Source organism: Megalodesulfovibrio paquesii, assembly GCF_054653055.1.
Genome location: NZ_BAAIGQ010000008.1, coordinates 398,958 through 448,570, shown reverse-complemented (window position 1 = coordinate 448,570; position 49,613 = coordinate 398,958). Strand labels below are relative to the sequence as shown.

77 protein-coding genes and 2 other RNA genes (1 of these 79 only partly in view) are annotated in these 49,613 nt (G+C 65.1%); 38 read left to right on the top strand and 41 right to left on the bottom strand.

Annotation, left to right across the window (positions count from 1 at the left end):
* From ACYQ00_RS20505 to ACYQ00_RS20410, 20 genes are all read right to left on the bottom strand, one after another.
* On the bottom strand, positions 1-1,164 hold a 1,164-nt coding region (locus ACYQ00_RS20505; protein WP_460033906.1), incomplete at its 3' end, for a phage tail sheath family protein.
* Between the two features lie 12 nt (positions 1,165-1,176).
* The gene (locus tag ACYQ00_RS20500; RefSeq protein ID WP_460033508.1) at positions 1,177-1,560 is read right to left on the bottom strand and encodes a hypothetical protein; all 384 of its coding nucleotides are present in this window, start codon (positions 1,558-1,560) and stop codon (positions 1,177-1,179) included.
* 78 nt (positions 1,561-1,638) lie between these two features.
* Positions 1,639-2,139: a hypothetical protein gene (locus ACYQ00_RS20495; protein WP_460032541.1), complete on the bottom strand. Its 501-nt coding sequence runs from the start codon at positions 2,137-2,139 to the stop codon at positions 1,639-1,641.
* The gene (locus ACYQ00_RS20490; protein ID WP_460032540.1) at positions 2,140-2,604 is read right to left on the bottom strand and encodes a phage virion morphogenesis protein; all 465 of its coding nucleotides are present in this window, start codon (positions 2,602-2,604) and stop codon (positions 2,140-2,142) included. It abuts the gene before it with no gap.
* A complete protein-coding gene (locus ACYQ00_RS20485) occupies positions 2,601-3,017 on the bottom strand; it encodes a gp436 family protein (RefSeq protein WP_460033509.1) in 417 nt (138 codons plus the stop codon). Before ACYQ00_RS20485 ends, ACYQ00_RS20490 begins: the two co-directional genes overlap by 4 nt.
* 3 nt (positions 3,018-3,020) lie before the next feature.
* Positions 3,021-3,212 (bottom strand): HI1506-related protein, encoded by a 192-nt coding sequence (locus tag ACYQ00_RS20480; protein ID WP_460033510.1) that lies wholly within the window; start codon positions 3,210-3,212, stop codon positions 3,021-3,023.
* 24 nt (positions 3,213-3,236) lie between these two features.
* A complete protein-coding gene (locus tag ACYQ00_RS20475) occupies positions 3,237-4,130 on the bottom strand; it encodes a Mu-like prophage major head subunit gpT family protein (RefSeq protein WP_460033905.1) in 894 nt (297 codons plus the stop codon).
* A gap of 24 nt (positions 4,131-4,154) precedes the next feature.
* Positions 4,155-4,610 carry a hypothetical protein gene (locus tag ACYQ00_RS20470; protein WP_460033904.1) on the bottom strand — a complete coding sequence of 152 codons (456 nt, stop codon included), beginning with the start codon at positions 4,608-4,610 and terminating at the stop codon, positions 4,155-4,157.
* The gene (locus tag ACYQ00_RS20465; protein ID WP_460033903.1) at positions 4,611-5,693 is read right to left on the bottom strand and encodes a phage protease; all 1,083 of its coding nucleotides are present in this window, start codon (positions 5,691-5,693) and stop codon (positions 4,611-4,613) included. It lies immediately after the preceding gene.
* A gap of 497 nt (positions 5,694-6,190) precedes the next feature.
* Positions 6,191-7,501 (bottom strand): phage head morphogenesis protein, encoded by a 1,311-nt coding sequence (locus ACYQ00_RS20460; protein ID WP_460033902.1) that lies wholly within the window; start codon positions 7,499-7,501, stop codon positions 6,191-6,193.
* Between the two features lie 17 nt (positions 7,502-7,518).
* On the bottom strand, positions 7,519-9,216 hold the full coding sequence (locus tag ACYQ00_RS20455; protein WP_460033901.1) for a DUF935 domain-containing protein: 1,698 nt from the start codon (positions 9,214-9,216) through the stop codon (positions 7,519-7,521).
* Between the two features lie 142 nt (positions 9,217-9,358).
* Positions 9,359-10,714: a terminase large subunit domain-containing protein gene (locus tag ACYQ00_RS20450; protein ID WP_460033900.1), complete on the bottom strand. Its 1,356-nt coding sequence runs from the start codon at positions 10,712-10,714 to the stop codon at positions 9,359-9,361.
* A gap of 12 nt (positions 10,715-10,726) precedes the next feature.
* Positions 10,727-11,278 (bottom strand): DUF3486 family protein, encoded by a 552-nt coding sequence (locus ACYQ00_RS20445; protein WP_460033899.1) that lies wholly within the window; start codon positions 11,276-11,278, stop codon positions 10,727-10,729.
* Between the two features lie 10 nt (positions 11,279-11,288).
* Positions 11,289-11,588 (bottom strand): VpaChn25_0724 family phage protein, encoded by a 300-nt coding sequence (locus ACYQ00_RS20440; RefSeq protein ID WP_460030569.1) that lies wholly within the window; start codon positions 11,586-11,588, stop codon positions 11,289-11,291.
* The gene (locus tag ACYQ00_RS20435) at positions 11,585-11,935 is read right to left on the bottom strand and encodes a DUF2730 family protein (RefSeq protein WP_460033898.1); all 351 of its coding nucleotides are present in this window, start codon (positions 11,933-11,935) and stop codon (positions 11,585-11,587) included. Before ACYQ00_RS20435 ends, ACYQ00_RS20440 begins: the two co-directional genes overlap by 4 nt.
* 10 nt (positions 11,936-11,945) lie before the next feature.
* The gene (locus ACYQ00_RS20430) at positions 11,946-12,161 is read right to left on the bottom strand and encodes a hypothetical protein (RefSeq protein ID WP_460033897.1); all 216 of its coding nucleotides are present in this window, start codon (positions 12,159-12,161) and stop codon (positions 11,946-11,948) included.
* 29 nt (positions 12,162-12,190) lie between these two features.
* Positions 12,191-12,787 (bottom strand): N-acetylmuramidase family protein, encoded by a 597-nt coding sequence (locus ACYQ00_RS20425; RefSeq protein WP_460033896.1) that lies wholly within the window; start codon positions 12,785-12,787, stop codon positions 12,191-12,193.
* 115 nt (positions 12,788-12,902) lie between these two features.
* Complete coding sequence (locus ACYQ00_RS20420) at positions 12,903-13,181, bottom strand: hypothetical protein (RefSeq protein ID WP_460033895.1); 279 nt, start codon at positions 13,179-13,181, stop codon at positions 12,903-12,905.
* A 77-nt stretch (positions 13,182-13,258) separates the two neighbouring features.
* The gene (locus ACYQ00_RS20415) at positions 13,259-13,477 is read right to left on the bottom strand and encodes a hypothetical protein (RefSeq protein ID WP_460033894.1); all 219 of its coding nucleotides are present in this window, start codon (positions 13,475-13,477) and stop codon (positions 13,259-13,261) included.
* Positions 13,474-14,124 carry a Rha family transcriptional regulator gene (locus tag ACYQ00_RS20410; protein WP_460033893.1) on the bottom strand — a complete coding sequence of 217 codons (651 nt, stop codon included), beginning with the start codon at positions 14,122-14,124 and terminating at the stop codon, positions 13,474-13,476. The genes ACYQ00_RS20415 and ACYQ00_RS20410 overlap by 4 nt, the downstream gene beginning before the upstream one ends.
* A 310-nt stretch (positions 14,125-14,434) precedes the next feature.
* On the opposite strand from ACYQ00_RS20410, the gene ACYQ00_RS20405 reads away from it, so the two are divergent.
* Together ACYQ00_RS20405 and ACYQ00_RS20400 are read left to right on the top strand one after the other, a co-directional pair.
* Positions 14,435-14,668 carry an Ada metal-binding domain-containing protein gene (locus ACYQ00_RS20405; RefSeq protein WP_460030188.1) on the top strand — a complete coding sequence of 78 codons (234 nt, stop codon included), beginning with the start codon at positions 14,435-14,437 and terminating at the stop codon, positions 14,666-14,668.
* Positions 14,647-15,132 (top strand): thermonuclease family protein, encoded by a 486-nt coding sequence (locus tag ACYQ00_RS20400; protein WP_460033892.1) that lies wholly within the window; start codon positions 14,647-14,649, stop codon positions 15,130-15,132. The genes ACYQ00_RS20405 and ACYQ00_RS20400 overlap by 22 nt, the downstream gene beginning before the upstream one ends.
* Positions 15,133-15,164: 32 nt before the next feature.
* On the opposite strand, the gene ACYQ00_RS20395 is transcribed toward ACYQ00_RS20400, so the two are convergent.
* The 18 genes from ACYQ00_RS20395 to ACYQ00_RS20310 all read right to left on the bottom strand — a co-directional run bounded on the left by ACYQ00_RS20395 (position 15,165) and on the right by ACYQ00_RS20310 (position 23,497).
* Positions 15,165-15,449 carry a hypothetical protein gene (locus ACYQ00_RS20395; protein WP_460033891.1) on the bottom strand — a complete coding sequence of 95 codons (285 nt, stop codon included), beginning with the start codon at positions 15,447-15,449 and terminating at the stop codon, positions 15,165-15,167.
* A complete protein-coding gene (locus tag ACYQ00_RS20390; RefSeq protein WP_460033890.1) occupies positions 15,446-15,817 on the bottom strand; it encodes a hypothetical protein in 372 nt (123 codons plus the stop codon). Before ACYQ00_RS20390 ends, ACYQ00_RS20395 begins: the two co-directional genes overlap by 4 nt.
* Positions 15,814-16,104: a hypothetical protein gene (locus ACYQ00_RS20385; RefSeq protein WP_460030544.1), complete on the bottom strand. Its 291-nt coding sequence runs from the start codon at positions 16,102-16,104 to the stop codon at positions 15,814-15,816. The genes ACYQ00_RS20390 and ACYQ00_RS20385 overlap by 4 nt, the downstream gene beginning before the upstream one ends.
* A complete protein-coding gene (locus ACYQ00_RS20380; RefSeq protein WP_460030543.1) occupies positions 16,097-16,534 on the bottom strand; it encodes a hypothetical protein in 438 nt (145 codons plus the stop codon). Before ACYQ00_RS20380 ends, ACYQ00_RS20385 begins: the two co-directional genes overlap by 8 nt.
* Complete coding sequence (locus ACYQ00_RS20375; RefSeq protein ID WP_460030542.1) at positions 16,534-17,001, bottom strand: gp16 family protein; 468 nt, start codon at positions 16,999-17,001, stop codon at positions 16,534-16,536. Before ACYQ00_RS20375 ends, ACYQ00_RS20380 begins: the two co-directional genes overlap by 1 nt.
* Positions 16,998-17,366, bottom strand: a complete 369-nt coding sequence (locus tag ACYQ00_RS20370) for a hypothetical protein (protein ID WP_460030541.1) — start codon at positions 17,364-17,366, stop codon at positions 16,998-17,000. The genes ACYQ00_RS20375 and ACYQ00_RS20370 overlap by 4 nt, the downstream gene beginning before the upstream one ends.
* 33 nt (positions 17,367-17,399) lie before the next feature.
* A complete protein-coding gene (locus ACYQ00_RS20365; RefSeq protein ID WP_460033889.1) occupies positions 17,400-17,669 on the bottom strand; it encodes a hypothetical protein in 270 nt (89 codons plus the stop codon).
* Between the two features lie 10 nt (positions 17,670-17,679).
* An RNA gene (locus ACYQ00_RS20360) (hammerhead ribozyme type II) lies at positions 17,680-17,744 on the bottom strand.
* The gene (locus ACYQ00_RS20355; protein WP_460030195.1) at positions 17,743-18,024 is read right to left on the bottom strand and encodes an HU family DNA-binding protein; all 282 of its coding nucleotides are present in this window, start codon (positions 18,022-18,024) and stop codon (positions 17,743-17,745) included. The genes ACYQ00_RS20360 and ACYQ00_RS20355 overlap by 2 nt, the downstream gene beginning before the upstream one ends.
* A 26-nt stretch (positions 18,025-18,050) precedes the next feature.
* Entirely contained in the window at positions 18,051-18,692 is a 642-nt protein-coding gene (locus ACYQ00_RS20350; RefSeq protein WP_460030539.1) for a DUF3164 family protein, read from the bottom strand.
* Positions 18,689-18,877, bottom strand: coding sequence for a hypothetical protein (locus ACYQ00_RS20345; RefSeq protein ID WP_460030538.1), 189 nt, complete (start codon positions 18,875-18,877; stop codon positions 18,689-18,691). Before ACYQ00_RS20345 ends, ACYQ00_RS20350 begins: the two co-directional genes overlap by 4 nt.
* A 12-nt stretch (positions 18,878-18,889) precedes the next feature.
* Positions 18,890-19,246, bottom strand: a complete 357-nt coding sequence (locus ACYQ00_RS20340; RefSeq protein WP_460030537.1) for a hypothetical protein — start codon at positions 19,244-19,246, stop codon at positions 18,890-18,892.
* Positions 19,243-19,806: a hypothetical protein gene (locus tag ACYQ00_RS20335; RefSeq protein WP_460030536.1), complete on the bottom strand. Its 564-nt coding sequence runs from the start codon at positions 19,804-19,806 to the stop codon at positions 19,243-19,245. The genes ACYQ00_RS20340 and ACYQ00_RS20335 overlap by 4 nt, the downstream gene beginning before the upstream one ends.
* A complete protein-coding gene (locus ACYQ00_RS20330; protein WP_460030535.1) occupies positions 19,806-20,537 on the bottom strand; it encodes an AAA family ATPase in 732 nt (243 codons plus the stop codon). Before ACYQ00_RS20330 ends, ACYQ00_RS20335 begins: the two co-directional genes overlap by 1 nt.
* Before the next feature lies 1 nt (position 20,538).
* A complete protein-coding gene (locus ACYQ00_RS20325; RefSeq protein WP_460030201.1) occupies positions 20,539-20,751 on the bottom strand; it encodes a Mu transposase C-terminal domain-containing protein in 213 nt (70 codons plus the stop codon).
* Positions 20,752-20,763: 12 nt separating this feature from the next.
* Complete coding sequence (locus tag ACYQ00_RS20320; protein ID WP_460033888.1) at positions 20,764-22,803, bottom strand: Mu transposase C-terminal domain-containing protein; 2,040 nt, start codon at positions 22,801-22,803, stop codon at positions 20,764-20,766.
* The gene (locus tag ACYQ00_RS20315) at positions 22,800-23,063 is read right to left on the bottom strand and encodes a helix-turn-helix domain-containing protein (RefSeq protein WP_460033887.1); all 264 of its coding nucleotides are present in this window, start codon (positions 23,061-23,063) and stop codon (positions 22,800-22,802) included. Before ACYQ00_RS20315 ends, ACYQ00_RS20320 begins: the two co-directional genes overlap by 4 nt.
* A gap of 2 nt (positions 23,064-23,065) precedes the next feature.
* Positions 23,066-23,497, bottom strand: a complete 432-nt coding sequence (locus tag ACYQ00_RS20310; protein WP_460033886.1) for a hypothetical protein — start codon at positions 23,495-23,497, stop codon at positions 23,066-23,068.
* Between the two features lie 182 nt (positions 23,498-23,679).
* On the opposite strand from ACYQ00_RS20310, the gene ACYQ00_RS20305 reads away from it, so the two are divergent.
* Entirely contained in the window at positions 23,680-24,351 is a 672-nt protein-coding gene (locus ACYQ00_RS20305; RefSeq protein ID WP_460033885.1) for an XRE family transcriptional regulator, read from the top strand.
* Positions 24,352-25,391: 1,040 nt separating this feature from the next.
* Here ACYQ00_RS20305 and ACYQ00_RS20300 read toward each other — a convergent pair.
* The gene (locus tag ACYQ00_RS20300; RefSeq protein WP_460033884.1) at positions 25,392-26,048 is read right to left on the bottom strand and encodes a helix-turn-helix domain-containing protein; all 657 of its coding nucleotides are present in this window, start codon (positions 26,046-26,048) and stop codon (positions 25,392-25,394) included.
* A gap of 252 nt (positions 26,049-26,300) precedes the next feature.
* On the opposite strand from ACYQ00_RS20300, the gene ACYQ00_RS20295 reads away from it, so the two are divergent.
* From ACYQ00_RS20295 to ACYQ00_RS20215, 17 genes are all read left to right on the top strand, one after another.
* Complete coding sequence (locus ACYQ00_RS20295) at positions 26,301-26,639, top strand: hypothetical protein (protein ID WP_460033883.1); 339 nt, start codon at positions 26,301-26,303, stop codon at positions 26,637-26,639.
* Positions 26,640-27,017: 378 nt separating this feature from the next.
* Positions 27,018-29,027 (top strand): transposase, encoded by a 2,010-nt coding sequence (locus ACYQ00_RS20290; RefSeq protein ID WP_460033882.1) that lies wholly within the window; start codon positions 27,018-27,020, stop codon positions 29,025-29,027.
* A gap of 99 nt (positions 29,028-29,126) precedes the next feature.
* Positions 29,127-29,891 (top strand): AAA family ATPase, encoded by a 765-nt coding sequence (locus ACYQ00_RS20285; RefSeq protein ID WP_460033881.1) that lies wholly within the window; start codon positions 29,127-29,129, stop codon positions 29,889-29,891.
* A complete protein-coding gene (locus ACYQ00_RS20280) occupies positions 29,888-30,439 on the top strand; it encodes a helix-turn-helix domain-containing protein (RefSeq protein WP_460033880.1) in 552 nt (183 codons plus the stop codon). The genes ACYQ00_RS20285 and ACYQ00_RS20280 overlap by 4 nt, the downstream gene beginning before the upstream one ends.
* Positions 30,418-30,759 (top strand): LacI family transcriptional regulator, encoded by a 342-nt coding sequence (locus tag ACYQ00_RS20275; protein WP_460033879.1) that lies wholly within the window; start codon positions 30,418-30,420, stop codon positions 30,757-30,759. Before ACYQ00_RS20280 ends, ACYQ00_RS20275 begins: the two co-directional genes overlap by 22 nt.
* Before the next feature lie 13 nt (positions 30,760-30,772).
* On the top strand, positions 30,773-30,970 hold the full coding sequence (locus ACYQ00_RS20270; RefSeq protein ID WP_460033878.1) for a hypothetical protein: 198 nt from the start codon (positions 30,773-30,775) through the stop codon (positions 30,968-30,970).
* Entirely contained in the window at positions 30,954-31,139 is a 186-nt protein-coding gene (locus ACYQ00_RS20265; RefSeq protein ID WP_460033877.1) for a hypothetical protein, read from the top strand. Before ACYQ00_RS20270 ends, ACYQ00_RS20265 begins: the two co-directional genes overlap by 17 nt.
* Entirely contained in the window at positions 31,136-31,771 is a 636-nt protein-coding gene (locus tag ACYQ00_RS20260) for a DUF3164 family protein (RefSeq protein ID WP_460033876.1), read from the top strand. Before ACYQ00_RS20265 ends, ACYQ00_RS20260 begins: the two co-directional genes overlap by 4 nt.
* Before the next feature lie 22 nt (positions 31,772-31,793).
* A complete protein-coding gene (locus ACYQ00_RS20255; protein ID WP_460033875.1) occupies positions 31,794-32,072 on the top strand; it encodes an HU family DNA-binding protein in 279 nt (92 codons plus the stop codon).
* Entirely contained in the window at positions 32,065-32,220 is a 156-nt protein-coding gene (locus ACYQ00_RS20250) for a hypothetical protein (protein ID WP_460033874.1), read from the top strand. Before ACYQ00_RS20255 ends, ACYQ00_RS20250 begins: the two co-directional genes overlap by 8 nt.
* Before the next feature lie 3 nt (positions 32,221-32,223).
* Positions 32,224-32,289: hammerhead ribozyme type II (locus ACYQ00_RS20245), an RNA gene on the top strand.
* Positions 32,290-32,297: 8 nt separating this feature from the next.
* Positions 32,298-32,693, top strand: a complete 396-nt coding sequence (locus tag ACYQ00_RS20240; protein ID WP_460033873.1) for a hypothetical protein — start codon at positions 32,298-32,300, stop codon at positions 32,691-32,693.
* A gap of 1 nt (position 32,694) precedes the next feature.
* On the top strand, positions 32,695-32,952 hold the full coding sequence (locus ACYQ00_RS20235; protein WP_460033872.1) for a hypothetical protein: 258 nt from the start codon (positions 32,695-32,697) through the stop codon (positions 32,950-32,952).
* A gap of 1 nt (position 32,953) precedes the next feature.
* Complete coding sequence (locus tag ACYQ00_RS20230) at positions 32,954-33,451, top strand: phage protein GemA/Gp16 family protein (RefSeq protein ID WP_460033871.1); 498 nt, start codon at positions 32,954-32,956, stop codon at positions 33,449-33,451.
* On the top strand, positions 33,448-33,822 hold the full coding sequence (locus tag ACYQ00_RS20225; RefSeq protein WP_460033870.1) for a helix-turn-helix domain-containing protein: 375 nt from the start codon (positions 33,448-33,450) through the stop codon (positions 33,820-33,822). Before ACYQ00_RS20230 ends, ACYQ00_RS20225 begins: the two co-directional genes overlap by 4 nt.
* Positions 33,823-33,950: 128 nt before the next feature.
* Positions 33,951-34,391 (top strand): hypothetical protein, encoded by a 441-nt coding sequence (locus ACYQ00_RS20220; RefSeq protein ID WP_460033869.1) that lies wholly within the window; start codon positions 33,951-33,953, stop codon positions 34,389-34,391.
* Between the two features lie 95 nt (positions 34,392-34,486).
* The gene (locus ACYQ00_RS20215) at positions 34,487-34,624 is read left to right on the top strand and encodes a hypothetical protein (RefSeq protein WP_460030190.1); all 138 of its coding nucleotides are present in this window, start codon (positions 34,487-34,489) and stop codon (positions 34,622-34,624) included.
* A gap of 31 nt (positions 34,625-34,655) precedes the next feature.
* On the opposite strand, the gene ACYQ00_RS20210 is transcribed toward ACYQ00_RS20215, so the two are convergent.
* The gene (locus ACYQ00_RS20210) at positions 34,656-35,123 is read right to left on the bottom strand and encodes a thermonuclease family protein (protein ID WP_460033868.1); all 468 of its coding nucleotides are present in this window, start codon (positions 35,121-35,123) and stop codon (positions 34,656-34,658) included.
* A 124-nt stretch (positions 35,124-35,247) separates the two neighbouring features.
* On the opposite strand from ACYQ00_RS20210, the gene ACYQ00_RS20205 reads away from it, so the two are divergent.
* From ACYQ00_RS20205 to ACYQ00_RS20190, 4 genes are all read left to right on the top strand, one after another.
* Positions 35,248-35,826, top strand: coding sequence for a hypothetical protein (locus tag ACYQ00_RS20205; protein ID WP_460033867.1), 579 nt, complete (start codon positions 35,248-35,250; stop codon positions 35,824-35,826).
* Positions 35,827-36,124: 298 nt separating this feature from the next.
* The gene (locus tag ACYQ00_RS20200) at positions 36,125-36,808 is read left to right on the top strand and encodes a Rha family transcriptional regulator (protein ID WP_460033866.1); all 684 of its coding nucleotides are present in this window, start codon (positions 36,125-36,127) and stop codon (positions 36,806-36,808) included.
* Positions 36,801-37,289, top strand: a complete 489-nt coding sequence (locus tag ACYQ00_RS20195; RefSeq protein WP_460033865.1) for a hypothetical protein — start codon at positions 36,801-36,803, stop codon at positions 37,287-37,289. The genes ACYQ00_RS20200 and ACYQ00_RS20195 overlap by 8 nt, the downstream gene beginning before the upstream one ends.
* Positions 37,286-37,483 (top strand): hypothetical protein, encoded by a 198-nt coding sequence (locus ACYQ00_RS20190; RefSeq protein WP_460033864.1) that lies wholly within the window; start codon positions 37,286-37,288, stop codon positions 37,481-37,483. The genes ACYQ00_RS20195 and ACYQ00_RS20190 overlap by 4 nt, the downstream gene beginning before the upstream one ends.
* 56 nt (positions 37,484-37,539) lie before the next feature.
* Here the strand turns inward: ACYQ00_RS20190 and ACYQ00_RS20185 are convergent, their stop codons facing one another.
* Positions 37,540-38,442: an LAPAL motif-containing putative phage structural protein gene (locus ACYQ00_RS20185; RefSeq protein ID WP_460033863.1), complete on the bottom strand. Its 903-nt coding sequence runs from the start codon at positions 38,440-38,442 to the stop codon at positions 37,540-37,542.
* A gap of 261 nt (positions 38,443-38,703) precedes the next feature.
* Here ACYQ00_RS20185 and ACYQ00_RS20180 point away from each other — a divergent pair, with 261 nt between their 5' ends.
* The 14 genes from ACYQ00_RS20180 to ACYQ00_RS20115 all read left to right on the top strand — a co-directional run.
* Entirely contained in the window at positions 38,704-39,255 is a 552-nt protein-coding gene (locus ACYQ00_RS20180; RefSeq protein ID WP_460033862.1) for a glycoside hydrolase family 108 protein, read from the top strand.
* 24 nt (positions 39,256-39,279) lie between these two features.
* Entirely contained in the window at positions 39,280-39,495 is a 216-nt protein-coding gene (locus ACYQ00_RS20175; protein ID WP_460033861.1) for a hypothetical protein, read from the top strand.
* A 10-nt stretch (positions 39,496-39,505) separates the two neighbouring features.
* The gene (locus tag ACYQ00_RS20170) at positions 39,506-39,760 is read left to right on the top strand and encodes a TraR/DksA C4-type zinc finger protein (RefSeq protein WP_460033860.1); all 255 of its coding nucleotides are present in this window, start codon (positions 39,506-39,508) and stop codon (positions 39,758-39,760) included.
* Positions 39,757-40,098: a DUF2730 family protein gene (locus tag ACYQ00_RS20165; RefSeq protein ID WP_460033859.1), complete on the top strand. Its 342-nt coding sequence runs from the start codon at positions 39,757-39,759 to the stop codon at positions 40,096-40,098. Before ACYQ00_RS20170 ends, ACYQ00_RS20165 begins: the two co-directional genes overlap by 4 nt.
* Positions 40,095-40,406 (top strand): VpaChn25_0724 family phage protein, encoded by a 312-nt coding sequence (locus tag ACYQ00_RS20160; RefSeq protein WP_460033858.1) that lies wholly within the window; start codon positions 40,095-40,097, stop codon positions 40,404-40,406. Before ACYQ00_RS20165 ends, ACYQ00_RS20160 begins: the two co-directional genes overlap by 4 nt.
* A gap of 11 nt (positions 40,407-40,417) precedes the next feature.
* Positions 40,418-41,002 (top strand): DUF3486 family protein, encoded by a 585-nt coding sequence (locus ACYQ00_RS20155; RefSeq protein WP_460033857.1) that lies wholly within the window; start codon positions 40,418-40,420, stop codon positions 41,000-41,002.
* Positions 41,003-41,004: 2 nt separating this feature from the next.
* Positions 41,005-42,486: a phage terminase large subunit family protein gene (locus ACYQ00_RS20150; RefSeq protein ID WP_460033856.1), complete on the top strand. Its 1,482-nt coding sequence runs from the start codon at positions 41,005-41,007 to the stop codon at positions 42,484-42,486.
* Positions 42,487-42,643: 157 nt separating this feature from the next.
* Positions 42,644-44,254 (top strand): DUF935 domain-containing protein, encoded by a 1,611-nt coding sequence (locus tag ACYQ00_RS20145; RefSeq protein ID WP_460033855.1) that lies wholly within the window; start codon positions 42,644-42,646, stop codon positions 44,252-44,254.
* Positions 44,247-45,629, top strand: a complete 1,383-nt coding sequence (locus tag ACYQ00_RS20140) for a phage minor head protein (RefSeq protein WP_460033854.1) — start codon at positions 44,247-44,249, stop codon at positions 45,627-45,629. The genes ACYQ00_RS20145 and ACYQ00_RS20140 overlap by 8 nt, the downstream gene beginning before the upstream one ends.
* 406 nt (positions 45,630-46,035) lie before the next feature.
* Positions 46,036-47,136 (top strand): hypothetical protein, encoded by a 1,101-nt coding sequence (locus tag ACYQ00_RS20135; protein ID WP_460033853.1) that lies wholly within the window; start codon positions 46,036-46,038, stop codon positions 47,134-47,136.
* A gap of 13 nt (positions 47,137-47,149) precedes the next feature.
* Positions 47,150-47,488 carry a capsid cement protein gene (locus tag ACYQ00_RS20130; RefSeq protein ID WP_460033852.1) on the top strand — a complete coding sequence of 113 codons (339 nt, stop codon included), beginning with the start codon at positions 47,150-47,152 and terminating at the stop codon, positions 47,486-47,488.
* Between the two features lie 34 nt (positions 47,489-47,522).
* Positions 47,523-48,446 carry a major capsid protein gene (locus ACYQ00_RS20125; RefSeq protein WP_460033912.1) on the top strand — a complete coding sequence of 308 codons (924 nt, stop codon included), beginning with the start codon at positions 47,523-47,525 and terminating at the stop codon, positions 48,444-48,446.
* A 243-nt stretch (positions 48,447-48,689) separates the two neighbouring features.
* A complete protein-coding gene (locus ACYQ00_RS20120; protein ID WP_460033851.1) occupies positions 48,690-49,136 on the top strand; it encodes a phage protein Gp36 family protein in 447 nt (148 codons plus the stop codon).
* Positions 49,136-49,613 carry the 5' portion of a phage virion morphogenesis protein gene (locus tag ACYQ00_RS20115; protein WP_460033850.1) on the top strand. It continues 62 nt past the right edge of the window, so only the first 478 of its 540 coding nucleotides appear in the window; its start codon is at positions 49,136-49,138; its stop codon lies beyond the right edge, outside the window. Before ACYQ00_RS20120 ends, ACYQ00_RS20115 begins: the two co-directional genes overlap by 1 nt.

Here is a 49,613-nt window from a genome sequence, read left to right as displayed (position 1 = left end):
GAGAGGAATGAAGGCGTCCTTGGGATCGGTGCTGAAGGGGTAGCAGGCCGTGCGGTTGCCCCAGCTGCGCCAGCCGCCCGTGAAGTTCAGCGCCGTGACGATACCCTGGCCGTTCAGGTAGTTGGCCTGATCCGGCCCCAGCCAGACCGGTTCTTCCGCGCCGGCCGGGCCGGCCACGGCCGCGTCCATGCGCAGAAGCTCGTTGGACGGGCTCTTGTACGGGATGTCGCCGTGCTCCACGTCCACACGGGCCATGGTGGCGGCCAGGTGGCAGGACAGATGGTAGACCGTGCCGCCCAGGGCCACCTTGGGCCAGCAGCAAATCTGCTGCGGGTCCGCCAGGGAGGCCAGCTCCTTGGCCGCAGGCACGTCGGTGTAGCGGGTCAGGGTCTGGGCATCCATGTCCAGCACGGCCACGGCCTTGAAATGCCCGTTGATGCTCCCGGCCTTGGCGGCCATGACCGCGGCCACCTCGGGCAGGTGGCTGTAACCCGGCGCGCAGATGGAGCCGGGCACCAGGCGGAACATGGGGAAGATGGCCTCCACCAGCTCCAGGCCCTCGCGTGCGCCAGTCACCCCGTCGATGCCGCCGATGATGTCCTGGGCGGTCACGGCGGACGGGTCGGCCCAGGCATAGGCCGCCACGGACACCGTGGCCCCGGCGGCGATGGCCCCGCCCTCCAGCAGGCTCACCAGGCCCGTGGCCTCATCCACCATGTAATCCGTGCCGGCGGCGTATGTGGTCGCGCCGTCCTGGCTTTTGATAACCAGGCTGCCGGGGATCAGATCGTCATGGGCCAGCTGCAGGGTGCCGGCGGCGGAAACGACCTGGGCCACGGGCGCGTCCAGCACCTGCCGATGCACCGCGGGGTCAAAGACGTTGACAAAGATGACCGGCCCGACGTTGTACAGGGCAAAGGTCACATAAGCGTATTCCGTGAGGCCGTACCGGGTCTGCCGGCCATCCAGCCAGCCCAGGGCCGCCACGGCTTCGGCGTAGCTGTAGCAAAGCTTGGGGGCGTTGACGTGCACGCCGTCCGCCGCGCGGTGCACCGGGGCCGTGCCCACCACCACCGCAATACCGGCCTCCACCTTGCGGGCCGGCAGGACGGCCGTGGGCACTTCCTGGGTGTATACCCCATGTTTGTAGCCAAGAGTCGCCATGATGAGGCCTCCTTAAGAAGTGCGGCCGGCCTGCCGGTACGCGGTCAGCAGGGCCTGGGCGGCTGCCTGCAGGGGGTGCCCAGGCCGCCGCAGATCGGCGCGAGCCTGGGTCAGCCTGGCCACGGGCACCATGAGACCGGACAGCTCGGGATACCGGGCCGCCAGGGCCAGCACAGCGGGCGGCAAGGGGCCGGCCTTGAACACCCGGTACTGCGCCAGGCCATCCCGTCCCAGGGTCGGCCCCACATAAACAACAGGGCCGACATGGACGACCGGCCCGGCGACAGCTTGTGAAGAGTCTGCCGGCGATGAGTCTGCCGGCGTAGATGCGGGGGGCGTAGATTCAGGGAGCAGTTGTTCAGGCATGGCCGTTTCCTCTTGATGCTTTCTTGCCATGGTTTCCTCCATTGGCCCGGCCTGACGCGTGTCAGGCCGAATGGGTGCTTGGGGGTTCGCGGTGGCGTCAATCCGCCGTTACCCATCCGTAATCAGCGGTTCGGCGAGGTCTGGATCCTTGATCCGGATGCGCTGCCGCCAGGCCACGCCCCAGACTCCCAGGCCACGCTCGCGCGTCTCGCCGGCCCACAGGTTGTCCGCGCGGATGGAGGCCGGATAGTCCAGGCCCCCACAGGAGGCACGCGGGGAAAAGGCCTGCGTCGCCACGGCCACCAGGGCCAGTTCCACCAGGCGGGCCAGCTGCTCGGCCCGGGGGGCGCGGGGGGCGTCGGTGGCCAGCAGGTACGCGGCCAGGTCGGCCACGGCGTCCAGCTCGCCCAGCTCGCCGCGCCGCAGTTCCCGCACCCCCAGGCTGGCCACCAGCACCGCCGGGCATTGCGGGGCCATGCGGGTGATCTCATCCGCCGCCCCAAACCGTCCGGCATGCACTGCGCAGTGCCTGAGGGGCAGCCCGGCTTCCAGGGCCGCAGCCGCCAGGTGGGCGGCCACGGCGTCCAGGTGGGCGCGCAGGCGGTCCATCTAGCGCCCCCCCGCCTGGCCAATCACATCGGCCAGCCAGTCCCGCGCCACCTGCTCCAGGTCCGCGGCGTTGGCGTCGGAGACGCCCAGATACGGCCGGGCCGGGATGTTGGACCCGACCTCGGCTCCGCCGAACTGCTGGATGCCGGCATAGACCAGATTGGAGCCCACCTCGGCCCCGTCCCCGTCGGCAAAGGATTGGATGCTGTCCAGCAGGCCGCCTTCGGCCTGCAGCAGGCTCTGCCCGCCGTGCCGGGTGGCGGCGTATCGGGGGGACCAACCGGGCCAGGCCGCGCCATCCGGGGCGGTCTTTTCGTCCTGGATGCGCCGCCGGGTCTGGCTTTCCACCTCCGCGCCCATGGCCTCCATGAGTTCCGGCCGCCGGCCCTGGATGCTGGCGGCGAACCGGTCCAGCATGGCGTGCAGCTTGTCCAGGCCGTGGATTTGCAAGGTAACGCCGCTCATGCGCGCCGCCTCCACATGGGTGGCGGCCCGGCGTAGATGGCCGCGCCGCCGGCCTGGGCCGGTGCCGGAGACTCCGGCTCCGGCCCCAGGCGCACGTCGCCCTTGCTGATAGCCTTGAGCAGCGCCACGGCGTCTTCATAGCCCTTGCGTTCCTGCTCGTATGGCCCGCCCGCCCGGTTGCCCGCCAGCAGGTACCAGGCGATGGCGCAGGCGCAGCGGGCCAGCACGGGCGAGGGGCTAGCCAGGGGCAGCGTGTACCGGGCCGCCACCCAGCCATCCACTTCCGCGGCAGCGTCAGTGATGGCCCGTTCGATGACGCCCGCATCCGCCAGGCCGTCCCCGTCGCGGTCCGCCAGCAGCAGCACCGCGGCCGCGCCATAGCGCTCCTCCAGGTCCGCAGCCGTGCAATACATGGCCTAGCCCTTGGCCTTTTTGGCTTCCGTTTCGGGCACCACCTGCACGACCTGCACGACCAATTGGGGCTCGGCTTGCAGGATGGCCAGTTCCTCCGGGGTGAATCGGTCGTCGGGCCAGGTGGTGGGCTGGCCGCTGTGGCTCACGCCGCAGCGGCGGAAGCCGTCCTTCTTGGCAATGATGACAATGGGCATTGTGTTGTTCCTCCGATTTCCGGGCTAGGCCAGCCAGGGCGTGACCATGAGTTCGGCCGTGTTGCGCCAGGTGTTGGTGGCCCCGGCCGCGGTGCGTTCGTTGAGCAACACCTCGCGGGCGTCGCCCTCCAGGGAAGGCGGCACCACCAGCAGGTTGGGAGCCAGGCCCAGGGGCTTTTCCATGTCCCCCTGCAGGTTCTGCATGGCGGCCCGGCCGGCGGCGTAGTTTTCCGCAGTCAGAGGCTGGCGGCTGGCGTAGGCCACCTGCCACAACCCGAAGCCGACGTTGACGCGGGCGTCCACGCCGTAGAAAAATTCCGCGCGCATGAAGACGTTCTCGTCGTCTTCCTTGGTCAGGGACACGAAGGTGTAGTCCTTGCGTTTCTGGAAGATGATGGGCTTGATGGGCCGGCGCAGGTCAAACAGGTACCAGGGCGTGCCCGAGCCGCCGCCGTAGTTGCTGGCGCTGACCACGCTGCCGTCCTTGAGGATGACCGGATGGTCGGTGTCGAAGAAATACTGGCCATCATAGCAAGGCGTGTCGAAGCCCTGCTTGAGCAGGCCCCAGACCAGCTCGCCGGGGTGGGTCTTGGCGTCGTAGCCCAGCTGCTGGAACAGCGGATTGTAGACGCCATACTGATCATCTTCGATATCCGTGCGCCTGACGCCGATGGTGTTTTCAAAGGGCTCGTTGACGATGGTCATCTTGTGCTCTTTGAAGTTCTGGATCACGCGGTCGCCCACCCACTTGCGAAACCTGCTCATACTGCCCAGCCAGGGATAGACTTCCTGGGCCGCGCTGCTGGGCACGGTCATGGCGATGCGCTCCCAGTCACTGGGCGCGCCGGCAAAGGCGTTGTTAAAGATGACCTTGAAGCCCGTGGTCAGGGCGCTGAGATTCTGGCGGTTGATGAGCATGACGGTTCCTTCCTTCTTCCTGTGTTAAGCCAGCGCCAGGGCCAGGGTGGCGGACAGGGACGGGTCGATCTCCACCCAGACCTGGCCGTGCTCCAGGCCCCAGACCACGCCGGCCGGGGCACGGGTCCCCGTGCCATCGGTCTTGGCCACGGTCTGGTCATCCACCAGATAGACCACGCGGCCCACTTCGGCCTGGGTGATGGCGTCGGCTGCGGTGGCCGAGGCCAGCAAAAAGAGTCCGGGCCGGACCACGGCCGCCACATCACCGGCCAGGCCGCCGGCATTGCTCACGCCAGCCTCCACCCGGCCCACGGCCACCAGGCCGGGGGCACCAGCTCCAGACGTCGCGGGGACCAGATGCCCCGTGGCGTCCAGACAGGCCACGCCGCCGGCATGCAGCACCGCGCCCGCGGCCAGGGGCAGCTCCAGAAAATTGCGCTCGCGGCGCAGGGTATTGCGGTCTCCCGTCAGGGCAGCCATCTACTTGCCTCCTTCGGCCGATGTGGTGTGCAGGGCCTTGGCGTAATCAGCCTCGGCAATCCCCAGGGCGGCGCAAACGGCGCGCGCCGGGGCATCCAGGGTCGGGGCCGCGCCCTCGGGCGGCGCGCCTGTGGCGGCGCTGGGCGTCCCGATTGCCGGAGCCACGGCGCAAAACGCCCGAAACGCCTCCAGCCCGCCGTCCTGGCGGCAGCTGGCCCGGTAAAAGTCCGCCGTGGCCGGGACAATCTTGCCAGCCTTGAGGGCCTCGCCAATGGCGGCCTCGATGGCGGCCTCTTTGGCCTGCTGCTCGATGCCCGCAAGCTTTGCCTCGGCATTGGCCGCGCGCTGGGCGGCGGCGTCATAGTCCGCCCGGGGCACGTAGCGGGTCAGGTCCGGCATGGCGGACGCCTTGATGGAGTTGATCGCCGTCACCACCTCCTGCGGCCCGGCCGTGGCCGGCAGCCCCAAGACGGCGGTGATGGCGGCGATGTCCGGAGAGACGGGGGAGCCGGGGGAGACGGACGGGACGGGAGCCGGGGCAGTAGCCGGCGGCTGTTGCTGTTGCGTGGCCATGGGATCCTCCTGCGATGTCGCCCCCCGCGCATTCAAGGCGCGCAGGGGCAGGTTGGGATTGTTGGTCAGGCCCGCGCCCGCGATATCCAGGATCACGCCGCCCCGGTCATGCAGCAGCACCGGACTGATCCAGCGGTACTCGCGGTCCGCCACCTGCCGCCCGCCGCGCGGCGTCCAGTCCACCGAGCCCCAGACCGTGCCGTCGTCGGCCACGCGCAGGCTGGTGATCCAGCCGGCCGCCGGGGCTTCCTGCAAGGGCTCCTCGCCCACATGATCACGGTCGATGGGCGCAGGCCGGCCACGGGCCGCAAAGGCGTCCACCACGGCCTGAGCCGAGGGCAGCACAAACCGGCGGCCGTCCCGGCCCACGATCTCCGGGCCAGCCGGCAGCAACTGGATTTCGGCTGGGGCTGCGGGCACGGGCTGGCCCGTGGCCTGAGAGGGCGCAACCTGAGAGGGCGCGGCCGGCAGCTCGAAGCAATAGGAAAAGGCGGCACGGAAGGTGTCCATGCCCCCCGGTCTAGCCGGAGGCGGACAAAAAAAGAGGCCTGACACGTGTCAGGCCCAAGGCGGGAGGGGGGAAGAAAAGGCGGGGGAAGAGGGGAAACGGCTTTCCCGGGGGAAATGATTTCCCCCGGACCCCCTCAAAAGGGGTGGGAAAAGAGCACGCTGCAATGGTGGCACGGCGGCGGGAGAAAGTCTAGAGCGCTGACTCCTTCAATAAGAGCGTTTAAAAGGCGTTTAACGCCGCGCCTGACGGCCGCAATGTCACTTCCCGGCATCACTGGTGGTCCGGATGCTTGCGGGCGTTACAGGGCAAATATGGGCCGCGAACGCCAACACTGCCACAAAGGGCTTGCGCACCCGCGCGCCAGGGTCTATATATATCGATATCGGGTAGCTCTTGAAGACTGGAAAAACGCCGGGCCAGTGGTTGCTTGCGAGCTTCCATGCGGGGGAGGCGAGCTTTGACTCGCATTGGCGTCCCGCCAAGGGCTACCCCTTGCTTAAATTTCCCCCTCCAATATTGTGAGCCCAGGCTGTTTGAGGTTGGCCAGGTCCACCATGCCGGCGCTGCGGATGGCATTGGCCTTCGCCCCCTTGCCCAGGTCATGATCCAGCCGGACGGCCAGGCGGGCCAGCCGTGTTTCGCCCTCCACTTCCCAGACGTACAACAGCGCCGGTCGCCGGCCTGCCCCGTCCCACAACACCGCCTTGGGCCTGCCCAGCAGCTCCGGCAGCCGGAGCACATGGCCTGCGGGCACAGCCTTGGCCCCCTTGCGGGCCTCGGCCAGCAGGTGGCGCACTTCCCGCGCCTCGATGCTCAAGCCCGCGGATTGTGGCCGCACGCCCAGTTTTCCCAGCGCCTGCAGGGTAGCCTCGCTCATGACGCCGATGGTACGGCGGCCGCCGTACTGCCGGCCCGTGTCCCCCAGGGAGAGCCCCTCGGCCCAGGCCCGGTATTCCCGGGAGGTCCTGGGCAGCAGGTGGGCCTGGTCCTGCCGCCAGGCCCGCGCGGCGTCGCCGGGATGCGCCCGGCCCAGGCCGTCCATGGCGTGGCGGGCGGCGTCCAGGTCCCGCCTGGTTTTCCCCACGTTGTAATCCCAGCCAGGGTCACAGCCCTGGTGCACCTGCAGCACCTCCCCGGTGCGCCGGTTGGTCCAGGGCCTGGGAGAGACGTCCGGGGCCTGCTGGCGGATGTCCCCCTTGCCCGCCAGACGCCCATGCTCCACCTTGGAGACCTGGCGCACCCAGCATTTGCAGCCCCAGCCATTGGGCGGATAGTGCGTGGACCAAAATGGATCATCCGCTGGCAGCAACAACCCATTGAAGGCCTGGTGTTCGGGCCGGTGCTCGCGGCTCGGCCCCAGCTGATAGAGCAGATACGGGTGACTGGTCTTGGTCCGCTGGATGCGGTCCCACTGCCCGGCGGCACGGGCCGTGCGCAGATTGGTCGAATAGATACGCTTGAGCCGGGCCAGGCCCACCAGCACCTTCCTGACTTCGCCCGTTCTGGGATCAACCACTTCCACGCCTTCGCCGTACCAGCCCAGTTGCTTGAGCCGCGGCCGCAGCTCCTTGGCAAAAGTCCGGATCGTCTCGCCTTCGGCCGTGGCCTTGTCCATGGCCTCGCGCAGGGTCTGCAGCACCTCCAGGCGCGTGGCCTTGGCCACGGTCCAGGCTGCGGCGTGTTCCTCGCCCCAGACTTCATCATGATTGAAGGAGACCCGCAGCCCCTTCTTGCGGAAGAATTCCAACGCCTCCCTGGGCGGCTTGCCTGGAAAGGAGAACCCCGGCTTGTCGGTGTAGTCCGGCATGGCTGTTCCCTTGCCCCCTAGTCCGTCGCATCGCCCGCGCCGCGGGCGGCAAAGGCGGCCTTGGCCAGGGAGGCCGCCAGCTGCGTGGGGGCCAGGGTCTCCAGCAGCTCCGGCAGCCTGGCGGCAAACTCCTCAAAGCTGTCGCAGGCCTCAGCCAGCGCCACCACCGGGTCTGTCAGTTCCGCGGCCACGGGCTCCCATTCATCCGCCAGCATCTCGGCTTCTATGTCTTCCAACAGGGCCAGGGACCGGGAATCGGTCATCACGGGCGCGGCACTCCCCACGGAACCTGCCCCCTGGCTCTGGGCCGCCCGAGAACCAGGGCGAGAACCAGGGGGAATAATCCCCCCTGGACCCCCTGCTTGGGCGGGCGACGATTCCCCTGGGGAATCGCCACCCGCCCCAGTGGAGGGGGCTTGGGGGAACTCAGTTCCCCCGACCTCTTCTTCCTTCTCCCTTCTCTCCTCTTCCTTCTTCTCTCCCAGCAGCTCCCCGCCGTCTTCCAGGTTTGGCGGGTCCGGCAGGCCGAGCTTGTCGCGCACCACGCTGGCCTCCACCCGGAGGCCCAGGGGCACGAGCTTGGCCAGGGCGTCCACCAGGCCGGCGATGTCCTCGGGCTCGGGCACGGGCAGGGTCAGGCGGGGGTAGGCGTCTTGTTTGCCCCAGTTGAGCTGGATGAAGGGCTCGATCAAATCCCGGTTTAAGGTGGCTTCAATGTTCAGGGCGTCGTAGACCAGGATATCCAGCCGGACCTCATTGTGGATCTTGGCCTGGGCCATGCTGGCCCCGTCATCCGTGGTCATGGTCTGGCCCAGCACGCCCTTGCTGACCTGCTTGTCCAGATATTCGGCGAGCTTCAAAAAGAGTTCCTGCCCGCCGGCCACCGCCCCGGCCTGCTGGAACTCGATGCGCATGGAGTCCGGCAGCACGCAGGCGGCGTCGGTGCCCAGGTTGGCCACGGCGCTGACCAGGGTGCCGATGTCGTCCGCGCTGGCAGAGGGGCCGTAGCGGCCCACGCGCAGGGGCATGCCGAAGAGCTCGGCAAAGCGCATCCAGTCCGTCACCGTCCACGACTTGCACAGAAAAGACGCCAGACACAGCCGGGCCAGGCCGCCCCGGATGGGCAGGCCGCTCTTGAGCCGCGCATAATGCACCACGAACTGATACGGCGGCAGGGGCATGCCGTCGGGATATTCCGGATCCAGCAGCCGCAGCTCCTCGCCGCTGTCCCGGTCAAAGATGAACCACCTGGGGTCGCGTCGTTTATACTCCCGCGGCGTCCAGCGCGGCCCGCGCTCCCAGCAGATTTCCACGGCGGCGAAGCCCTTGCCCAGGGCGTCCAGCAGGTCCATGACCAGCCAGGTCATCTGCGGCGTGGCCACCAATGCCCGCACGGCGTCGGCCAGCTCCTGATCCCGCGGCGCGTCCGAGGCCGCCTCCACCATGCGCGCCAGGCCGGCCACGGCCAGCTTGCGCGTGCCCAGCACGCCGGCATAGTGCAGATCCCGCTCTTCCATCTCTTCGGCCAGGCCCAAAAACTCCCGGCAATCCCCCTGGCCGGCGTCCATGAGGATGCGCGCCACCCGGTCCGGAGTCAGGCGCGAGGCGATGAGGGCGTCCGGCCAGGGATTGCGCAGGCCCGTGAGCCTGGGCGCGGCCACTTCCCGCGTCAGTTCCGCCGGCCGCACCGGCCGGCCCAGATGATCGTACAGCATAGAGGCTCCTTGCGTGGGGCGCTGCCCCACACCCCGCCGGGGGAAATGATTTCCCCCCTGTCCTACTGGCCCCCTCAGCGGGGTCCAGGGGGATCATCCCCCTGGCAGGGGGCTTGGGGGACGGCGTCCCCCATTCTCCTTGTCAAAATCTACCGCGGCACCAGCCGGCGCCGGCCTTGACCAGGCGGCGCACGGCGTCAAGTGCTTGGTCGCTGGAGGCATGCGCCCCCTGGCGCACGGCTTGGTAGGCGAAGCGTTCGGCTGCGGTGCCGCCGGCATAAAGGGCCAGGAAGAGCGCCCAGGCCCGGTCGGCGTGGGAATCGGCATCCCCCTGGGAGAGAAACCGCGGCGCGCCCAGGGGCGCCTGGATTTTCTTGAGGGAATGCAAGTCCCGCCGAAGGCCCGTGTCGCCCTGGGGGATGCGCAGCCGGCGGTCCTGAAAGGCTTCCTTGCCCAGGGTGGCCAGGTGCTGCTTGGCCGGCCCGGTAAAGAGCACGCCTTCCACGCGGTACTGGCCGTGGGCGTCCTTGGCGTCTTCCACGGGCTTTTCGCCCATGCCGGTCTGGTCCATGCAGCACCGGACCACGGTGTACTTGTCGAAGCACGCGGCCAGCAGGGCATCCTGTTCCTTGAAGGTCGCCCGCTGCCGCGTGATGAGCTCGCGCGCCCAGAAGACGTCGCCCACCAGCTCCAGGACCCAGATGACGAACAGGTCCTTGCGCCGGCCAATGTCCACGCCGATGTAACAGGGGCCGCCCTGGTAGTGGTCCGGCTCCCCGGCCGCGTCATGCTCCACGGAATTGATCAGGTCATAGGACAACCAGGCCGAGGCTTCGTCCAGCCACTTGAGTTCGTATTCTTGCGCCCAGGCGTCCTCGTCATCCAGACCTTCCCGGAGCTCGGCTATGTCCCGCGGCAGCCCGTCGGCCACGGCGCGGTGGATGTCCACCACATGGCGGGACCAGACCCGGCTTTCCCCGGTCATCAGCTCGTAAAATTTGTTCTCCTTGCCGTTGGGCGTGGAGGTGATGCGCAGCCGGTGGCCGGCAGAGATGACCGGGAAGAGGGCCTTCCAAATGGCCTTGGAATCCTGGTGAAAGGCAAATTCATCCAGGAAGCAGGAGGCGGAAAACCCGCGGGCCGTGTCCGGATTGGCCGGCAGGCCCGTGATGCGGCTGCCGCCGGGCAACGTCACTTCCAGGGCCTTGTACGAGGCCTCGCCCTTCCAGTCATATTCCAGGAAATCAAAGGCCGCGCCGTAGGCCTGGGCGTGGCGCTTGACGCCTTCGTCCATGGCCTCCTTGGCCTGGCGCTCCCCGCGGGAGAGGATGACCCAACGCTCCCGGCCACCCTGGGAAGCGGCGGCCAGGCAGGAATCCACAATCTCCAGGGTGGTGGTGAAGGTCTTGCCCGTCTGCCGGGCAAACATGCCGATCTTGAACCGGCTTTTGTCGCCGATCCACTGTCGCTGGTAGGGGTAGAGCTCCAGGGCTGGCATGGATTACCCGGACTATCCGGACAGGCCGTAGACCTGTTCGCGGATCATGGCCAGGACGTCCGGGGAGAGCCCGGCCTTGTGCCCGGCCTGCTGCAGGGCCTCGGCCGCCCGCGCCCGTTCGCGTTCCAGGATGCGCGCCGCCCGCTTCTCGTTCTCGCTGGCCGCCCGTTCCAGTTTTTCCACGGCAATGGCCAGCTTCATGAGCAGGGCCGGCGTTGCCCCGCCTTCCTCTTCGGCCAGCCCCAGGGCGCAGTCAAAGGCCAGGGTCCGCAATACCTCATTGAGGAGGTTGCCCACCTCGCCAGCCGGCTGGGAGCCCAGCTTGCCGATCCACATGGCCGCCACCTCGCGGCTTTGCTGCAGCCGTTCCCCTACGACGGCCATGCTCCGGGCGTAGCGGTTCACGGCGCTCTTGGAGACGCGCTCGGCATGGCCTTCCTCTTCCAGGATGGCGTTGATGCGCGCCGTGGCCTCCAGCTGCGTCACCCGCGGATCCCGCAGCAGGGCCTGGAGCTGTTCCTTGATGTCCGGCGGCAGGCGGTCGATGGTCGAGGGCTGGGGCATGCGATTCCCCCTATTCCCCGGGCAGGGGCCGGGCCACGCCCGGCGCCTCGGCCAACCCGCGGGAAACATCCAGGCCGCGGGGCGTCAGGCTGGCCACGGTCACTCCCGACACAGCCTCACGATTGACCAGGCCAGCCTCGGCCAGCCAGGCCAGGGAGCCTTCGACCTGGTCCAGGGTGCTGGGCAAGCCGGCCTCGCAGCAGCAGGCCTGCAGCAGCGGGGCGTTCAGCCGGTAGCCGGGCTCCAGGGCCAGCAGGCGCAGCAGGTCCAGCCGGCGGCGCTGCTCCACGGTGGTGGCGTAGGTGTTCATGCGTTGCGCTCCAGGAGGAAGGTATGCATGGTGGTAAGCAGTTGGCGGTTGGCCCGGGATTCGCCGGCCAGGTCGTTCAAGGTGCTGTCGATGCGATTCATGCGCTCATAGACCTTGCCCAGCTCCGTATGCAGCTGGGCCTGGCTGGGCGTGGTGCAGCACGTGGTTTCCACCTTGGCCAGGCGCGAGGCATGGTCGTTCAAACGCGCTTCAAGGGTGTCTTCCAGCTCCTTGATGCGCTGGTTCGTGACCCGTTCGCGGTTGACCATGTAAATGTATACGCCTAATGCGCCAGTAAACAACGTCTGGGCCAGGTCGATCCAAAACTTGGCGGTGGCGTAGTCCACGGGCTGCCGCCTACTTGATGGCCTTGGTGGCCACCATGCGACCGGCAATGGCCACCACGCCGCCCAGGGCCGAGGCCACGCCCACCACGGCCTCCACCAGCTGGGCCTGCTCCTCGGGCGACAGGGCATAGCCCGCCACGCTGGCGGCCCCGGCCAGCACGGCCACCAGGCCGCCCCAGAAGGTCTTGGATGCGAACAGTGGTTTGACGGCATTGAAATCAGCCATGGCGTTGCTCCTCGTGTGTGGGTGGAAGGTTACTGGGAGGATGCCGACCGGCAGCGCGCATACGCCGCGGCCAGCTTGGTGTCGTACTTGTTTGCCTTGTAGCCCGGTCCGTTGTAGCGCCGGGCGAATCCGGCCCAGTCCAGCCGCTGCAGGGGGGCGACCAGACTCGCGGCACGCAGGTAGGCGCAAAAGGCCTCCAGCTGCCGCGCCTCGCTTGCCTCGTGCGCAGCCACGAAGGCCTGCACCGTCTCGAATCCGCAGGACCGGTGATTGAAGCCCATGATCTGGAAAAGCCCCCAACTCGCCGCACACAACGCCGCCTCTTCGTGCAGCGCCTTGGCCTGCGCCAGACGGGCATGCTCCGCCGCACCGCCCTTGTATTTGCCGCGGTCCCACGTGCGGTACACGATGCCAGGGTGCGCCACGGACAAGGGCTCGGGGGCGATGCCGCGCCGCTGCAGCTCCCGCCAAAAGACATGCCCCTCAAACAAGATCTTCGGCCGGCCGTCGGGCAGAAATCCGCGGCCCGAGGACTCCACGGCCACCACGGCCCGCACGGCGCACGCCTCCACCCCCAGGGCGGCGGCTGCGGCGGCAATGTCGGCATCGGTCAGGGGAGTGCGCATGAGACCTCCAGGCAAATAAGATGCAGCAATATGCAGACGCTACCCCTGGCGGACCAAAAAAAACGGCCTGACACGTGTCAGGCCGAAGCAAGCGGGGCAAGGAAAGGGGACGGGGTCAAGGCGCTGGGGATGTCCCGGGCAGCACGGCCGCAGGATCCACGCGCCGGCCCTGGCGGTCCGTGGCGCGCACCTCCCCGCCGGGCGTCTGTTCCATGCGCCCCAGCGTCCGGCCCTGGCGGTCCCGCAGGATCACGCCGTCCCCCTGGCGGGTGTACGTCCCTGTGGTCCTCCCCTGGCCGTCCACCATGCGGCCGGCGTCCGCCGCCTGGGCGGCCTGGGCGATGGCAGGCAGGATCAGGAGCAAGGAGAGGATCAGGGCGAAGCTGGTACGCATGGCGGCCATCCTATGTGGAGTTGGGCGAAAAAGGAAGGCCCTGCCCCCTGATGGGTCAGGGCCTTCCCCCATATGCGTTATGCAGCCAGGCTGCCGGGCCGCCGGCACGGCGGCAGGCCCTTGGCCAGGGTCAGGGTTTCCTCAAGGGCCATCACCACGCACTGCAGCCCATAGGCTTCCTCAGGGGCCAGGGGCTCCAGGGCCACCCGCTCCGCCACGGCTCCCAGAAAGGCCGCCACGCCGGCAGCCCGCTCCAGGGCATCCTGGCACGTGTCCGTCGGGCGCAGGTAGTTCATGCCCTGGCCTCCATGGAAAACAGGGCCTGCGCCAGTTGCGCCCCAAAGGGCTTTTCCTGCTCTTGCGGGGGGTCGATCAGCCCCAGGGCCTCGGCCTGCCGCAGGATTTTGCGGATCGTGTCCTTGTGCAGGCCAGTCAACCGCGTGATCTCCCACCGGGCCAGCCCCATCTTCGCGTACCGCCCCACCCGCAAGAGCAGCTGCCGCCGCTCATCGGGCAGGGCCAGCAGCCCCGCCACCTGCTCCCGGTGCGTGGCCTCCAGGGCCTGCCGCGCGGCCTCGGCCTGCTTCAGGCGCTGTACCAGGGACTTTTTCACGGCCGCTTCAAGGGCATTGAAGGCGGCAATGTAGCCTTCCTTCCAGCGCATGGCCTCGGGGCCGGTGAACCCCATGACCAACATGGAAAATCCGTCGCGGGTCAGGTAGCACATAGGCAGAGTGCGGCCAATGGGATCGGTGTATGTATTGAACTCAAAATTGAGTCCAACAAATGATTCCGAACACTTGGTAGACAATTCGCGGATGTCGCGCAGAACGTTGCCGTGTTGCTTATCGAAACGCTCGGCAATGCGCAGGGAAGAGATCACAGGCGTGTCGCCGTGAAACTCCAGGTCGCGGGTCACATCAAGGGGGATCAGGTCAGACATGGCAGAGCTCCTTTGATTTTCTCATGAACAAAAAAAGCCGGGTGCTGAGAACCGCCAAAGGTAGCGGCAGGCTTATTTACCCCCGAAAGGGCTCTTGTATTAACCTACACCCGGCAAAACAATCTGGGCTCTTGCCTGCCGTCAGGAAGACGCAGGGCGCAAAAAAACCGCAAGTCTAACGGGTGCGGGTCCGACCTTTGAGGAGTTCTCAGGCTCCGTATGGAAAGAGTTGCACCCGATGCGGGAAAATGTCAAGAGCCATGCATGCTGGCTTGTCAATACCATCAACCGTGTAGCTATCGGAGGAGACATGCTTCCACTTCGCAACTTGGCCGTCTCGCTGGCCTTGTCCCTGGCCTTGGCTATGGGCGCTGCGGCCATGCTCCACGCCGCCGGAGCAACGTACCACGGCAATACTGAATCCGGCATCTTCCATATCCAGGGCTGCAAACACTTCAATTGCAAACGCTGCACAGCCGCCTTTGAATCCCGCGATGCAGCCATTGCTGCAGGATACCGCCCATGCAAGGTCTGCAAGCCATGACGCGGCTGCTCGTTTTCCTGCTGTTGCTTGTGCCGGCCTCTGCCTGGGGCTGGTCCGGCGTCGTCTCGTACATCCCCGATGGTGACACCATCCACGTCATCCTGAACAATGCCACGACGATCAAAGTGCGGTTGTACGGGATCGATTGCCCGGAATCTGCCCAGCCTGGAGGCTTCGAGGCGACGCAATTCGTCCGGGCCAAGGCCTACAACGCGGTGGTTGAAGGGGAAACGGTGGACGTGGACCGGTATGGTCGGCAGGTTGCCCTGGTCTCCATTGACGGCAAAAGCCTCAATGGGGAGATCGTGGAGGCCGGGCACGCTTGGGTCTACACAAAATATTGCACCATCGCCGTCTGCAAGCAATGGGACGCAAGCGAGGCTGCCGCGAGGGCAACGAGCCGCGGCCTTTGGGCAGAGCCTGATCCCACCCCGCCGTGGGAGTGGCGCAGGCGGGACAAGTGAACGAAGCCGGGGCAACCCGGCTTTTTTAACGCTCACGATGCCAACCCCGATACCCGGCAGAGGCCACGCCACTCGTGAAACGAGGGCATGGCCTCGAAGAGGTGCCGAAGCGCGGGCGGGGCTTCTTCCTCGAAGGTGAAGAGCTCGGCAACTTCTTCATCGGTGAAGCGCTCGATCCCACCATATTCCGAGGCATCCCAACCAATCCACGGGGCAAGGCCCAGGTGGTATTCCAACATAGTCGGGTCAAACCGCTCTTGGAGCATGTACCACGGCTGCATGGTCTGCACGTGCAGGGCCTTGCGATAGCAGGTCATTTCCCAGCCTCCATGAGAATCTCCCGCATGCACTCGTGCGTTTTTGGCGCGAACCCAGTAGGGTACTCATCCACAAGCAGGGCCTCAAGCTCCTCCCAGTGGGCCACCAGGGCCGCCCATTGCGGGGAGACGTCGCACATCAGTGGCAGCTTTTCCCGGAACCCCGGCACCGTCTCCAGCAGCAGCACGCAACGTCGGAAATCAGCCGGGTCAAGCGGATGAAACCTCCACCACTTCTTGTCCCGGCCCAGGGCGTCAACGCCCGTCAACCGGGTGAACAGTGCATTCGAGGACAGCCCGCGCTCGCCGTTGGCAAGCCATTGGATGGCTTCCATGGGGAGCGAAGCGAATTCGTTGCCATTGCTCATTTCTGTGCCTCCAACCGTCTAAACATGAACACCTTCCCGCCGGCTTCCATGGCCAGGATGCCATCCTGGCCGATGGTGGCCCGCACGGGCTTGCCATCGGCGCGGAGCTGAAAGACCAGGCCGGCGTCTGTCTCGGCCACGTCTTCAACCAGCAGATCCCGGGCGAAGGCCCGGCCGTGGATAAAGCCGTACAGCCGGCCGCCGCCCACGTCGAAGCGGACCACATCCTTGCAGCCGGGAGATGGCCTCCGCCAGGTCCCTGCCAGCCGGCCCAGGGCGTCAGTCATCAAACAGGCTCCCCTGCCGGGGGCCGGCCTCCCGTGCCCGGGCCAGCACCCGGCGCACCGTGCGTTCGGTCAGGCGCAGGTCCAGGGCCACATCCCGCGGCGAGGCGCCGCCGGCCACGCGCTCCACGATTTCGGCGTCCCGGGCCTTCCGCACGGCCTCGGTGCCCAGGGGCACGTTGCACAGATAGTCGCCGCCATAGATGGCCGCCAGGCGCGCGGCCTCCGGCCAGCCCATGATCCGGGCGATGGGATGCCCCGGCCCGATGTGCCGCGGGATGTACAGCCGGGCCACCCCGCCGTAGGCCTCCATCAGCCGCAGGCAGGCCTCGCCCCCGCCGGGACCGAGCTCTTCGGCCAGCGCCCGCAGGGAGGCCGGCAGCCAGCGCGTCCGGTGCGAGGGGTCGCTCAGCAGGGCAGACGGCCGCGGCATCAGGACTGCCTCCCACCGTGCCGCCGATTGTGCACCGAGAGTGCGCCCACAACTTTGCGCAAATCCTCGGGCGTGGCCCATTCCATCTTTTCCACGCCGGTCATCTTTTTGAGCAGGCCCTCGGCATACGAGAGGGGCACAAAGCGGCCTTCGTCCTGCCCCTTGGCGGCCAGCAGGGCTTCGATTTTGCGCAGGAGTGGCGCGGTGCCGCGGCCCGTCTTCACATCCGTCGGTTTTTTAGACGGCTTGAACCCGAGCTGGCGGAACTGGTCCAGCAACAACCCCAGCTGCGCCGGGGTCAGGTCTTTGGCAGACCCGACGCCAAACCGATCCTGCAGCAGGTTGCGGTACACATCGTCATCCAGCCGCAGCTTCTGCTTGGCCACGTGCACCAGGGCCAGGGCCTTTCTCTTGTCCTGCGGGGCATGGGTGGGGCCATGTGCGGCAGCGGTTCTCGTGCGCTTCATTTCGGTTCCTCCAGCGTCTCGTACAACACGCGCGCCACCTCATACCGCGCCAGGGCACGGGTGACGGCGTCTAGGGATTCGTCAACCTGGGCGGTCAATTCCGCCAGCCCCGCGCGCATGCGGTCGCGGGCAACGGCCAGCTCGGCCTGGGCGGCGCGTAACGACAACGTCGCCCGGCGAAAGGCTTCGATGGATTCGGCGGGAATCAGGGGCACAGCGCCCGCAGGCTCCGGCGCGGCAACCGGCGCGGCAACACGCGCCGGCATGGCCTGCCAGGCCGGCAACGGCTCAGGCTGGGCAAAGCACAGCCGGTCCACTTCCTGGATCACGTCCTCGTCAAAGCAGTTCAGATTCAGGCCGTCCATGCTACAGCTCCTTCACCACCCAGGCCTGGCTCATTATTGCTTCACCAGGGTATGGCCTTGCACTTTGCAATCTGCCCGCAACATTTGATGCGCTGCGCGGAATCCCTCCCGCGTCAAAGGGAAAATGTATGAGAGTTCGGCTGCCTCAAAGGCCTCGAGGTCAAATTCACCCATTCTGAAATAGGGAGATTCGTCCAAAGGCATGGCGACAAGATACCCCACCAGCCCATCACGGGGCGTGATCAATCCGGCGAATCCGCAACGCTCGGGTTCGATCCGCCACATATCCATGCACATTTCCATACTGCTCTCCTTTTGGCTGCTCATCAGGGCCGGGCACCACCGCCGGCCGACGGGAGGAGACCTCCCGTTTCGCTTACGGATTCACCGCCCCCTTCAGCGCTTGCGCCAGATTGAGCTTCACCGTGTTGCTGGCGGCAATCTCCAGCGGCGCGCCGGTCTTGGGATTGCGCCCCATGCGAGCGGCGCGCTGCTGCACTTCCAGCTTGCCCAGGCCCGGCAGGGGCACCCTCTCCCCACGGGCCAGGGTTTCAGTGGCCACCGCGGCCAGGGCGTCCAGCACTTGGCCGATGGCGGTCTTGGTGATATCTCCGGCGAACTTGTCCTTGATGGCGTCGATGAGCTGTGCTTCGGTCATGATGATTTCCTTCTTCTTCTCTTGGGTTATGCGTCGCTCAACGTCAGGGGGATGTTGCGATAGCTGCCGTCTTCCTGACGTTCGAGAATCTTGAAGTGCGTTTTGCTATCCACCACGCGCAGGCTGTCCTTGATGGCCTCCATGGCCCGAGTCCAGCGGTCGTCTTCAAAGGTCAGGCGCAACAGGCTCAAGACCTTTGCCCGCGAGAGCATGCCATTGCCGTCGTCCTGGAAGGCCGCGTCAATGATGGTCTTCACCTGCGGGGACACGCCGGAGGTCCATTCCGTCAGGCAATCCTGGACCAGGGCCTGCGCCGCCTTGATGCGTTCGTCGAACTCCACCCGCTCCTGAATGACGCGTTCGACTTTGTACCGGCCGTCAAAGGTCGGCAGGCTGACATTGCCTTTGCTACCACCGCGTTTGACGCCGTACTCCTCGAATGCCAGATCCACGAAGGCGGCCACATCGCCGGACACCCTGGCCTTGAAGTCCCGCAGGGCCTGGCGCAAGGCCAGGGCATCTGGGATGATGGACCGGACCAGGTCATCGCGGGCCATGTCCAGGGGTTTGATGTTCTTCACGTGTACCAGATTGCCGCGGGCATCCTGGCGAAAATCGGCCATGTCGGTCTGGGGTGTCGCTCCGTAGGCCGCCTGTTCCTCACTCATGCCGTCACCTCCTCTGCTTCCATGTTGGCTCTGTCCGTCGTTTCCAGGGCATCCACATGCTTGGCCAGCTGCACCAGCCGTTCCGCAATATCCCTGGACTCGCGTATCAGGTTGGGGTCGCTGCTCCAGCCCTGCAGCCGCTGCACGGCAAAGGCCGTCTCCATGATTTCAATAGCGATTGACATTGCAACACTCCTTCAACTGCCGTTCACGATGCGCTGTGGGCAGGCCTGGCAGGCCCGATGCAGCCGCACGCGGAATCCGGATGTCGCGGCCAGAGGCCGCCGTTGATGCTCCAGACACGTGGCCCCTTCGATGTCCCCCAGCACCGGGCAGGTGACCACGTCCCCGCCGAGCACCCGCCAGACCTTCGCTTCCAGCCCGACCAGGTCGCCAGGGTATTTGCTCCGAAGCGCCGTGCTGACCTGGGCCGGGGAGACGCCCAACTGCTTGGCCACTGCCGCCTGGCTCTCCGCGTCGCAGGCCTTGGCCAGGGTCTCCACCCAGGGCGGCAGCGGGCTCCAGTGCTGCCTCGCCACCTGCAGCGCACTCATGGCCGCGCCCCCTTCTGCGCCCCTTGCGGCCAGACCACGGCCTGGAGGTTGGGGTCATAGACCTGCTTCACCTTCTGGATCATCGGCGCCAGCGGCCCGTGCTGGCGCACCAGGCGGTACTGGTCGCCGGCACGGGTCAGGTAGCCGGCGCGGGTCAGATAATTGAGATAGGATTCCACGGCGCCGGCCTTTGCTCCCACCGTGGCCGTCAGGTCCGCCACGGTGCACACCTTGGCCATGCGGATGGCTCGCCACAGGCGCTGCTGGTCCGTCTCCGGCGCTGGCCGGCCATCCTTGGCCAGTTGCGGGGCCTGGGCCGGACGCTGCACCAGGGTGTACCGGGCTGCGGCGAAGTGTCCTGCACCGGCCTGCATCTCGCACACCCCGGCCAGGCACAGCCGGCGCAGGTATTCCCGGATTTCCCCTTTGCCTCGCAAGGTCTTGCGGTGGAGAGCCGTCACGGTGATGTCCCCGCCTGCGTCGGTCAGCTCCAGCATGGCCGTCCAAACCGCGTCATTGCCGGCCAGGGGGTGGCGTTGATCAATAGGCTTCGGAGGCATCACGCAGCCCTCCGCACGGCCGGGGTCTCCCCTTTGAAGAAGTCCCGCTTGCCCCAGGCGGCTTCGTCCGCCTGCTCCCAGCCCTCGGTCCGGGCCGCTTCCCGCACCCGTTCCAGATTGACGCAGATACGCCGCAGCCGCCCGCCGCTGGCCTGGTGCAGCCGGGCCAACAACCCCGGCGCAATGGCCACATCCGGGCAGTAGTGCCGGGCCAGCAGCTCGCAGTCCTGCACCGTAGCCGGCTGGGCCGGCAGCCAGTCCAGCATCCGGTTGTGGACGCGCTCATGCTGGGCCAGCTTGTCCGGCAGTCGCTCCTCGCCAATCAGGATGATGGGCGCGCCGCTGGCGTCGTGCAGCTCCCGCACCAGCTCGATCATGCCACGGGCCGCCAGATGGTCGGCCTCGTCGATGATCAACGGCGCATTGGCCACGGCCAGGGCTTCGACAACCTTTTCCACCATGTCCCCGATGGTCCCACGGGGCGCGAGGCCCAGCTCGGTGGCAATGGCCGTGCACAGCTTTTTCTTGGTCCAGGATGACCCCACCTCCACGTACTTGGCCCGCGCCTTGTTGGCCGCGTGGATGGCGCTCCAGGTCTTGCCGTAGCCGCTGTGCCCGTGGAACGTGGCCATGCCCGGCAGGTGCGCCGGCCGGTTGCAGACCCGCTCCACCAGCTCGGCAAAGAGCCGCACGTTTGTCAGGGGCGCAATGCCCGTGCCTGCTGCCGTCATCTCAGGCTCCTTTCTTGGCAGGGCCAACGGTGGCCTGTTTGGCAACACACAGGGGGCGTGAACATTTGTCATAGACACACACACTGCCTAGATCAGTAGGATCAAAAGCCACCTTCACCTCGCCCCCATGCTGCAGGCACAATGCGGGGTGTTCGTAACTCGTGCCATGGATCACGATGCGACCTCGTTGGGGGACTCGTTGCAACACTCTCATCTGTTCCTCCTGTTATCCCAGGGCCACTTCCCCGAACTCTTCATAGAGCCGGGCCTGGCTGAGGTATTCTGGTGTGGTGACGTAATAATCCAGCCACTTGGCTTCATGCGGCGAGAGGGCCTCGCCTCCCGTGCGCCGGGCCTCCAGGGCCTGCGCTTTGAGGAAGCGCTCACGCTTGGGGTTCCCCGCCGGGGCGGGGGCAATGGAGGCAGCCTCCAGGGGGGATAATCCCCCCTGCCCCCCCTGATCGAGTGGAATGGAGGGGGTTCGGGGGAACTCAGTTCCCCCGAGCACATATCCCTGCATCTCCACCACCTTGGCCTGCGCCCGCTTCAGCTGCGCCTTGCGGCGGCCTTCGCGGGCCTGTTCAATGGTCGATTGCGGGAAGTACGCCGCGGCGTGGCCGTCCTGCTTGGCGATGGCCAGCAGCTGGCCGTCCAGGTTGCGGACCCAGACCTTGGAGAAGTCGTGCAAATCGTAGGCAACCTGCACTTCCTGCCCGTGCATGGCCTCCAATTCCGGCGCGTAGTACTCCCGGTTGAACAGCGTCACGAGGCAGCGCCGGCAGGTGCGGATCAGATGCGGCCGGAAGAGTTCGGCGGCCTCTTCGGGCGTCGGGTGGAACAGCTCGCACAGGGGATCGCGGGCCAGCTCGGCCCAGCGTTCGTCCGGGGTCTGGTGACGGAGCTGGCCCGTCTTCGGATCTTGAATCCTGGGCAAGCCACGATGCGGCCGGGCGTTGTAGGCCCGCATCTGCTCGTCCATCCAGGCCAGATACTGATCCCAGGTCGGATACAGGGGAGAGGATCCGCGCTCCTTGATCTGCACCAGCGCCAGCTTGTGGATCTTCTTCTCAGCCTCATCATCCATGTCCCAGCCGCAGTAGCCGGGCAGCATGCGCGCACTTCGAATCCAGTTCTTCTGAAAACCCTCGATGACCCCGCGTGCCTGAGAGTTGTAGGGGATGCTGTGCTCAATGCGCACGCCCAGGCGCAGCAACAATCCGTCGCTCTCCCGTCCCAACATCTCATTCTTGAAGCCGCAGCCATTGTCCGCATAGAACAGGGCCGGAATGCCCGCCGTTTCCACGCTGTGCCGAAGGGCATCCGCCACCAGCCCGGCGGATTCATGCTCCCAGCTGCTCCAGCCCACGCACCGGCGCGAGGCAAGATCCAATACCGCCACCACCTCGGGCCGGAATGGCTGGCCATGATCCGGGTGCAGCACCTTCATGTCCTGGCGATGACCATCGGACGTGTACACGTCGCCGGGCAAAAGCTCTTTGAAGGTGCGTTTAACGTAGGCTTGCAGATTCCGCAGCGCCCGCGGCCCCATGCGGCCCTTGTTGGCCTGCACCGCGCCCAGCCGCTTGATGGTCCGTTCCACGGCGCTGATGGACGGCAGGCGCAACCCTTGGGTTGCAGCCACTTCATAGCACATGGCCATGGTCGGCTTGCCGGGCCGGCGGTACAGCTTGAGGAACGGTCCCAGCCACGCCGGGGGCGCATTGTCTGGCAATTTGGTGGGCTTCGGGGCCAGGGCATCCGCCCCCTGCCGGTCCAGCGTGGTGCGCCAGAGCCGCAGCGTCACGGCGCTCACGGCCCGCTGTTCGCCCTTGCGGGCATTGGCCAACGCGGCCAACTCCGCCAGCCGGGGGGCCAACGTCCCCCCCGCGGCCATCTCTGCAAATGTGGCTTCGGCCTTGATGATCCCCACCTGCATGGAGTCCGCCAGCTCGCGGACGGCTTCCAGCACGCCCAATCGCGCGTCCCGCACCTCCGCCTGCCAGTCCCGCAAGGGCGAGGCCAAACAAGCCGGGACTTGTGCGGCAGGAGCCGGCCCTGACTGTGAAGCAACCAGCGGCGCGGCCTGGTCAAGCACATGCGCCAAGGCCCGCTCCCGTACTGCCGCCGGCAACCCCTCCAGCAGGTACAGCCGTGCGCCGCGCGTGCCGGTGACGTAGGGCCAATCTTCGGCCTGGGCGCGCCATTGCAACGTCCTCAGAGGCGTGCCAAGCGCACAGGCGATAACCTTTGCCGGCAGCGCTTTCACGCAGCCACCCCTACGCCGTCCGGCAGAGCCAGATAACGGCGCGGCACGCCCAGCTCAACCAGCCGCGCCAGCACCCGCTTGTTGTTTTTTCCGCCACGCACCGTGTGACAGACCAGGCTGCGGGAGCACTCCAGATCCCTGGCGATGTCCGCCATGCTGATCCCTTTGCGCACCAGGTACGCCCGGATCGCCCGCCCGTTGCGTGGGCTCTCCACGGAATCAATACGCCGCGCCATGGCCATAGGTTGCTTGCCCGTCATGCCTAGTCCTCCAGCACGGCCCGCAGGCGGGCCTTTTTCTTTTTCAGTTGCCGCTCGGCCTCTTCCAGCTCCGCAAGCTGCAGCAGGGCCGCTTGCTTGCGGTCGATCACCCTCGCCTCCAGCGGAGCCGCCAGAGCCTGCAATGGCTCCAGCGTGTGCAAGGCCCGGCAAAATGCCACCATCCCCCGCGTCGGCACTGGCCTGTCAGTTTCCATTGGGTTCAGCCATTTGGCCAAAGTCTCGACGGACAACCGCCCGCCACGCCCGGCCGAGAGCGTGATCCCGTGCTCCCCGGCCGCCTCATTCATCCGGTCCACTACCTGTTCCATACTCAGTCCCGAGGATTCATACGCCCGTCGCATCGCCGCCTTGATGGACGGATCAACGTCCAACGAGGGAGCGAATAAAGACAGGGGCCGATTCCGATGGGGCATTGTCCGTCCAATATCCGGGTTTTTCCGGGCGTTGTTTCCTGCCTGGACAGGTGGTATCCAGGCTGGGGGCAAGGTCTACATGGCGACCTGCAAAAGTATTTACCAAAAAAATTTTGCAAAGCAAGATTTTTTTGGTGAATCTCTAATTTTTTTTCAAAAACATACCGTTGTGGACTGGAAATATGGGCAAGACAGATCTGCAAGTTGACGAATTCGGCGCGCGGTTGAGGTACATGCGGGAGCTCCGCGGAATGTCCCGCGAGGACTTGGCAAGCAAGCTAGACACAAGCAGAACAAGCATAGAAAACTATGAATCGGGGCGTCTTCCTAAAGGAGACATCTTGATGAAAATGATTAAAGCCTTAGGTTGCTCTGCAGATTGGCTTCTCTTTGGCGGTCAACATGCGCAATGCCAAATCGAAAATCAACAAAGCCAGTCCGAGTCTTTTGTCTATGTTAAAAAAGTAAAGGCGAGATTGTCAGCTGGGAACGGCAGTCTAGAAACAGATTCAGAACTTGATGGCTACCACGCATTCCAAGAGCGGTGGATAATGCGCATGGGAAACCCATCAAGAATGGTCTTAATGGATGTTGCAGGGGATAGCATGTCGCCAGTTCTGGAAGATGGCGATACCGTGTTGATAGATGAGAGCAAAACTGAAATCATTGCAGGTAAGATTTATGCTGTTGCAATAGATGATGAAATTCTAGTAAAACGCCTAGACAAGCGCCCTGGGTTAATCGTTCTTCGCAGCGAGAATCATCGCTATGAAGCCCTTGAGATAAACCCCGCCGATGAGAATGTGCACTTCAAAATTATTGGTAAAATTATTTGGTGGTGCCGCGTTGCCTAGTGACACATACTAGCAAGTTAGTAACACGGTCTGCACTTGGTGAGTTTTTTAGACATAGGCTAAGGTTGCGTAGTCCGAGCGCGCAATAGATTAGTAAAACAATCGTATTACTTTGATATTGAATGATTTTATTTCGGTGAAGTTGTTGCGCAAAGTTGCGCGGTCAGCCAATCAACCGCGCAACGGCCCCGATGCTGAAAGCGAACTGTACCAAAAGGTTACGTGAAGGCCGGTGATAAAAGCAGACGCGGCAAGACCTGGCCAGCAGGCCGCAAACCCCCAAAACTGATAAAAGCGCCCCAGCGGCCTTCAGACCCGCCAGGACGCTCCTAACAGCGCGGTTTCCTTCCCACTATATCCCCTCAAATCCCACCATATCCCGCCTCACTGCCTGATAAAAGCAGCCGCTGCCCTGCAGACATGGTGGGATTTGGGGGGACTTTGCGGGATGTGGTTGGGATTTGGCGGGGTTGTGGGGTGTTTTGGGCGGGGTGGCGGAGGCGGACTTTTGCGGGGGATTTGGCGCAAGAAAATGGATTAGCGGGGGATTTGGCACAACTCGGACATACAGACGAGCGTGCCATTATTATTTGATTAAGGCCAGATACGCAGGTTGCACCGCCCGGCGGTTGCTCAACTTTGCGCAACCGGTTGAGCAACCATGCGCCACAGTTGCTCAAAGATACATTTTACTGAAATAACTAGAATTATACATCGATCTGAGCGGGATCATGAATGGAGGTTGCGCAACCAAGTCCGCCTTCAATGAGCAGGTTTAGATGAAGTCTACAAATATCTAATACCCACACATTTCTACAGGGAAGCCTTTTCCGACATAAACACATAACGGGGCGCACGCCCCGTTATTGATTCAACAAGGGACGGCGGCAATGCCACTCTCCCCCACCCGCGGCCTCCTCGACACCCGACCTGCGTTCCCAGCGCTCACTTCCTCCCACCAGCAATGGGCCGCAAGCACGACATTCCCTTCCCTCTGCACTCGTCTAGCCCGGAAACGTCGCAAGTCGGTTCGGGTCAGATTATCCCGTGTCCTCGAAGGCATCCCCAGCGCGGTGGTGCTCAAGGCCGAGACGGAGCTGGCGATTTTCCGCTTGAATCATCTTGTTTTCTTCACGGATTTGATTGTTCTCGCGCTCCAAATTGTCCAACTTGAGCTGGATCGCCCCCAAGGCTTTATCAAGCTGGTCCTGCATTGAATCCAGTTTCCTTTCAGTGACGATGGCCTTGTGAAACGCCTTGATATTACTTACGATTGCGGTTGTGTAAACCGTTCTTGAATTGAGTATGTCTATTGTTTGGGCCAATACGTCACCCATATCAAACGCGTCTATCTGCTCGTCATGGTCTTCCGCGCGCCTTTGTGGATGATCAGCATTTCTTTTCAGGCTCGCCCCCTCACTGGGTTGATCGCGCCGCATTGCCCCTTCCCCGGTTAACAACCAATCCGCTGACACTCCCTTGCTTAACGCTACTGTCGTTATCCAGGCGGGGGGAATGCTGCGTTTATGTTTTGCCGCGCTGATGGAGCCTTGCCGCAGGTTCAACTCCAATGCCAAATCCGTATCTGTCTTTACAGAAAAGACTTGTTTTAGGCGTGACAAAACCCCCTCAAAATCTGGCGTGGGGCTAGCGCCTGCGCCGGCGGCAGGATTGATTCCACCTCTTCGGTCATCCATGGGGAACGGCCTTCAACAATTTTGGTGACAAAAAAACAACATAGACATTGACAATGTAACGCCGATGGCGTTAATCGTAAGTTGTCGGGTTGCACGGGCAACCCTCCTTTCGCAACTTATCCGCAAAAGTTGTTGTTTTCAATGGCAAAAAAGCGGCTTCTCCCAGACAACGCTCCTAAGCAACTATTACTCCCTTTGGCTGCACCGGGGACAAAAGGCTTTCGTGCCGGGACGTTGCTTCGAAAGGACGCTGTGCGGGAGGCGCTGACAGAGGCCCTCGCAGGGTGTGCCCTTTCTCGCGAAGAGGTGGCCGCAGAGCTTACCAGGCTGACGGGCGAAGCTGTCAGCGTCCATCACCTGCACAACTGGTGCAGTGAGGCCAAACGCGAATGGCGTTTCCCATTGGAGTTGGTCACCGCCTTTTGTCAGATTACCCAGGACTATGGCGTCATCGCAGCAGTGCTGGAAGGAACTGGCCAATCATTGGCGGACAAGGAGACCCTGACGCTGGCCGAGTATGGCCGCTTGGTCGCCGAAGATAAGAAACGCGCTGCGCGCCGGCGCGAGCTGCAAGAGAGGCTAGGCGTATGAACATCGACACTGCTCGCGCAGACGGGCTGATGGCCCCTGACAACGCCCGGCAGGTCAAGGCCTGGATGGTGCGCCATAATGTCAATCGGGGTGCCATTGCGGCGGAACTAGGGGTCACACCGCAGATGGTGAGCGCCGTCATATGGGGGCGAAGTGATTCACGGCGAGTCATCGAACATCTGTTGAGACTTGGCTGCCCTCGTAAGTGCTTTCGCGGGACAAAATACGAGCAATGCGGCCTTGCCGCCTGATGCCGGGCATACAGCTATGGGCTACAGCACCGCACAAATAGCCGAGGCATTCGGCATCACACGCCAAGCCATAGACAAGCGCTCCCGTAAAGAATCTTGGGGTGCTGTGCGGCAAGGAAAAGGGAAGGTGTTCCCACCTGTGTCCCTGCCCCAGGATGTGCGGGACGCCATCATGGCCTGGGAGCTGAAGAAGGCCTCTCAGGCCGGGGCGGGTTCGCAGGGTGCGGGGACGGTCCCGGTGGTGGCGGGTTCAGCGGTTCCTGCGGTGCCTGCCCCTACGGGGCTGCCCGTTACTCAGGCCGGGCCGACGTCGGCGTTAACGCATGCCCAGCGCAAGGTGATGGTGGCCCGGCTGGGGTTTGTGCGGGAGCTTGCGCGGCGGGTGGACGACGGCATGGGCAAGGGCGAGGCCTTGGACAGTCTGGTGGCCCAGAGCAAGGACGGCACCTTGCCGGCGCATCTGGCGCGGCTGGTGGACGTGGCCAATGACCGCGGCGGTGCCGGGCGCGGGCTTTCCCGCCGGACCTTGCAGCGCTGGCAGTCCCAATTTGCCCTGGCCGGGGAACGCGCCCTGGCCCCGGCGCGGGTGGAAAAAGACCTTTCCGTGCCGCCCTGGGCCGAGGCATTTCTGGCCTGCTGGCGCGATCCGCAGAAGCCCAGTGTAGTGGACGCCTACACCAACGCCTTTGGGCCGCCCCATGCGCCCAATCCGGGCGCGCCATCCATTCATGCCGTGCGGCGGTTTCTGAACAAATTGACCGTCTTAGCCCGCGAGGAGGGGCGGCGCACGGGCAACGCCTGGCTGTCCCTGATGCCCTATGTGCGGCGGGACACCTCGGACCTTTCGCCCACCGAAATTTACACCATGGACGGCACCGCCATGGACGTGGAAGTGCTGCACCCGGACACGGGCCGGCCCTTCAAGCCCGAGGTGACCTTTGTGGTGGACGTGGCCACGCGGGAATGCGTGGGCCTGTCCATCGCCCTGGCCGAAAGCGCCGCGGCCACCCTGGACGCCCTGCGCATGGCCTGCCTGTATCTGGGCATCCCGGCCATCGTCTATGCTGACAACGGCCCTGGCTACCAGAACGCGCTCTGGACCGCCGAAGGCCTGGGCATGATGGACCGCCTGGGCAGCACGCTGACCCATTCCATCCGCTGCCGGCCGCAAGGCAAGGGGCTGATGGAGCGGGCCGTGAAGACGGCCTGCAACGTGGTGAAAAAATTCATTTCCTGCACCCATGCGGACATGGACCGGGACGCGGCCAAGAAGGTCTACAAGCTTTCCCGCAAGGGCCTGAAGAATGGCCAGAACATCCTGCCCACCCTGCGGGAGTTCGCCGGGCAGCTGCTGGCGCGCATCGAGCTGTACAACGCCACGCCGCACCGAGCCTTGCCCAAGATCACCGACGAGGCGACGGGCAAGCGCCGCCGGCTCTCGCCTCGGGAATACCGCCAGACCTTTGTGGACCAGGGTTGGAAACCCTGCACGGTGGACGCCGCCCTGCGCGAGGAGCTGTTCATGCCCTCAGAGACCCGCAAGGTCAGCCGCGGCTGGATCACCTTCCATGACGGCAAGTATTTTTCCAAAAGCCTTGAGGAGTTGCACGGCGAAGTCGTGGAGGTCCGCTACGACGTGTTCGACGCCTCCAAGGTCTACATCTGGAGCCTGGAGGGCGTGAAGATCTGCGAAGCGGAGCTGGACGGCAACACCACGCCGTACCTGCCCCGGTCCATGCGCGAGGCCGCGGCGGAGAAGCGCCGCAAGGGCCAGCTCAAGCGGCTGGAAGTCAAGGCCCAGGCCATTGCGCCCGGCGCGGTGATCGCCCAGCCCGAGGGGGACGGCCCGGCCATGCTCTCCGACGTGCTGGTGGCCGGGCGGGAAGTGCCGGCCATCGACGTGACGCCGTTGCCCTCGGCCAATTCGCCTGCAGAAGCCGCCAAGCGTCCGTTGTTCCTCAACTCACTGCATCATTACCGCTGGCTGATGGAGCATCGGGACCAGTGCACCGAGGCTGACGAGGCCTGGCTGGCCCGCTATGCCACCACGCCGGAGTATGCTGATTTGGCGGATCGCTATGCCTTTGAAGGGATTGCCTATGCGCCGCAGGACGCGACGCAGCGGAAGGCGGGGTAGGAATCGGGGGAAAACCTTTCTGGAAGAAAGGTTCTTCCCCCGAACCCCCTTTCCAAAGACTTTTTTCGGGTGAACTGCAACGTGGCTTGAGGAGATGTGATGAAAAAACAGTTTGTCAAAACAGAGAATTACAGCCGCTTTGTGGCGGCGGTGCGCGCGGTGGAGCAGCGCGGGGCGGCCGAGGCCGGCATGTTACTGCTCCACGGCCTGCCCGGCCTGGGCAAGAGCCACACCGCGGATCGCTGGGCCGTGGACACGGGCGCGATCTTCCTGCGGGCCAAGGTGGACTGGACGCCGCGTTATTTCCTGAAAGACCTGGCCGCCACCCTGCGCACCGTGGACACAGGCGGCAGCAGTCAGCAGCTCTTTGGCCGCCTGCTGGACCATCTGGCCCGCTCCCAGCAGCCCCTCGTTATCGACGAGGCCGAATTCACGTTGGCCCGGCAGGCCCAGGTGCTGGAAAAGGTCCGGGATATCTCGGACTACGCCGAAATCATCGTGGTGCTCATCGGCATGGAGAAAATCCAGAAGATGGTGGCTAGGCATGGACAAATCCACTCCCGCATCGCCCAGGCCGTGGAGTTCCAGCCGGCGACCCTGGCCGACGTGGCCTACGCCTGCGGGTTGCTGTCCGAAGTGCCCATGACCGAGGCCCTGTGCGCCGAAGTGCACCGGCTCTCCAACGGCCGCATGCGCGAGGTGCTGAATATCATCGCCACGGTGGAGCGGGTGGCCAGGGAATCCGGCCTGGAGACGGCGGACGTGGAGCACTTCCGCGGCGTGGCCCTCTCCTATGACTGGCAGATGCGCAGGCCCCGGACGGTGAGAGCGGGGCAGACGGGCAAGGCAGGGGCCGCGGCATGAGCGGGCAGTGCTGTCAGGCTGTGTTGCAGCATCTGGCCAGCGTGCCCGGTGTAGCAGGATGCGCCACCACGGCGGAGGTGCATGCCGCCGTTGGCTATGCCGCCAACAGCGTGCGGCGGGCCTTGCGCACGTTGCGGGAGCGGGGCCTGGTCACCTCTTTGGAGGGGCTGCACGAACTGACGGCCAAGGGCCGGGCGTGGATTGACGCCGGCCTGGAGATCACGAGCGGCCCCCGGCCTGGCCAGGCCCAAAGCCGGCACGCCCAGACCTTGCGGGCCAAGGCCTGGCGGGCGCTGCGCCTCAAGGGCAAGTGCAGCCTGGATGACCTGCTGATGTTGGTGGCCGATGGCACGGAGAAGGACGCGGAGAAGCAGTTGCGGCGGTATTGCAGGGCCTTGGAGGCCGCGGGCTATCTGGTGCCCATGCGCTCCGGCTGGCTGCTGCCTGCCGACCGCAACACCGGCCCCGAGGCCCCGGCCTACAACAGCAAGACCCGCACCGTGACCGACCCGAACACGGGGGACGTATGGCCGCTGCCCCGGAACTAGACTGGCTGGCCATCCTCAGACGCGAGGTGGCCGCCGGCAGTTGCCAGGCCGTGGCCGCGGCCATGGGCGTGAGCCGCACGGCGGTGAGCCTGCTGGTCCATGGCAAGTACACGGCGGACCCGGCGCGCATGGCCGCCAAGGTGCTGGAAACCTTCACCCGCGTGCATTGCCCGCACGCGGGGGTGCCGGTGAGCCCGCAGGAATGCGGCCAACGGGCCGGCGCCATGCCCACGGGCAGCCCCGGCGCGTTGCGCTGGTGGCGGGCCTGCCAAGGCTGCCCGCACAACCCGTTACAAACCAATAAGAAACCTGCTGCCTAACGGAGAAACGACAATGGCGACTGCAAGTGAACAGATTCGGAATTGTGCGATTGCCCTGGGGGCGCTGATGCATGACGTCCCGGATGAACATGCGGCCCTGATCCGGGTGGTGCGGCAGAACCTGCTGGCCGCCGCGGATCAGGCTCAAGCTCTGGAACGGAAACCGCTGTTGTTGGTGGTGCCGGGAGTGGCCCATGAACCCCGCGCGTGAGCTGCTCCGGCTGGGCTTCCGCGTCAGCCGGTTGAAGGACGGGACGCGGGATGCGGGCGTGCATCGGGAAATCGACGGCATTGTGGAAGAGCTGATCCGGCTGGTCAAGGCCCTGGGCGACCGGGAAGCGTCGGTGAGTCTGGAAACGGAAGAGGAGGTGACGGCATGAGTGAGGAAGCGACGGCTTACGGGGAACCCAAAATTCCCGAGGGCTACATGGAAGACGCGAAAGGCCGCATGGTGCCGGTGGGCATGGTCAAGGACGAACATCGGCTGGCTGACGAGCTGGTGAAAGGCGTCCTGGGCCGGGCCAAGGCCCTGCGCGCGGACATGGAAGAGTTCCGCGGCGAAACCCTGGCGGACATCGAAACCTATCTGGAACTGCTGGACGAAAAATACGGCGTCAAGCGCGGCGGGCGCAAGGGCAACGTCAAGCTCTACACCTTTGACGGCCGGTATCGCGTGGACCGGCAGCGCAGCGAGCACATTGCCCTCGGCGAGGAGCTGGAGGCCGCGCGGGCGCTCATTGACGAGTGCCTGGCGGAGTGGGCGGAAGGCAGCCGTGATGAACTGAAGCTCCTGATCCAGGACACCTTCCGGACTGACAGCCAGGGCAAGCTGGACACCGGGCGCATCCTGGCCCTGCGGCGCATCAAGATTGAGGATCCGCGCTGGCAGCAGGCCATGCAGGCCATCGGCGACGCCCTGCGCGTGGTGGGGGCCAAGACCCTGCTGCGTGTCTACGAGCGCCAGTCCGACGGCGCATACAAACCCATCGCGCTCGACATGAGCGCCCTTTAACCAACCAAAAGGACAGACCATCATGACCAAAGCGGAACTGATCGACGCCATTGCCCTGGCCACAGGAGATCTCACCAAAACCGCCATCGACCAAGTGCTGGACGCCCTGGCCAAAGTAGCCAAGGAGGCCCTGGGCAAGGGCGAGGACGTGCCCCTGCCGGGCATCGGCAAGCTGGAAGTGCGCGAACGCGCCGCCCGCATGGGCCGCAACCCCCAGACCGGCGAGGCGCTGGAAATCGCGGCTCACAAGGCCGTGGGCTTCAACCCGTCGAGCACGCTGAAGGGGGCGGTCAATGCCTGATCCCATCATCCGCACCCCTGAGGAGCTGGCCACATTGGAAAACGCCTGGGTCGAGGCCTTTGAAGACGGCACGCCCGGCGCGGGGGCTGTGCTGGACCTCATCCTGTGGCTCACCGATCCCGGCCTTGATCCGCCGATGCCGAGTTAACCCTTGCGAAACGGGAGGATTCCTCCCGTCACCCAGGCGTGGTGGCCTGGGTCTGATGAGCAGCCAAAGGATGCAACATGACGCCAGATGATTGGAACTATGTAGAGAGGACGTTGTCCATCCCGTATGGGCACGTGACTCTGCGATGCGATGGATACCTTGTGGGGCTGCGCGTCGAGCCTGTTAAAAAAATGCAGTGCGGCATCTGTGTGTATGTTGATGGCTGGATGCGCGGCGAATGGATGTCCAAAGAATGCGATGTGTCAACACGATTCCTGCGGCGCTCTGAACGCTCGCTCTACTCCAAAAAAGAACAAGCGGAATGGCGAAAACTCTCAAAAGCGCTCGGGAAGCCCGCCAGTTTTGACAAGAAGATGGTCTTTTATCTGCCGTGCTGGAACAGCGTTACATCGCTACGCCGCCACTACATCAAACACAATACGTCCATCGAACTGGTGCGCGAGGAGGTGTGACATGGCCAAAAAGCCCAAGACCAACCCCGCCTTGAATCCGCCCCGGCCCAGTGAGTGCACGCTGCTGCTGGTGCAGAGCGGGCCGGTGCCCGTGTTCGTGAAACCGCGTGGCTACAAGAAATGCGCCCAGCCGGGCGTCTGGTGTGTGCAGGTGTTTCACGGCCTGCAGTGTTGCCCTGGTTGCGACTGGCTGTGCCAGTTTCCGCCCGTCGCCGGCCTGGTCAAGGGCCAGCAAGTGCTGGTGCTCAAGGAGGTCTAGTATGCCCCCCCAAAAAAAGGCCGCCCCGGCCGCCGAAAAGAAGAAGGCGCCCCAGAAGAAGGCTTCCGGCCGGCAGGCCCTGTCCGCCAAGATCCACATTGCCATCAAGGATCTGAACATGCCCGACGAAGCCTACCGGGACATCCTGCAGGCCCGCTTTGGCGTGGCCAGCTCCGACCGGCTCTCCGTGGCGCAGCTGCAAGAGCTGATTCGGCATTTCGAGTCCCTGGGTTGGGTGCCCAAGAAGAAGCGGCCGGCCCCGCGGGCAGGCATCGAGAAGCTCTGCAAGCGCATCTGGGCGCAGTGCTACAGCCTTAACCGCCCCGTGCCGGCCTATGCCGACGGCCTGGCCAAGCGCATGTATGGCGTGGAGAAGCTCATTTGGTGCGACGCCGCTCAGCTGCATGCCATCACCACGGCCCTGGGCAAGCAGCAAGCCCGCGAGGACGCGCCCACGGAGCCCTATGGCCCAACTGACGCGGTGGGGATGCAGGCGTGAGCGAGCGGTGGTTGTCGTATCCGGAGCTGCAGGCCGTGGTGGGCAAGGACAAGGCCGAGGCCCTGTGCCAGGCCCTGGGCGGGCTGCTGACCTACCTGCCGCACACGCCCAAGCCCTCGCATCCCTTTGCGCCCATCCTCGGCATGCCGGCCCTGCACACCCTGGCCGCCTATGCCGGCGGCTGGCACATCAGCCTGCCCAACCTGCGCCGGCCCGAGGCCATGAAGGGCCAGATCCTGGAGCTGCTGGCCCAGGGCCTGCCGCACCGGGAGATCGCCGAGCGCCTGGGCGTGTCCCAACGCTGGATCCGCCACCTGGCCGCCGAACAGCGCGCCGCCGCCGGCCAGCCGCAGCAATTACGGCTTTTTTAAAGCACGGAGTCGGGGGAAAACCTTTCTGGAGAAAGGGTTCCCCGAACCCCCTTCCAAAGACTTTTATTTAAAGGTTGTAGATGAATGGAGGTCGGAGGGAAGGTGTTTCTATTCAAGCGGTTGGAGGGATGATGGGCGAAAAACGCAAGCCCATGGCGACCCTGTTGCTCAGAAAACAGGGCAAAGAAAGTGTGAAAATTGAAATTTTTGACGGCGCGCTTTTTGGGCACGCCGGCGACTACCGCCTGCGGGTGAATGGGCGCTTCGTATCCCTCAAGGGCCAGCCCTTTTACCATGCTGCAGACGGGGTGGTGGCAACATTGCGTGGGCTGGTCTTCGGCACCTGGATCCTGCCGGAACCGGAAGAGGAAGCCCCGCCGGCCGCCTTCGCCCCTGGCGACCGCGTGACCGTATACTACGAGCTGGCCGGCGTGCCACGGGCCGAGATGGGCATTGTCCGTTCCGCCCCCCTGCAGGATCAGGGGGGCCGGCAGCATGTGCTGGTGGCCACGGGCGGGCCGATGCGCGTGGCGCTGTTTCCGGTGGAAAAAGTGGAGGTGCGGGAGTGAAATCGCTGCTGTTGCCCGGCCTCGTTGCCGTTGTGTCGCTCGCCCTTGTCTTTGCCCTGGGGGTTGTTCTGGGTGTGTCTGCAGGGATGTACGGGATGCTTGAATCCCTACGCGCCTCCACGGTGCGGACGGTGGAGGATGGGGAGCCGACAGTGGAGTTGCACTTTGTCCTTGGCCCGTTCCGGTATGTCAAAAAGATCGCTGCCGAGGCCCCTGCCGATGCCCCGCGTTAAAAAAGCCGGGTTGCCCCGGCCTCTTCACGCGCTAGTGGTGCTTGCGCCATTCCCACGGCGGGAGGGGGTTGGGGTCTGCCCAAAGGCCGCGGCCGGAGGCTTTGGCGGCAGCCTCATCGACGATGAACTGGCGGCAGAGAGCCCGGTGGCAGTATTTCGTAGAGACCCAGGCGTGCCCGGCGATGACCAGCTGCCTGTTGAGGTTTTCCCCGCTGCTCTGGACCAGGGAAACCAGGCGGCCGTACCTGTCCACGCTGACGGTCTCGGCCTCCACCCGCTGTCCGAACACTTTTGCGCGGGTGAACTCGGTCGCATTTTGGCCGCCAGGTTGTTCTTTTTCGGGGCAGTCTATCCCGTACAGCCGGACCTTGACGACGGTGGCGTTGTCCAGACGCACGCGGAAGGTGTCACCGTCGGAAACGCGGGACACAACGCCAGACCAGCCCCAGGCCGAGGCCGGAAGCAACAACAGGAAGAGGAGCAGGACACGTGCGGCCATCAGGCGACCTCCATGGCCAGCAAGTACCTTCGGACTTCCCGAGATGCAAGACGTGTTCGCGCCGTGAGGTCTGTCTTGCGCCGAATTCGGATGGTTGGTATCGAGTGGCGAAAAGGAGGTACGTATGAAGCTCTTCTTGGTGCTACTCGTTACGGTGATGGCGATGACTTCCACAGCCTGGGCTGGAGATGAATTCGACTTCAGAAAAACCCGCTGGGGAATGAGTAAGGAAGAGGTCAAGCGGTCGGAGACAGAGAAACTTGTGGAAGACAGCAAAGACACGTTGATCTATTTGACCACATTATTGAATGGGAAGAAGGTAGCATTATTTTATTTTTTTGCTGGCAACAAGCTCGTTAGAACAAAGTATGGCTTACAGGAAAAATATACAAACAAGAATGACTATTACTACTTGTTCTTTCTTCCACTGCAAGAGAGCCTTATTAAAAAATATGGAGAACCGAATGAGGCGAAGAGACTATGGAGAAACGAATTGTACATAAAAGACCCTTCGCAATTTGGGTTTGCCATAAGCGCTGGGCATTGTATTGAATTCAATCAATGGGAGAACAAGCGCACAATGATATTGCAGCTTATTTCTGGAAACAATTTTGAAGTCGTAGTTGGTGTCGAGTACTATTCAGTGGAGCTCAGAGGACTTGAGAATAACAAGCTAGATGCGGAGGATGCCGACAAACTGTAGCCGCAGCGCAATGTACTTCATGCCGCATTCGAAGTGCCCTGTGGCTCTCTTGACTTTTCCCTTCACGGGTGCCATTCTTTCCGCACGGAGCCTGAAATCTCCTAGGACGGACCCGCACCCGTCAGCCTTGCGGTTTTTTTGCGCCCTGCGTCTTCCTGACGGCAGGCGACCCGAGCACAGAAGCCGGGTGTGGACTAATACAATACCTCGCAAGAGGAAATACGTCCGCCGCCTCCTAGCGGTTTCAGGCACCCGGCTCTATTTTTGTAGAGTCAACTGAATGACTAGGAGAATTGCCATGTCTGACCTGATCCCCCTCGATGTGACCCGCGACCTGGAGTTCCATGGCGACCAGCCCATGGTCTCTTCTTTGCGCATTGCCGAGCGCTTCGGCAAGAAGCACTGCCATGTGCTGGACTCCATCCGTGAATTGTCCGTTAACTGCCCGAAAGAATTTGCTGGCCCGAATTTTCGGTCCAGCACCTACACCGATCCCAACGGCCGCACGCTGCCCATGTTCGACCTGACCCGCGACGGATTTTCCATGCTGGTCATGGGGTTTACCGGGCCGGAGGCCATGCAATGGAAAGTGAAGTACATTGAAGCCTTCAACGTCCTTGAAGCGGCCGTGAAAGAGTCCCTGGCCCAGCGCCTGGAGCGGGCGGAAGCCGCGCGGCAGGCCCTGGAGGCGGAGCGGCAGGCGCAGGTGGCGAAGCTCTTGGCCCTGCCCGACGAACGGCGGCAGCTGCTCTTGCGCGTGATGCGCTACGCGGGAATGGGGTTGGTTGGCTGGGAAATCCGTCGCTTGACGGGCCTGGCCGAACGGACCCTGACCAGGGTCATGGCCGAGGCCCGCGGCCTGGGGCTGATTGCCCCGGCGGACAAAGCGGACAAGGTGGACGAATCCGCCGGCAAGGCCCCAAAAGTAGCCCACCTCGATACCGCGCGCCCCGGCGCGGCGCGGGAGGTGGCCCATGTCTAAGCTGCAAGCCCCCCTTGACCCCGTGGCCCGTGTGCTGCTGATCAATCAGGTTGATGTGATGGAGCGGCAGCTGGAGAGCCTGGAGGCCTGGGCGGACACCACCCGGCGGCTGCTGCTTTCTCCAGCCTGCGCCAACGCCCTGGGCGCGCGCGAGGGCGGCGACCCCGACGCCACGGTGGCGGTGCGTTTTGCCGCCCCGCTGGAAGACTTGACCCGCCTGCTGGACACCGTGCAGCGCAACCTCCAGGTGGAACTGGGCGAAGAGTCCGAGGAAGACTATCGCGACCTCAGCATGACCTGGGAGGAATTGGAGGGGGGAGACGACGAAGAGGAAGGTGCGGACGCGCCGCAGGGCGCGGCCGCACCAACGCTGGACCCGGCGCGGGCCATCGGGGTGGGCATGACGCTGGGTCTGACGCCGGGCCTGACGCCAGGCCTGGAGGTCCTGGAGGTCCTGGAGGCCCGGGAGGTCAGGGCATGATCTACGCGTCAGGGGATCACCCCGCGGACGTGTTGGACAAGGCGGCCTGCGTGGTGGCCTTCCTCACCGAGGCCCTGACGGATGGCCGCGGCCCGCAGGGCGGCATCCAGCTGACCGCCGAGGCCCTGGCCGGCCTGGCCCTGGTCACCCAGGCCCTGCACGCAGACCTGCGCCAGGCGGCTGCGGCGGAATAGGCGGGAGAACAAAAAAGTGAAGGCCCGCCGGGAGCTTGCTTCCGGCGGGCCTTTGTTTATTCCTCTAGTGGGAGGCGGTATTGTCGGTAAGGGTTGCGGTGCCCCCAGACCCTTTCAACGTAGCGTTCCGTGGAAAGACCTTTTGCTGTCAGGGTCTGCGCCTCGGTCATTTCCACGTCAAGAATATCGCCCCTGGCAAAGGCCGCTTCCCCGCTCATGACTCGTTCCAAAAATGCTTTGTCTCGTATTTCTGCATGAAACGACACGGAACCATCGCTAAAACGCCACTTGTTGCCTTCCTGGAAAGAGGGGCTGAGAATTTGCAAGTGGGCTCTTCTTGTGGACACGCCCATGGGCTCATCCTCAGGCTCATCGGCAATAAACCATTCAGCCTCTTCCCGCGAGATGGCAACAAACTGCGTCGCCGAATCGTTGCCAAAGCCGACGCTGTCCACGCCATCCTTTTGCAGTGGCTTGGCCACCAGGTCTTCAAATCCTTTGCGCAATTTTGAACTGCGGTACAGGTCGACAACGACACGCTCGACATCTATGGCTTCATCCTGAATTTCCACGCGGACTTTGTCCGCATCGAGCTCGACAATCTTGGTGATTTTCCTTCGTCGCACCCAACGGATGAACGCCAACAGGCTCTTGACGAGACCAGGGGCGCTGGTGATCCCAAATGTCTGCAGCATTAAGATGACAGCCTGGGCGTCATCGTCCTTAAAAAACTCCAGCACGCTTGCCGCTCGAAGAGCCAGCTCGGTCAAAAATGAGCCTGTCTTGAACGAAGCACGAACGTTGACGCCGACCCTGTATCGGCCTTCAAAGGCAACCCTGTTAATTTCTTCGAAGATGTCCGAAACAGCGAGAAGGGCAGGCGCGAGGTCGCGCACGTTCATTTCGTGGTTTTCGAAGGCAGGGCCGTCGAAGATAATATGAAAATGCCCGGTTCCCATAGGTGCCCCTTGCTGCCGGCATTTGCCGCCGTGTACTCGGCCTATCCATAAGCACGAGCCTGCATTGGCGTCAACGTCAGCAATGCGCTGCAATGCGCAACATGCAAGGCATCCCACCCCCCAACCCCTCCCCATACACCGCCCGCCCCGCCGCATCCCGCCAGGAAGCGCTTCCATCACGACGAATCTCCCACGCCGGACTAGAGCTGTCTCTAGTCCGGCGTGGTTGTGTGGCCGGTCACGTGTGACGCGGGAGGCCGCATGCCGACGGAATGGGACGCGTTTTTCGACTGGCTTATGGAGGCCGAAGGCCGCGTGGTGCATCACGATCCTGATGACACCGGCGGGCAGACCTGCTGGGGCATCGCCCGCAAGCACCATCCGCAGTGGGAGGGCTGGGCCGTGGTGGACCGGCACGCCCCTGGTCAGCCGCCACGCGCGGAAATTGAGCCCCTGGTGTCCGCCTTTTATCAAAAACTGCTGGCCTCCTGGTGGCTGAGCACCCCCACACCTCTGCGCGAAGTCCTGTGCGACATCGTGGTCAACATGGGCGCGGGCCGGGCCGGACGGCTGCTGCAGGAAGGGGTCAATCGGCGTGCATCCGGCCAGGGGCATCTCGTCGTGGACGGCGTGGTGGGTCCCAAGACCCTGGCCGCGGCGTCGCAACGCTGTACCCGCTTGCTGGCCTGGGACGTGTGTCTCGCCCGCCTGGACGAATACGAAAAGATCGTGGCCCGCAAGCCCTCGCAGGGCAAGTTCCTCAGGGGCTGGCGCAACCGCGTGGCCTCGCTCAAACGATTTCTTTCCCTCTGAACTGACCACAAAAGGAGCATCCCCATGGCTGATTTTACCACTGTCAAACCCCTCTTTGCCTCCAAGACCTTCTGGGGCGGCCTGGTGGCCGTGGGCGGCGGGCTCGCCGCTGCCGCGGGCTATGCCTTCTCCCCGGAGGATCAGGCCCAGCTGACGGACGCCATGTACGGCGCCATCTCGGCGGTGGGTGGCGCGCTGGCCATCGCCGGGCGGCTGCTGGCCACCAAGGCCATCAAGTAAGGTCCGCACGATGGATGATGCGGATCAGGCGCAACGGGCAGAGGCCGCCTTTCTGGAGGCGGCCCTGGCCAAAGTCATCAGAGGCTGGGGAGCCTTCCATGACCAGGCCAACCCCGACGCACCGGCGAGGGTGGAAGAATGGGCCGTCTGGTGTTGCGATTGCGGCGAACCCATCTCCGCGGCGCGGCGGCAGGCCATGCCCGGCTGCCGTCGCTGCCGGGACTGCCAAGCATGCCAGGACCTTTACGAATCGGAGCGGCCATGAGCTGGGACGAAATCCTCTCGAAGACCATGCCCTGGGCGCTCCTGGCCGTGCAGGGGCTCTTTGCCTGGGCCATCTGGAGCCTGCGCAAGGAGTTTGTGCGCAAGGATGACCATTCGGCGAGCTGCGCCACCCTGGAGCAGCGCCTGGTGGCCGTGGAGCAGCACCTGGACCATCTGCCCACGGCAGAGCAGTGGCAACAGCTCCATGTGGCCATTGAGGAGATGCGCGGGGCGCATCGGGTGGTGCTGGCCAAGCTGGACGGTCAGGACGAAGTGCTGCGGCGCATCGAGCGCCCGGTGAACATGCTCATGGAATATCACCTGCGAGGCGACAAATGAGCCAAGTGAGCTTTGCCGAGACGTTGACGAAAGATCGCCGCCTGGTGATCCTGCGCTTTTTGTCCGAGGCCCCGGCCTGCCGGCTGAACACGGCCGTACTGCGCACGTCCCTGGACGCCTTTGGCCACAGCGTCAGCCGGGATCAGGTGGAGACGGATGCCGCCTGGCTCAATGAACAGGGGCTGGTGACGGTGGAGGAAGTTGGTCCCGTGCGGGTGGCCACCCTCACCACCCGCGGCCTGGACGTGGCCGAAGGCCGGGCGGTGGTGCCCGGCGTCAAGCGGCCCGGACCGCGGGCCGGGCTGTAAGAGGAGGCTCTATGCCTGGAGTCTCCACCGTCAAACGCCTGCCGCCCGAAGTCCGGGACGAAGTGCATCGGCTGCTGGAGTCTGGCCAGACCCTGGACGCCATTGTGGCCCATTTGCGCAGCCTGTGCAGCGCCGTGGGCGTGGAGGCCGTCAGCCGCAGCGCCCTGGGTCGGTACAAGCAGCATTTTGACCGCATCGTCGAACGGGTCCGCCGCAGCCGGGAGATTGCCGACGCCCTGGTGCGCAACTTTGGCCAGGAAGACGAGCACAAAACGGCGCGGGCCAACATCGAGATGATGCACGCCATCGTCTCGGACATGCTCATGCAAATGGGCGACCCTGATGACCCGGAAGGCGGAGAGGCAGGCGGCCTGCAGCTGGACGCCCGGCAGGCTCATGACCTGGCCAAGGCCCTGGACCATCTGGCCAAGGCCCGCAAGGCGGACCAGGACGCCATTGTCCGGGCGCGGGAGGAAGGGGCCAGAGCCGAAGCCAAGGCGGCCAGCGAGCGCATGGAGGCCTCGGCCAAGCGCGCCGGCGTGTCCGACGACGTCATCCGGACCATCCGCCGCGACGTGCTGCGCATGGCGGAGTAGCCATGACCACAAGTCCTCTTGCGGTGCCAGGCGTCATCCTCAGCACGCCGTCCGGGCCTCCGTTGGGCAGCCCGCGTCTGTATAAAGCCAAGTGCCTGCCGGCGGACCCTCAGGCCTTGTTCCTGCCGTACCAACAGCAGTGGATTCTGGACCGTGCGCGGCTGAAGCTCATGGAAAAGGCCAGGCAGATCGGCCTGTCCTGGAGCACGGCGTACCCGCTGGTGGAGCGCACGGCCAGGGCGGGCGCGGCCCATGATCAGTGGGTCAGCACCCGCGATGAAATCCAGTCCCGGCTGTTCCTGGAAGACTGCAAGATGTGGACAAAGGTCCTTGACCAGGTGGCCACGTACCTGGGCGAGCAGGTCCTTGACCCGGACCGGAGGATATCCGTCTACGTCCTGCGCTTCGCCTCGGGCAAGTGCATCTACAGCATGTCCAGCAATCCCGACGCCCAGGCCGGCAAGCGCGGTGGCCGCTTGTTGGATGAGTTCGCCCTGCACAAAGACCCGCGCATGATGTGGTCCATCGCCTACCCCGGCATCACCTGGGGCGGCAATCTGGAGGTCATTTCCACCCATCGCGGCAGCAAGAACTTTTTCAACGAGCTGATCCGGGAGGTGCGGGAGCGGGGCAACCCCAAGGGCATCAGCCTGCACCGGGTGACCCTGGAAGACGCCCTCAATCAGGGCTTTCTCTTCAAGCTCCAGCAGGCCCTGCCGCCCGACGCCGAACAGCAGGACATGGATGAAGCCGCCTACTTTGACTTCGTGAAGAGCGGCTGCGCCGATGAGGAATCCTTCCTCCAGGAATACATGTGCCAGCCCGGAGACGATGACGCGGCCTTCCTGGAATACGACCTCATCGCCAGTTGCGAGTACGGTCCACGGGATCACTGGGAGCTGGCCGCGCCGCCCCTGGAGCTGCAGGGCGAGCTGTACGGCGGGCTGGATATTGGCCGCAAGCGGGACCTGACCGTGCTCTGGATCCTGGAGCGCCTGGGCGACGTGCTCTACACCCGCGCCGTGATCACCCTGGCCGCCATGCCCAAGCCGGCCCAGGAAGCCATCCTCTGGCCCTGGATCAAGATGCTGCGGCGGACCTGTTTTGACTACACCGGCCTGGGCATCGGCTGGGGCGACGATGCCCAGGCCCAGTTTGGCAAGCATCGGGTGGAGCTGGTGACTTTTACCCCGCACATCAAGGAGGCCCTGGCCTATCCCGTGCGCGGGGCCATGGAGGATCGACGGTTGCGCCTGCCCCATGATCCCCACATCCGCGCGGACCTGCGTTCCGTGACCAAGCAGACCACCGCCGCCGGGAACATCCGCTTTACCGCCGAACGCACCGCCGACGGCCACGCCGACCGCTTTTGGGCCTTGGCCCTGGCCCTGCACGCCGCCGGCTCCCGCGCCCCCGCGCCCTTGGAATTCCAGAGCGCCGGGGCGCGCGTCAGCGGCGAGTACGGCCAGGCGAGGTGGGGCTAGGAGAAGGCGGACGAGGCGAAGAAGAAAAGGCTTACTGGGGGAGCACGGCTCCCCCAGACCCCCCGGTTCATTTTCCGGTCCGGGGCCGCCCCGGACCGGGAAAACGGAGGGGGCGCGGGGGAACTCAGTCCCCCCGTCTCCTCTCATGAGGTTTTCTATGGCGCCTGATCGCGTTGATCGCAACGAAATTGCCGCCTCTCGTGACGGGCGGGACATTGTCCGGGGCTGGCTGTCGCCCCTCATGCTGGCCCCGGTGGATGACCGCGTGCTCCTGGAGCGCGGCGGCGGGGACTATCGCCTGTATGAGGAGGTCTTGCGCGACGATCACGTCAAGACCGCCATCACCCAACGCGCCCACGGGGTCATCGCGCGGGACTGGAAGATCGAGCCCGGCGGCACGCGCGCCAAGGACAAGGCCGCCGCGGACTTCCTGCAGGAGGCCCTGGAGGCGTTGCAGTGGGACCGCATCACCCTGGCCATGCTGGCCGGGGTCTACTACGGGTTCAGCGTGGCGGAATGCCTGTGGGCGCGGGACGGGCGGTTTGTGCGGCTGGAGGATGTGAAAGTCCGCAACCGGCGGCGCTTCGGCTTTGACGGCGCGGGCCGCCTGCGGCTCCTGACCCTGGCCGACGCCATGCCCGGCGAGCTGATGCCCGAGCGCAAGTTCTGGGTCTTCCGGGCCGGGGCGGACCATGACGACGCGCCCTATGGCCTGGGCCTGGCGCACTATCTGTACTGGCCCGTCTGGCTCAAGCGCAACGCCTGGCGCTTTTGGGCCACGTACCTGGAAAAGTACGCCGCGCCCACGGCCCTGGGCAAGTATCCGTCAGGATCCAGCGACGTGGACAAGGGCCGGCTGCTGGAGGCCTTGACGGCCATCCAACGCGATTCCGCCATCATTGTCCCGGACGGCATGCTGGTGGAGCTGCTGGAGGCCACCCGAGCCGGCAGCGTGGATTATCAGGGCTTTATCAACGCCTGCAACGAGGCGATCTTGCTGGTCTGCATCGGCCAGACCGCCACGGCCAAGGGCACCCCCGGCAGCCTGGGCGGCGATGGCGAGCGCGAGCGGGTGGCCGACGCCATCATCAAGGCTGATGCGGATTTGCTGTGCAGCAGCTTTGTGGACGGCCCGGCCCGGTGGTTGACGGAATGGAACTACCCCGGCGCGGCCGTGCCTCGCGTCTGGCGTGTCTTTGAGGATGAAGACCTGGACGCCCAGGTCAAGCGCGAGGTGCAGATTACCAGCATGGGCGTGGCCAGGCCGACGCTCAAGCACATTCAGGACACCTATGGCGGGGACTGGGAGGCCGTGGAGAAGCAGCAGCCGGCGGCAGGGCCGGAAGCGGGGCCACGGGAAGAGGGCCAGGCGGAAGACACGTCGGAAGAGCCGCCGGAAGGCACGCCCGAAGCGCAGGCGAAAGAGGAAGCGAAGGAGCCGCCGGCCTTTGCCGAACAGGCTCCCAATGCCCGCCGTTTTACGCCAGACCAGCAGGCGTTGGAAGGGCTGATTGCCGGCGTCCTGCCCGAGGGGGTTGCCGCCGCCGCCAGCCTGGCCGGGGAGATTGACGCCGTGATTGCGCGGGCCACGTCCTTTGAGGATCTGCGCATCCTGCTGGCCGCGGCCATGGACGGCGAAAGCCCCGGCCAGGCCGCCCTGGCGGATGCCCTGCACCGGGCCGGCGTGGCTGCGGAGCTGCATGGGCGGGACCAGGTCCGGCGGGAGCAGGTGGAAAGCCAGGGGGAAGGAGGCGGGGACGATGCCTGAGACATCAAACAAGGTCCCTGCCGCTTCCCCCTCGCCCCCCTCGCCCTTGCCCCCAGCCCTGCCCATGCAAGAAGCTCTGGACTTCTGGCAACAGAAGATCCAGCTCTCCCCGACAGAGTTCTATCGCCTGGCCGAGGCCCAGCGGGTGCGGGCCTTTACCGTCAGCGGCCTGGCCCGGGCGGACATGCTGCAGCAGGTCCACCAGGGCATGGAGGCCGCGATCCGCGACGGCATCACCCTGGAGCAGTTCAAGAAGTCCCTGGCCAACGTGTGGGAAGAAAGCGGCTGGATTGGCGAAAAGGCCTGGCGCATGGACAACATCTTCCGGACGAATTTGCAGACGGCCTACAATGTCGGGCGGTACAGGCAGATGGCCGAGGTGGCCGAGGAACGGCCCTACTGGCAGTACAGTGCCGTCAACGACAGCCGCACCCGCCCGACGCACCGGGCGCTGCATGGCAAGGTCTATCGCCACGACTCGCCCTTTTGGGACACCTGGTATCCTCCCAACGGTTTCCGCTGCCGCTGCAAGGTCAAGACTCTCTCTGCCGAGGACGTCCGCGCCCGCGGCCTGGCCGTGGAAGAATACCTCAAGGATGATTTGATTGAGCCGCCCGCTCTCATAGTCGAGCATGGCCCCATGCCAGCCCGGCCCCTGCGGCCCGACGCGGGCTTTGTCGGCAATCCGGGCAAGGAGGCCTGGAGCGGGCTTGCGCCGGAGCCCATTGACGAGGCCGATGTGCGCCTGCGGCCCACGGCCATGGTCTGCCCGAACCTGCGGGGGGCGAACTTTGCGGAAAAGTCCAGCCTCCTGGCGCAGCAGGCGTGCGGCCTGCCCCTGGCGGACATCCCGGCGCGCTACGTGCATGCCGTCTCGCCCCAGGACCTGCTGCCCACGGGCCAGCCGGCGGAATTCTACGCCCGCGCCTTTATGGCCGAATTCGGCCTTGGGTTGCACGACGCCAAGGTGCTGAACATCCCCGGCACCTCCCTTCCGCTGGTCATCACCAAAAATGCGCTGCTGGACAAGCGCAAGGAGCCCTTCAGGCTCAAGACGTTGAAACGTGACCGCGCCCCATACATGAAACTGCTGGCACGGACCATTCTGGATCCTTTCGAGGTCTGGCAGGCCCCGGTGGAAGTGACCGGACGGGGCATGGAGGCCCTGCACTTTCTACGGCTTTATCAAGATGAGCGGGGCGACATCGGCGGCTTTGCGGCGTTCTCACTGTTCAACCACCGGCAGTGGACCGGGTCGACGGTATTTGCGCCAGCCGTGGGGGGCGAGGGGGAGGCGATTCTTGAAGCCATGGAGGCCCGGCGGCAAGGCCTGCTGATCTATCGGCAGGACGCCTGGCCGCCGGCAAAAAAATAGCGCCAGTGCCCGGGGACCTGGCGCGGACGGCATCCCTAATACCTGCCCCGCCCCGGCGGGGTTCATGATGGCCGCCCATCAACTGCTGTACTCTATATAATGATGGGGCTGGCGTTGGCAAGGAGGGAACCGCAACGAGGCCCATATTTGCCCTGAGCGCCATTTTAGCAGCCAGGGCGGCCAATGACCCGGTTTTGAAATTCGCGAAGATTCTAACGGCCCTCTAACGCGGTTTTAACGCGGGGTGCGGGCCGGAGTCGCACGCGCATTCTCTCCCCCGCAAAAAGAGGAGAGCCGCAACCCTCCTGCATAGCATCCTCCGACACGGGCCACCCGCCAGGAAGTCATGCCATCCTGCGGCGCGCAGCCGCCTTTGGTAGCGTCCTGGCCATGGAGGACGACGCCCATGCATCCCAGGCCCCACACCGACCCCGCGGCGAGCTCGCACCAGGCCCCGCACCAGGCCCCGCCCCGCACCCTGATCATCTTTCGCTCCGGCACCCATGTGGCCATGGACGGCCAGGAACTGCATTTTTCCGACGCCGACCTGACCGCCACGGCCGCGGCCTATGACCCCGCGAAGCACGAAGCCCCCCTGGTCATCGGGCACCCGGCCACGGACGCCCCGGCCTACGGCTGGGTACAGGGCCTGACGGTCCGACCCTCTCCTTCCGGCCTGGAGCTGGTGGCCACCCTGGACCAGGTGGCCCCGGAGTTTGCCGAGGCCGTGCGGGCGGGCCGGTTCAAAAAGATCAGCGCCAGTTTTTACCCTCCCGCCGCCAAATCCAACCCCGTGCCCGGCGTCTACTCCCTGCGCCATCTGGGCGTCCTGGGGGCGCAGCCGCCGGCCATCAAGGGCCTGCCGTCCGCGAATTTTGCCCAGGGTGACGCGGACACCGAAGGCCTAGTGCTGGTGGAGTTGGACGGCGTGCAGTTTTCCGAATCCAACCCCCAAGAAGACACCACCCCCAAGGATACCCAAAAGGACAATACCATGGACGAACTGAAGAAGCTGCAGGCCGAAAACGCCCGGCTGCGGGCGGAGGCGGCGGCCCGCGATCGCGCGGCGGCCCATGACAAGCACGTGGCCTTTTGCGAAGGCCTGGCCGCCAAGGGCAAGCTGCCGCCGGCCCTGGCCCCGGTGATGGCCGCGGCCCTCACGGCCCTGGCCCTGCCCGGTGCGGAGAACACGGCGCAAGCCGGGGAACTCGCTCTGCCTGCTCAACCCGCTCCCGTCATCCAGTTTGGCGAAGGCAGCGCGGCCCAACCCCTGCACAAGGCCCTGGCTGAGGCCCTGGAGGGCCTGCCGGAATCCATCGTCTACGGCGAGGTGGCCCCAGATCGGACGGGCGACGGGCAGCCCCCCGAGCACGTCAGCTTTGCCGCGCCCACCGGCTACACCGTGGATCCTGCCGGCGCGGCCCTGCATGCCAAGGCCCTGGCCTACCAGCGCGCCCACCCCAACACCGACTATCTGACCGCCCTGGCTGCCGTTCAGGGCCGGTAAGCGAGGAACCCCCATGCAATCCAGACCCATTTTGACCCTGCCCCTCACGGCTTCGGGCGCGGTGACGGCGCATCGTTTTGTCACCGCCACCGGGGCACAGGTGGCCGCAGCCGGCGCGGCGGCCCTGGGTGTGGCCCGGTCCGACGCAGCCACCGGGGAGCTGTTCCCCTGCGACGCCCTGGGCACCGGCATTGTCGAGGCCGGCGGGGCCATTGCCGCCGGCGTGGCCCTCAAGGCCGGGGCCGACGGTCGGGCGCTGACCCATGACACCGGCGTCAAGGTGGCCATTTCCATGCAGGCAGCCACGGCCGCCGGGCAGAAAATCGAAGTCCTGCTGCTGCCCGGCGCGTAACATCATTATAGAGAGGAGCATTCCCGTGTCGCAAATGACCACATCCCAGGCCCGCGTCATTGATCCCATTTTGACCAACGTGGCCCGCGGCTACACCAACGGGGCCAGGGCGGGCATGCTGCTCTTCCCCATGGTGCCCGTGGGCGCACGCGGCGGCAAGATCGTCAAGTTCGGGCGGGAGAGTTTCCGCCGCTACGCCACGGCCCGCGCGCCGGGCACCACTGTGGCCACGGTGCAGCGCGGCTATGCCGGGGAGAGCTACTCCCTGGTGGATCACGGCCTGGACGGCCTGGTGCCCAGGGAGCTCCTGGAAGAAGCCGCGGCCGTGCCGGGCATCGACCTGGCCAGCGGGGCCGTCCGCCAGACCCAGGACATCATCGCCCTGAACCTGGAAGCCGCTCAGGCCGCCCTGGCCCGTGACGCCGCCAAGTACGCCGCATCCAACAAGGTCACCCTGTCCGGGACCAGCCAGTGGAGCCATGCCGATTCCGACCCGGTCAAGGCCGTGGAAGCCGCCAAGGAGGCCGTGCGCGCCGCCGTGGGCGTGCGACCCAACACCATGGTCATTGGCCCCGGCGTGCTGGCCGCCCTGAAAACCCATCCCCTGATCCTGGACCGCATCAAGTACACCGGTCGGGACGTGCCCACGACGGAGCTGCTTGCCAGCCTGTTCGGCGTGGATACGGTGGCCTCTGGCGATGCAGTGCAGGAAGACGCCGCGGGCGCGCTGGTGGACCTTTGGGGCGGGGACGTCGTGCTGGCCTACACCACCATTGGCACCCTGGCTACCCAGGGCACGCCGTCCTACGGCTACACCTACCGCCTGCGCAACTATCCCGTGGTGGAACAGCCCTGGTACGACGGCACCATAAAAAGCTGGCGGTACCCCGTGACAGACGCCGTGGCCGCGGTGCTGGCTGGTCCCGACGCCGGCTTCCTCTTCCAGAACGCCGCCTAAACCCGAAGGAACCACCCATGCAATGCCGCGTGTTGATTGATACCTTGCGCCATGACGGCGAACTGCTCCAGGCCGGCACCACCGTGGAGCTGACCGAGGCCCAGGCCCGGCCCTTGCTGGGCCTGGGGCAGTGGAGGCGATGGAAGCGGCGGGCGCGAATCCGGACGCCGTCCAGGCCGAAGCGCCTGAAGCGTCCGGAGCCACTGAAACTGCGGCCGCTGGCAAAAAGGCCAAGGCCTAGCCATGTACTGCACCGTGCCCGATGTGCTGGCCCTCTTGCCCGAGGCCGAAGTCCTGCAGCTGGCCGATGACGCCCTGACCGGGGACCTCGAATCCCCTGCGGTCCAGGCCGTGCTCACGGAAAGCATTGAGCAGGCCGGCCGGGAGATTGACGCCTTTGTGCAGGCCATCCGGCCCGTGCCTCTTGATCCCGTGCCCGGCCTCATCGCCAATATTGCGGCCAAGCTGGCCGGGCACCACCTCTGGCTGCGCCGGCCCGGCGTTGCCGAACCCGAAGCCTGGACAAACGAAACCGCCCGCTGCCGGCGGCTGCTGGAACACATCGCCCTGGGCAAGCTGGCCCTGGGCGCGGAGTCCGGAGCCGCGCCAGGCGCGGAGCCGGCCACCGACAGCAGCCCGGCGTATGCCAAGGGCACATCCGTCATGGACACCTACACGGGGGGCTGGTGATGGCCGGCATCTCCTATACCGTGGATGACGCCGTGGTGCGCCAGGCCCTGCTGGCCCTGCGGCAGAAGGCCGGGAATCTGCGACCGGCCCTGCGCACCATCGGCGAGATCGTCATCGGCCAGACGGATGACGCCTTTGACGCTGGCAAAAGCCCGGCCGGCGTGCCCTGGAAGCCCTCTGGCCGGGTGCGCAAGTTCGGCGGGCAGACCCTGGTCAACACCGCCCGCCTGCGCAACTCCATCACCAAGGCGGTAGGCGATGACGAGGTGCAGGTGGGCACCAGCGTGGTCTATGCGGCCATCCACCAGCTGGGCGGGGACATCCGGCAACAGGGCCGGACGCAGACCAACGCCCATCGGGCCGACGGCCGCTTTCTGTCCCGCGCGGCGGAGCGCCGCCGCAAAACGCCCGTGGTCACCAGCACGGCCGTCATCGGCGCCCGGACCATCCACATGCCGGCCCGGCCCTACCTGCCCG

Excerpts from the sequence above, each read along its gene's own strand:
- ACYQ00_RS20265 (WP_460033877.1), top strand. The coding sequence starts at position 30,954 with ATGAACCCCGCGCGTGAGCTGCTCCGGCTGGGCTTCCGCGTCAGCCGG.
- ACYQ00_RS20310 (WP_460033886.1), bottom strand. The coding sequence starts at position 23,497 with ATGCCCCATCGGAATCGGCCCCTGTCTTTATTCGCTCCCTCGTTGGAC.
- ACYQ00_RS20215 (WP_460030190.1), top strand. The coding sequence starts at position 34,487 with ATGCTTGAATCCCTACGCGCCTCCACGGTGCGGACGGTGGAGGATGGG.
- ACYQ00_RS20335 (WP_460030536.1), bottom strand. The coding sequence starts at position 19,806 with ATGCCTCCGAAGCCTATTGATCAACGCCACCCCCTGGCCGGCAATGAC.
- ACYQ00_RS20440 (WP_460030569.1), bottom strand. The coding sequence starts at position 11,588 with ATGAACACCTACGCCACCACCGTGGAGCAGCGCCGCCGGCTGGACCTG.
- ACYQ00_RS20305 (WP_460033885.1), top strand. The coding sequence starts at position 23,680 with ATGGGCAAGACAGATCTGCAAGTTGACGAATTCGGCGCGCGGTTGAGG.
- ACYQ00_RS20430 (WP_460033897.1), bottom strand. The coding sequence starts at position 12,161 with ATGGCTGATTTCAATGCCGTCAAACCACTGTTCGCATCCAAGACCTTC.
- ACYQ00_RS20425 (WP_460033896.1), bottom strand. The coding sequence starts at position 12,787 with ATGCGCACTCCCCTGACCGATGCCGACATTGCCGCCGCAGCCGCCGCC.
- ACYQ00_RS20235 (WP_460033872.1), top strand. The coding sequence starts at position 32,695 with ATGGCCAAAAAGCCCAAGACCAACCCCGCCTTGAATCCGCCCCGGCCC.
- ACYQ00_RS20190 (WP_460033864.1), top strand. The coding sequence starts at position 37,286 with ATGATCTACGCGTCAGGGGATCACCCCGCGGACGTGTTGGACAAGGCG.
- ACYQ00_RS20135 (WP_460033853.1), top strand. The coding sequence starts at position 46,036 with ATGCATCCCAGGCCCCACACCGACCCCGCGGCGAGCTCGCACCAGGCC.
- ACYQ00_RS20125 (WP_460033912.1), top strand. The coding sequence starts at position 47,523 with ATGACCACATCCCAGGCCCGCGTCATTGATCCCATTTTGACCAACGTG.
- ACYQ00_RS20260 (WP_460033876.1), top strand. The coding sequence starts at position 31,136 with ATGAGTGAGGAAGCGACGGCTTACGGGGAACCCAAAATTCCCGAGGGC.
- ACYQ00_RS20370 (WP_460030541.1), bottom strand. The coding sequence starts at position 17,366 with ATGGACGGCCTGAATCTGAACTGCTTTGACGAGGACGTGATCCAGGAA.
- ACYQ00_RS20240 (WP_460033873.1), top strand. The coding sequence starts at position 32,298 with ATGACGCCAGATGATTGGAACTATGTAGAGAGGACGTTGTCCATCCCG.
- ACYQ00_RS20400 (WP_460033892.1), top strand. The coding sequence starts at position 14,647 with ATGCAAGGTCTGCAAGCCATGACGCGGCTGCTCGTTTTCCTGCTGTTG.
- ACYQ00_RS20275 (WP_460033879.1), top strand. The coding sequence starts at position 30,418 with ATGGCCGCTGCCCCGGAACTAGACTGGCTGGCCATCCTCAGACGCGAG.
- ACYQ00_RS20345 (WP_460030538.1), bottom strand. The coding sequence starts at position 18,877 with ATGTCAATCGCTATTGAAATCATGGAGACGGCCTTTGCCGTGCAGCGG.
- ACYQ00_RS20365 (WP_460033889.1), bottom strand. The coding sequence starts at position 17,669 with ATGGAAATGTGCATGGATATGTGGCGGATCGAACCCGAGCGTTGCGGA.
- ACYQ00_RS20150 (WP_460033856.1), top strand. The coding sequence starts at position 41,005 with ATGACCACAAGTCCTCTTGCGGTGCCAGGCGTCATCCTCAGCACGCCG.
- ACYQ00_RS20280 (WP_460033880.1), top strand. The coding sequence starts at position 29,888 with ATGAGCGGGCAGTGCTGTCAGGCTGTGTTGCAGCATCTGGCCAGCGTG.
- ACYQ00_RS20145 (WP_460033855.1), top strand. The coding sequence starts at position 42,644 with ATGGCGCCTGATCGCGTTGATCGCAACGAAATTGCCGCCTCTCGTGAC.
- ACYQ00_RS20460 (WP_460033902.1), bottom strand. The coding sequence starts at position 7,501 with ATGCCGGACTACACCGACAAGCCGGGGTTCTCCTTTCCAGGCAAGCCG.
- ACYQ00_RS20315 (WP_460033887.1), bottom strand. The coding sequence starts at position 23,063 with ATGACGGGCAAGCAACCTATGGCCATGGCGCGGCGTATTGATTCCGTG.
- ACYQ00_RS20405 (WP_460030188.1), top strand. The coding sequence starts at position 14,435 with ATGCTTCCACTTCGCAACTTGGCCGTCTCGCTGGCCTTGTCCCTGGCC.
- ACYQ00_RS20340 (WP_460030537.1), bottom strand. The coding sequence starts at position 19,246 with ATGAGTGCGCTGCAGGTGGCGAGGCAGCACTGGAGCCCGCTGCCGCCC.
- ACYQ00_RS20185 (WP_460033863.1), bottom strand. The coding sequence starts at position 38,442 with ATGGGAACCGGGCATTTTCATATTATCTTCGACGGCCCTGCCTTCGAA.
- ACYQ00_RS20380 (WP_460030543.1), bottom strand. The coding sequence starts at position 16,534 with ATGCCGCGGCCGTCTGCCCTGCTGAGCGACCCCTCGCACCGGACGCGC.
- ACYQ00_RS20130 (WP_460033852.1), top strand. The coding sequence starts at position 47,150 with ATGCAATCCAGACCCATTTTGACCCTGCCCCTCACGGCTTCGGGCGCG.
- ACYQ00_RS20270 (WP_460033878.1), top strand. The coding sequence starts at position 30,773 with ATGGCGACTGCAAGTGAACAGATTCGGAATTGTGCGATTGCCCTGGGG.
- ACYQ00_RS20445 (WP_460033899.1), bottom strand. The coding sequence starts at position 11,278 with ATGCCCCAGCCCTCGACCATCGACCGCCTGCCGCCGGACATCAAGGAA.
- ACYQ00_RS20485 (WP_460033509.1), bottom strand. The coding sequence starts at position 3,017 with ATGTATTGCACGGCTGCGGACCTGGAGGAGCGCTATGGCGCGGCCGCG.
- ACYQ00_RS20250 (WP_460033874.1), top strand. The coding sequence starts at position 32,065 with ATGCCTGATCCCATCATCCGCACCCCTGAGGAGCTGGCCACATTGGAA.
- ACYQ00_RS20415 (WP_460033894.1), bottom strand. The coding sequence starts at position 13,477 with ATGAACTACCTGCGCCCGACGGACACGTGCCAGGATGCCCTGGAGCGG.
- ACYQ00_RS20470 (WP_460033904.1), bottom strand. The coding sequence starts at position 4,610 with ATGGCTGCCCTGACGGGAGACCGCAATACCCTGCGCCGCGAGCGCAAT.
- ACYQ00_RS20210 (WP_460033868.1), bottom strand. The coding sequence starts at position 35,123 with ATGGCCGCACGTGTCCTGCTCCTCTTCCTGTTGTTGCTTCCGGCCTCG.
- ACYQ00_RS20495 (WP_460032541.1), bottom strand. The coding sequence starts at position 2,139 with ATGGACCGCCTGCGCGCCCACCTGGACGCCGTGGCCGCCCACCTGGCG.
- ACYQ00_RS20165 (WP_460033859.1), top strand. The coding sequence starts at position 39,757 with ATGAGCTGGGACGAAATCCTCTCGAAGACCATGCCCTGGGCGCTCCTG.
- ACYQ00_RS20475 (WP_460033905.1), bottom strand. The coding sequence starts at position 4,130 with ATGCTCATCAACCGCCAGAATCTCAGCGCCCTGACCACGGGCTTCAAG.
- ACYQ00_RS20480 (WP_460033510.1), bottom strand. The coding sequence starts at position 3,212 with ATGCCCATTGTCATCATTGCCAAGAAGGACGGCTTCCGCCGCTGCGGC.
- ACYQ00_RS20285 (WP_460033881.1), top strand. The coding sequence starts at position 29,127 with ATGAAAAAACAGTTTGTCAAAACAGAGAATTACAGCCGCTTTGTGGCG.
- ACYQ00_RS20200 (WP_460033866.1), top strand. The coding sequence starts at position 36,125 with ATGTCTGACCTGATCCCCCTCGATGTGACCCGCGACCTGGAGTTCCAT.
- ACYQ00_RS20450 (WP_460033900.1), bottom strand. The coding sequence starts at position 10,714 with ATGCCAGCCCTGGAGCTCTACCCCTACCAGCGACAGTGGATCGGCGAC.
- ACYQ00_RS20160 (WP_460033858.1), top strand. The coding sequence starts at position 40,095 with ATGAGCCAAGTGAGCTTTGCCGAGACGTTGACGAAAGATCGCCGCCTG.
- ACYQ00_RS20330 (WP_460030535.1), bottom strand. The coding sequence starts at position 20,537 with ATGACGGCAGCAGGCACGGGCATTGCGCCCCTGACAAACGTGCGGCTC.
- ACYQ00_RS20120 (WP_460033851.1), top strand. The coding sequence starts at position 48,690 with ATGTACTGCACCGTGCCCGATGTGCTGGCCCTCTTGCCCGAGGCCGAA.
- ACYQ00_RS20410 (WP_460033893.1), bottom strand. The coding sequence starts at position 14,124 with ATGTCTGACCTGATCCCCCTTGATGTGACCCGCGACCTGGAGTTTCAC.
- ACYQ00_RS20455 (WP_460033901.1), bottom strand. The coding sequence starts at position 9,216 with ATGCTGTACGATCATCTGGGCCGGCCGGTGCGGCCGGCGGAACTGACG.
- ACYQ00_RS20490 (WP_460032540.1), bottom strand. The coding sequence starts at position 2,604 with ATGAGCGGCGTTACCTTGCAAATCCACGGCCTGGACAAGCTGCACGCC.
- ACYQ00_RS20195 (WP_460033865.1), top strand. The coding sequence starts at position 36,801 with ATGTCTAAGCTGCAAGCCCCCCTTGACCCCGTGGCCCGTGTGCTGCTG.
- ACYQ00_RS20420 (WP_460033895.1), bottom strand. The coding sequence starts at position 13,181 with ATGCGTACCAGCTTCGCCCTGATCCTCTCCTTGCTCCTGATCCTGCCT.
- ACYQ00_RS20395 (WP_460033891.1), bottom strand. The coding sequence starts at position 15,449 with ATGACCTGCTATCGCAAGGCCCTGCACGTGCAGACCATGCAGCCGTGG.
- ACYQ00_RS20300 (WP_460033884.1), bottom strand. The coding sequence starts at position 26,048 with ATGGATGACCGAAGAGGTGGAATCAATCCTGCCGCCGGCGCAGGCGCT.
- ACYQ00_RS20355 (WP_460030195.1), bottom strand. The coding sequence starts at position 18,024 with ATGACCGAAGCACAGCTCATCGACGCCATCAAGGACAAGTTCGCCGGA.
- ACYQ00_RS20170 (WP_460033860.1), top strand. The coding sequence starts at position 39,506 with ATGGATGATGCGGATCAGGCGCAACGGGCAGAGGCCGCCTTTCTGGAG.
- ACYQ00_RS20255 (WP_460033875.1), top strand. The coding sequence starts at position 31,794 with ATGACCAAAGCGGAACTGATCGACGCCATTGCCCTGGCCACAGGAGAT.
- ACYQ00_RS20375 (WP_460030542.1), bottom strand. The coding sequence starts at position 17,001 with ATGAAGCGCACGAGAACCGCTGCCGCACATGGCCCCACCCATGCCCCG.
- ACYQ00_RS20155 (WP_460033857.1), top strand. The coding sequence starts at position 40,418 with ATGCCTGGAGTCTCCACCGTCAAACGCCTGCCGCCCGAAGTCCGGGAC.
- ACYQ00_RS20140 (WP_460033854.1), top strand. The coding sequence starts at position 44,247 with ATGCCTGAGACATCAAACAAGGTCCCTGCCGCTTCCCCCTCGCCCCCC.
- ACYQ00_RS20180 (WP_460033862.1), top strand. The coding sequence starts at position 38,704 with ATGCCGACGGAATGGGACGCGTTTTTCGACTGGCTTATGGAGGCCGAA.
- ACYQ00_RS20205 (WP_460033867.1), top strand. The coding sequence starts at position 35,248 with ATGAAGCTCTTCTTGGTGCTACTCGTTACGGTGATGGCGATGACTTCC.
- ACYQ00_RS20385 (WP_460030544.1), bottom strand. The coding sequence starts at position 16,104 with ATGACTGACGCCCTGGGCCGGCTGGCAGGGACCTGGCGGAGGCCATCT.
- ACYQ00_RS20350 (WP_460030539.1), bottom strand. The coding sequence starts at position 18,692 with ATGAGTGAGGAACAGGCGGCCTACGGAGCGACACCCCAGACCGACATG.
- ACYQ00_RS20390 (WP_460033890.1), bottom strand. The coding sequence starts at position 15,817 with ATGAGCAATGGCAACGAATTCGCTTCGCTCCCCATGGAAGCCATCCAA.
- ACYQ00_RS20175 (WP_460033861.1), top strand. The coding sequence starts at position 39,280 with ATGGCTGATTTTACCACTGTCAAACCCCTCTTTGCCTCCAAGACCTTC.
- ACYQ00_RS20220 (WP_460033869.1), top strand. The coding sequence starts at position 33,951 with ATGATGGGCGAAAAACGCAAGCCCATGGCGACCCTGTTGCTCAGAAAA.
- ACYQ00_RS20325 (WP_460030201.1), bottom strand. The coding sequence starts at position 20,751 with ATGAGAGTGTTGCAACGAGTCCCCCAACGAGGTCGCATCGTGATCCAT.
- ACYQ00_RS20500 (WP_460033508.1), bottom strand. The coding sequence starts at position 1,560 with ATGGCAAGAAAGCATCAAGAGGAAACGGCCATGCCTGAACAACTGCTC.
- ACYQ00_RS20465 (WP_460033903.1), bottom strand. The coding sequence starts at position 5,693 with ATGGACACCTTCCGTGCCGCCTTTTCCTATTGCTTCGAGCTGCCGGCC.
- ACYQ00_RS20230 (WP_460033871.1), top strand. The coding sequence starts at position 32,954 with ATGCCCCCCCAAAAAAAGGCCGCCCCGGCCGCCGAAAAGAAGAAGGCG.